The sequence below is a fragment of the Streptomyces tyrfis genome (assembly GCF_037034285.1).
Lineage (GTDB): Bacteria > Actinomycetota > Actinomycetes > Streptomycetales > Streptomycetaceae > Streptomyces.
Window position 1 is genome coordinate 1 of sequence record NZ_JBAGJZ010000019.1, and the last position, 57671, is coordinate 57671.

Annotated in this window: 50 protein-coding genes and 1 pseudogene (1 of these 51 running past the window's edge); 22 read left to right on the forward strand and 29 right to left on the reverse strand. The window is 71.9% G+C overall.

What is annotated here, in order from left to right:
- Nucleotides 1–107 precede the first annotated feature (107 nt).
- Complete coding sequence (locus WA762_RS16415) at nt 108–392, reverse strand: hypothetical protein (RefSeq protein ID WP_443080608.1); 285 nt, start codon at nt 390–392, stop codon at nt 108–110.
- A gap of 93 nt (nt 393–485) precedes the next feature.
- Here WA762_RS16415 and WA762_RS16420 point away from each other — a divergent pair, with 93 nt between their 5' ends.
- The 3 genes from WA762_RS16420 (at nt 486) to WA762_RS16430 (ending at nt 2937) form a co-directional block, all read left to right on the forward strand.
- The gene (locus WA762_RS16420) at nt 486–1325 is read left to right on the forward strand and encodes a helix-turn-helix domain-containing protein (protein ID WP_335936469.1); all 840 of its coding nucleotides are present in this window, start codon (nt 486–488) and stop codon (nt 1323–1325) included.
- Nucleotides 1322–1531: a DUF397 domain-containing protein gene (locus WA762_RS16425; protein ID WP_335936470.1), complete on the forward strand. Its 210-nt coding sequence runs from the start codon at nt 1322–1324 to the stop codon at nt 1529–1531. Before WA762_RS16420 ends, WA762_RS16425 begins: the two co-directional genes overlap by 4 nt.
- A 752-nt stretch (nt 1532–2283) precedes the next feature.
- The gene (locus tag WA762_RS16430; RefSeq protein ID WP_335936471.1) at nt 2284–2937 is read left to right on the forward strand and encodes an HAD family hydrolase; all 654 of its coding nucleotides are present in this window, start codon (nt 2284–2286) and stop codon (nt 2935–2937) included.
- A 463-nt stretch (nt 2938–3400) separates the two neighbouring features.
- On the opposite strand, the gene WA762_RS16435 is transcribed toward WA762_RS16430, so the two are convergent.
- The 4 genes from WA762_RS16435 to WA762_RS16450 form a co-directional block, all read right to left on the reverse strand.
- A complete protein-coding gene (locus WA762_RS16435; protein WP_335936472.1) occupies nt 3401–4162 on the reverse strand; it encodes a choice-of-anchor P family protein in 762 nt (253 codons plus the stop codon).
- A gap of 384 nt (nt 4163–4546) precedes the next feature.
- Nucleotides 4547–5908 (reverse strand): glycosyltransferase family 2 protein, encoded by a 1362-nt coding sequence (locus WA762_RS16440; RefSeq protein ID WP_335936473.1) that lies wholly within the window; start codon nt 5906–5908, stop codon nt 4547–4549.
- Nucleotides 5905–6453: an archaeosortase/exosortase family protein gene (locus WA762_RS16445; RefSeq protein ID WP_335936474.1), complete on the reverse strand. Its 549-nt coding sequence runs from the start codon at nt 6451–6453 to the stop codon at nt 5905–5907. Before WA762_RS16445 ends, WA762_RS16440 begins: the two co-directional genes overlap by 4 nt.
- Before the next feature lie 231 nt (nt 6454–6684).
- The gene (locus WA762_RS16450; RefSeq protein WP_335936475.1) at nt 6685–6885 is read right to left on the reverse strand and encodes a hypothetical protein; all 201 of its coding nucleotides are present in this window, start codon (nt 6883–6885) and stop codon (nt 6685–6687) included.
- Nucleotides 6886–7282: 397 nt separating this feature from the next.
- Between WA762_RS16450 and WA762_RS16455 the strand changes: the two genes are divergently transcribed.
- The 3 genes from WA762_RS16455 (at nt 7283) to wecB (ending at nt 10685) form a co-directional block, all read left to right on the forward strand.
- Nucleotides 7283–7882 (forward strand): ArsR/SmtB family transcription factor, encoded by a 600-nt coding sequence (locus tag WA762_RS16455; protein WP_335936476.1) that lies wholly within the window; start codon nt 7283–7285, stop codon nt 7880–7882.
- Between the two features lie 112 nt (nt 7883–7994).
- Nucleotides 7995–9269: an MFS transporter gene (locus tag WA762_RS16460; protein ID WP_335936477.1), complete on the forward strand. Its 1275-nt coding sequence runs from the start codon at nt 7995–7997 to the stop codon at nt 9267–9269.
- Between the two features lie 237 nt (nt 9270–9506).
- Complete coding sequence (gene wecB, locus WA762_RS16465) at nt 9507–10685, forward strand: non-hydrolyzing UDP-N-acetylglucosamine 2-epimerase (RefSeq protein WP_335936478.1); 1179 nt, start codon at nt 9507–9509, stop codon at nt 10683–10685.
- Nucleotides 10686–10713: 28 nt separating this feature from the next.
- Here wecB and WA762_RS16470 read toward each other — a convergent pair whose 3' ends face one another.
- From WA762_RS16470 to WA762_RS16505, 8 genes are all read right to left on the reverse strand, one after another.
- Entirely contained in the window at nt 10714–10908 is a 195-nt protein-coding gene (locus WA762_RS16470) for a DUF6052 family protein (RefSeq protein WP_335936479.1), read from the reverse strand.
- Nucleotides 10877–12187, reverse strand: coding sequence for a phenylacetate--CoA ligase family protein (locus tag WA762_RS16475; RefSeq protein WP_335936480.1), 1311 nt, complete (start codon nt 12185–12187; stop codon nt 10877–10879). The genes WA762_RS16470 and WA762_RS16475 overlap by 32 nt, the downstream gene beginning before the upstream one ends.
- A gap of 200 nt (nt 12188–12387) precedes the next feature.
- Nucleotides 12388–13053 carry an anthranilate synthase component II gene (locus WA762_RS16480; protein ID WP_335936481.1) on the reverse strand — a complete coding sequence of 222 codons (666 nt, stop codon included), beginning with the start codon at nt 13051–13053 and terminating at the stop codon, nt 12388–12390.
- Entirely contained in the window at nt 13050–14531 is a 1482-nt protein-coding gene (locus WA762_RS16485) for an anthranilate synthase component I family protein (RefSeq protein WP_335936482.1), read from the reverse strand. Before WA762_RS16485 ends, WA762_RS16480 begins: the two co-directional genes overlap by 4 nt.
- 16 nt (nt 14532–14547) lie before the next feature.
- Nucleotides 14548–15987 (reverse strand): phenylacetate--CoA ligase family protein, encoded by a 1440-nt coding sequence (locus tag WA762_RS16490; protein WP_443080611.1) that lies wholly within the window; start codon nt 15985–15987, stop codon nt 14548–14550.
- A 191-nt stretch (nt 15988–16178) separates the two neighbouring features.
- Nucleotides 16179–16850 (reverse strand): flavodoxin family protein, encoded by a 672-nt coding sequence (locus tag WA762_RS16495; protein WP_335936484.1) that lies wholly within the window; start codon nt 16848–16850, stop codon nt 16179–16181.
- Nucleotides 16851–17299: 449 nt separating this feature from the next.
- Nucleotides 17300–18532, reverse strand: coding sequence for a cytochrome P450 (locus WA762_RS16500; RefSeq protein WP_335936485.1), 1233 nt, complete (start codon nt 18530–18532; stop codon nt 17300–17302).
- A gap of 204 nt (nt 18533–18736) precedes the next feature.
- A complete protein-coding gene (locus WA762_RS16505; RefSeq protein WP_335936592.1) occupies nt 18737–19741 on the reverse strand; it encodes a methyltransferase in 1005 nt (334 codons plus the stop codon).
- A gap of 256 nt (nt 19742–19997) precedes the next feature.
- On the opposite strand from WA762_RS16505, the gene WA762_RS16510 reads away from it, so the two are divergent.
- On the forward strand, nt 19998–20972 hold the full coding sequence (locus WA762_RS16510) for a hypothetical protein (RefSeq protein ID WP_335936486.1): 975 nt from the start codon (nt 19998–20000) through the stop codon (nt 20970–20972).
- A 314-nt stretch (nt 20973–21286) separates the two neighbouring features.
- Here the strand turns inward: WA762_RS16510 and WA762_RS16515 are convergent, their stop codons facing one another.
- Together WA762_RS16515 and WA762_RS16520 are read right to left on the reverse strand one after the other, a co-directional pair.
- A complete protein-coding gene (locus WA762_RS16515; protein ID WP_335936487.1) occupies nt 21287–23401 on the reverse strand; it encodes an MMPL family transporter in 2115 nt (704 codons plus the stop codon).
- Between the two features lie 188 nt (nt 23402–23589).
- The gene (locus WA762_RS16520) at nt 23590–24471 is read right to left on the reverse strand and encodes an LLM class F420-dependent oxidoreductase (protein ID WP_335936488.1); all 882 of its coding nucleotides are present in this window, start codon (nt 24469–24471) and stop codon (nt 23590–23592) included.
- 638 nt (nt 24472–25109) lie between these two features.
- On the opposite strand from WA762_RS16520, the gene WA762_RS16525 reads away from it, so the two are divergent.
- Nucleotides 25110–26705 carry an FAD-binding oxidoreductase gene (locus tag WA762_RS16525; protein WP_335936489.1) on the forward strand — a complete coding sequence of 532 codons (1596 nt, stop codon included), beginning with the start codon at nt 25110–25112 and terminating at the stop codon, nt 26703–26705.
- Between the two features lie 218 nt (nt 26706–26923).
- On the opposite strand, the gene WA762_RS16530 is transcribed toward WA762_RS16525, so the two are convergent.
- Complete coding sequence (locus WA762_RS16530; protein ID WP_335936490.1) at nt 26924–27310, reverse strand: VOC family protein; 387 nt, start codon at nt 27308–27310, stop codon at nt 26924–26926.
- 93 nt (nt 27311–27403) lie between these two features.
- On the opposite strand from WA762_RS16530, the gene WA762_RS16535 reads away from it, so the two are divergent.
- The gene (locus WA762_RS16535) at nt 27404–28339 is read left to right on the forward strand and encodes a helix-turn-helix transcriptional regulator (RefSeq protein WP_335936491.1); all 936 of its coding nucleotides are present in this window, start codon (nt 27404–27406) and stop codon (nt 28337–28339) included.
- Nucleotides 28340–28854: 515 nt separating this feature from the next.
- On the opposite strand, the gene WA762_RS16540 is transcribed toward WA762_RS16535, so the two are convergent.
- Nucleotides 28855–30531: an MFS transporter gene (locus WA762_RS16540; protein WP_335936492.1), complete on the reverse strand. Its 1677-nt coding sequence runs from the start codon at nt 30529–30531 to the stop codon at nt 28855–28857.
- Nucleotides 30532–30809: 278 nt separating this feature from the next.
- Here WA762_RS16540 and WA762_RS16545 point away from each other — a divergent pair, with 278 nt between their 5' ends.
- Nucleotides 30810–31247: an enediyne antibiotic chromoprotein gene (locus WA762_RS16545; RefSeq protein ID WP_335936493.1), complete on the forward strand. Its 438-nt coding sequence runs from the start codon at nt 30810–30812 to the stop codon at nt 31245–31247.
- A gap of 451 nt (nt 31248–31698) precedes the next feature.
- Nucleotides 31699–33033, forward strand: a complete 1335-nt coding sequence (locus WA762_RS16550) for an acyltransferase family protein (RefSeq protein WP_335936494.1) — start codon at nt 31699–31701, stop codon at nt 33031–33033.
- Nucleotides 33034–33382: 349 nt separating this feature from the next.
- Here the strand turns inward: WA762_RS16550 and WA762_RS16555 are convergent, their stop codons facing one another.
- Nucleotides 33383–33766 (reverse strand): DUF1801 domain-containing protein, encoded by a 384-nt coding sequence (locus WA762_RS16555; protein ID WP_335936495.1) that lies wholly within the window; start codon nt 33764–33766, stop codon nt 33383–33385.
- A gap of 277 nt (nt 33767–34043) precedes the next feature.
- Here WA762_RS16555 and WA762_RS16560 point away from each other — a divergent pair, with 277 nt between their 5' ends.
- On the forward strand, nt 34044–34832 hold the full coding sequence (locus WA762_RS16560; protein ID WP_335936496.1) for an alpha/beta fold hydrolase: 789 nt from the start codon (nt 34044–34046) through the stop codon (nt 34830–34832).
- A 210-nt stretch (nt 34833–35042) separates the two neighbouring features.
- On the opposite strand, the gene WA762_RS16565 is transcribed toward WA762_RS16560, so the two are convergent.
- The 10 genes from WA762_RS16565 to WA762_RS16610 all read right to left on the reverse strand — a co-directional run bounded on the left by WA762_RS16565 (nt 35043) and on the right by WA762_RS16610 (nt 46420).
- Nucleotides 35043–35429 carry a hypothetical protein gene (locus tag WA762_RS16565; protein WP_335936497.1) on the reverse strand — a complete coding sequence of 129 codons (387 nt, stop codon included), beginning with the start codon at nt 35427–35429 and terminating at the stop codon, nt 35043–35045.
- A gap of 231 nt (nt 35430–35660) precedes the next feature.
- Nucleotides 35661–36251, reverse strand: coding sequence for an NADPH-dependent FMN reductase (locus tag WA762_RS16570; RefSeq protein ID WP_335936498.1), 591 nt, complete (start codon nt 36249–36251; stop codon nt 35661–35663).
- Between the two features lie 98 nt (nt 36252–36349).
- Complete coding sequence (locus tag WA762_RS16575; protein ID WP_335936499.1) at nt 36350–37537, reverse strand: FAD-dependent monooxygenase; 1188 nt, start codon at nt 37535–37537, stop codon at nt 36350–36352.
- 1 nt (nt 37538) lies between these two features.
- A complete protein-coding gene (locus tag WA762_RS16580; protein WP_335936500.1) occupies nt 37539–39179 on the reverse strand; it encodes a dihydroorotase in 1641 nt (546 codons plus the stop codon).
- The gene (locus tag WA762_RS16585) at nt 39167–40438 is read right to left on the reverse strand and encodes an acyl-CoA dehydrogenase family protein (RefSeq protein ID WP_335936501.1); all 1272 of its coding nucleotides are present in this window, start codon (nt 40436–40438) and stop codon (nt 39167–39169) included. The genes WA762_RS16580 and WA762_RS16585 overlap by 13 nt, the downstream gene beginning before the upstream one ends.
- Nucleotides 40411–41463: a PrpF domain-containing protein gene (locus tag WA762_RS16590; RefSeq protein WP_335936502.1), complete on the reverse strand. Its 1053-nt coding sequence runs from the start codon at nt 41461–41463 to the stop codon at nt 40411–40413. Before WA762_RS16590 ends, WA762_RS16585 begins: the two co-directional genes overlap by 28 nt.
- Before the next feature lie 163 nt (nt 41464–41626).
- A complete protein-coding gene (gene asnB, locus WA762_RS16595) occupies nt 41627–43531 on the reverse strand; it encodes an asparagine synthase (glutamine-hydrolyzing) (RefSeq protein ID WP_335936503.1) in 1905 nt (634 codons plus the stop codon).
- Between the two features lie 203 nt (nt 43532–43734).
- Nucleotides 43735–44697, reverse strand: a complete 963-nt coding sequence (locus WA762_RS16600; protein WP_335936504.1) for a PLP-dependent cysteine synthase family protein — start codon at nt 44695–44697, stop codon at nt 43735–43737.
- Between the two features lie 53 nt (nt 44698–44750).
- Nucleotides 44751–45563, reverse strand: a complete 813-nt coding sequence (locus tag WA762_RS16605; RefSeq protein ID WP_335936505.1) for an HpcH/HpaI aldolase family protein — start codon at nt 45561–45563, stop codon at nt 44751–44753.
- Nucleotides 45560–46420: a TauD/TfdA dioxygenase family protein gene (locus WA762_RS16610; RefSeq protein ID WP_335936506.1), complete on the reverse strand. Its 861-nt coding sequence runs from the start codon at nt 46418–46420 to the stop codon at nt 45560–45562. Before WA762_RS16610 ends, WA762_RS16605 begins: the two co-directional genes overlap by 4 nt.
- 687 nt (nt 46421–47107) lie before the next feature.
- Here WA762_RS16610 and epsC point away from each other — a divergent pair.
- From epsC to WA762_RS16650, 8 genes and pseudogenes are all read left to right on the forward strand, one after another.
- Nucleotides 47108–47647 (forward strand): annotated as a pseudogene (gene epsC / locus WA762_RS16615) (serine O-acetyltransferase EpsC); the annotation flags it as partial.
- A gap of 326 nt (nt 47648–47973) precedes the next feature.
- The gene (locus WA762_RS16620) at nt 47974–48474 is read left to right on the forward strand and encodes a DUF2975 domain-containing protein (protein WP_335936508.1); all 501 of its coding nucleotides are present in this window, start codon (nt 47974–47976) and stop codon (nt 48472–48474) included.
- Nucleotide 48475: 1 nt separating this feature from the next.
- Nucleotides 48476–48760, forward strand: coding sequence for a helix-turn-helix domain-containing protein (locus WA762_RS16625; protein WP_335936509.1), 285 nt, complete (start codon nt 48476–48478; stop codon nt 48758–48760).
- Nucleotides 48761–49012: 252 nt separating this feature from the next.
- A complete protein-coding gene (locus tag WA762_RS16630; protein ID WP_335936510.1) occupies nt 49013–50878 on the forward strand; it encodes a non-ribosomal peptide synthetase in 1866 nt (621 codons plus the stop codon).
- Nucleotides 50879–51143: 265 nt separating this feature from the next.
- Nucleotides 51144–52517 (forward strand): condensation domain-containing protein, encoded by a 1374-nt coding sequence (locus WA762_RS16635; protein ID WP_335936511.1) that lies wholly within the window; start codon nt 51144–51146, stop codon nt 52515–52517.
- 160 nt (nt 52518–52677) lie between these two features.
- Nucleotides 52678–53913 carry an acyl-CoA dehydrogenase family protein gene (locus WA762_RS16640; protein ID WP_335936512.1) on the forward strand — a complete coding sequence of 412 codons (1236 nt, stop codon included), beginning with the start codon at nt 52678–52680 and terminating at the stop codon, nt 53911–53913.
- A 128-nt stretch (nt 53914–54041) separates the two neighbouring features.
- Nucleotides 54042–55292, forward strand: coding sequence for a cytochrome P450 family protein (locus WA762_RS16645; RefSeq protein WP_335936513.1), 1251 nt, complete (start codon nt 54042–54044; stop codon nt 55290–55292).
- 83 nt (nt 55293–55375) lie between these two features.
- Nucleotides 55376–55837, forward strand: a complete 462-nt coding sequence (locus WA762_RS16650; protein WP_335936514.1) for a GNAT family N-acetyltransferase — start codon at nt 55376–55378, stop codon at nt 55835–55837.
- Between the two features lie 122 nt (nt 55838–55959).
- Here WA762_RS16650 and cpt read toward each other — a convergent pair whose 3' ends face one another.
- The gene (cpt, locus tag WA762_RS16655) at nt 55960–56493 is read right to left on the reverse strand and encodes a chloramphenicol phosphotransferase CPT (RefSeq protein WP_335936515.1); all 534 of its coding nucleotides are present in this window, start codon (nt 56491–56493) and stop codon (nt 55960–55962) included.
- Between the two features lie 395 nt (nt 56494–56888).
- Between cpt and WA762_RS16660 the strand changes: the two genes are divergently transcribed.
- Together WA762_RS16660 and WA762_RS16665 are read left to right on the forward strand one after the other, a co-directional pair.
- On the forward strand, nt 56889–57242 hold the full coding sequence (locus WA762_RS16660; protein ID WP_335936516.1) for a hypothetical protein: 354 nt from the start codon (nt 56889–56891) through the stop codon (nt 57240–57242).
- Between the two features lie 135 nt (nt 57243–57377).
- A protein-coding gene (locus tag WA762_RS16665; RefSeq protein WP_335936517.1) for an NAD(P)-dependent oxidoreductase crosses the window boundary here: on the forward strand, nt 57378–57671 show its start. Its footprint extends 591 nt past the window's final position; only the first 294 of its 885 coding nucleotides appear in the window; it begins with the start codon at nt 57378–57380; its stop codon lies off the right edge, out of view.

Sequence of the window (57671 nt, forward strand, 5' to 3'; positions counted from 1 at the left end):
CCCCCGCAGCCACCGCAACGCCAACCGAGGAGACCCCACCGGCACCCCACCAAGACACAGAGCCGACCGACCATCACCCGCATACGCCTCGACAAGGATCAGCCCCGTCACAGCAGTTCACCCCTACTGCGACGGTTGGCGCGGTCCAACTCGGCACGCAGACGCTCTATCGGACCGGCGAGCCGGACATCCCTGGGATCAACGGTCCATTCGACCCCGCCGCCTACCGGACGCAGGGACCACTGGCCGCACCACTCGCCACGGAACTCCCCCACACGCTCGTCGTGTGAGATGTCCACCATGAGCGTGCCGGGGGCCGGAGGCCGTAGGGGCTCCTGCCCGTGCGGAGGCTCGTTCGCAAGCTCGGTCGGAGGGCCGTTCTTTGCAGGCACGTATCGCTCCTCTCCGTAGTGATTCCACTACCAAGGGGAATGAGCGTGGCCTACAGTCAGGTTGGATTCAACGTTCCGTAGCCGGAGGGAACCTTGGTAAACCGCAGAGAGTTGAACCCTGAAGCAAGTCCGGAAGCGGCGTACGGCGCACGTTTACGCAGCGCACGGGAGGAGCGCGGCTGGAAGCAAGACGACCTCGGCGTACGAATCGGGTATTCCGGACGCCATGTCTCCGGGGTGGAAAATGCACACAAGCCGCCAACCCGCAGGTTTTCGCTAGCGGTTGATGCGGCGTTCGGGCTCGAAGGAACGGCCGACGCATTCGAACGTGAGTGGCGCGAGATCCGGCACGGCGTGTTGTTGCAAGGGTTCCCCGAGTACGTCGGGTTCGAGGGCCGTGCGGTCGAGATCCGCCTCTACAACATCGGGATCATTCCCGGCCTGCTTCAGACACCGGAGTACACACGGGCGTTGGCATACAGCGCCGTACGGCGGGGTGCGATCACGCCGGACCAGGCTGAGGAACGCGTCGCGTTCCTCGCAGAACGACAAGCCGCGCTGGAACGACCCCAGCCCCCCATGGTGTTCGTGGCCATGGACGAAAGCTGCATCCGTCGGCCTGTCGGCGGAGCCGACGTCATGGACGCCCAGTTGGCACGTCTGCAAGAGTTCGCCGAGCTGCCGAACACGCTGCTGCAGGTGGCACCGTACGAGATAGGCGAACGACGCACATTCGATCTGCCCGTCAACCTCCTGACGCTGTCGGACCGGTCCGTGGTCTGCTACGCCGAGTCACAATCCCAGGGACATCTTGACCGTGAGAGCGCATCCGTGTTGCCAATGCTGACGGCTTACCATCAACTACAAGGCGAAGCGCTGTCCCCGGCAGCGTCCATGGCCATGATCAGCCAGTTGCGAAAGGGCACCCCGTGACGACCGAATCCCCCCGCTGGTTCAAGTCCTCGTACAGCAACAACGGCGGCGACTGCATCGAGGTCGCCGCCAACCTCGTCGCCCTGTGCGGCGTCGTCCCCGTCCGCGACTCCAAGAACCCGAGCGGCCCGGTGCTCAACGCCTCCGCCGATGCGTTCGCGTCGTTCGTGGCCAGCGTCAAGTCCGGCGAGTTCGGCACCGCCTGACCACGACCGCCGCACCCTGTATCGGCTCAGAGCCACCAGCACCACCAGCCCCGCCGCGCGCAAGCACGGCGGGGCTTCTTGCCCTCGTGTCCTGCCGGAGCGCCGGAACCGTCGACGAGGCATGGCCTGGTGGCACGAGCGCGCTGGTGGCGCACGGGCAGGTGATCGAGGCGGTGGCAGCCAACCGGCTGACGTCGCCCGCGCCGCTGGTACGGGGGGAGGGGGGAGGCTGGGCCAGGTGCTGGGCGGTGGAGGAGGTCTTCGGGACCGAGCCCGGCCTGCTCAACGTTGACCGTCCGGCCCGGGCACCGGATGCGGTCGCTCCGCACGTTGAGCACATCGCGGGTACGGTCGGGGGGCACGGGCGATCGACGAGTTCGGGATCGACACGGCCCGGATGCACTGGGACATGACCAGCATCTCCGTACACGCGCCTTCCTGGTCGAGAATCAGGACGAGGACTTCCCCGCCATCGGTTACGGGCGTCCCAGGGGCCGGCGCTTCGACCTGCTGCGGGTCCAGGCCGGACTCGCGGTGTCGGACGACGGCGGCGTCCCCCTCCACGCCCGGGTCTTCGGCGGCGGTGCGGCAAAGGTCGGCCAGGTCGTCGGCGCGCTGAAAGGTCTGCGGGCCATGGCCGGTGAGCGCGAGAAACGACGACCGGCGAAGTCCAGGGCCAGAACCCCCCGCCCTCTGCCCGATTCCGGGCAGGAAACGGCGACACTGCCAGGCGCTCCCCGTATGGTGCGCCTATGATCAAATCGATTGAGCTCGTGATCTTCGACTGTGACGGCGTCCTCGTCGACAGTGAGCGCATAGCCGTGCGCGTCGACGCGATGATTCTGGCCCAGCTCGGATGGGAGCTCGCCGAATCCGAGATCGTCGACCGGTTCGTAGGCCGAACGACGGCCTCGATGAGGCAGGACATCGAAGCCCATCTCGGACGCAGCCTTCCACCCACCTGGGAGGAAGAGATGGAGAACCGGTACCACGAGGCCTTCCTGGCGGAGCTGAAGCCCGTCGACGGCATCGTCGAAACGCTGGACGCCCTTGCCCACCTGCCCAGCTGCGTCGCCTCCAGCGGGAGCCACGGCAAGATGCGACTCACCCTGGGAATCACCGGGCTGTTCTCGAACTTCGAGGGCCGCATATTCAGCGCCACCGAGGTCGAACGGGGTAAACCAGCCCCGGATCTGTTCCTTCACGCCGCACAGCGAATGGGCGTCTCCCCTGATCGATGCGTGGTGGTGGAAGACAGTCAGTACGGCGTGCAGGCGGCCCGCGCGGCGGGCATGCGCGCCTTCGGCTACTCCGGGGGTCTGACTCCCGCGCAGTGGCTCGCAGGACCTGACACTGTCGTCTTCGACGACATGCGCACGCTCCCAGCCCTCCTGGCAGCGGGCTGAACAGGGCACCAGATCGTCTCTCCACACCACCGGCCGACCTTCACGATCGGATGGCCTGCGAAGTACGGGCCTGGCATCGGCGGCAGGCAGAAGCGCCGCCCCAGACGGCACCGATCGCCATGGCCGACGAGATACGAAAGGGCACCCGTGACGACCGCCCCCTCCCCAGACCATCCCCGCGTGCGCGGGGAGCAGGCGTCCTGTGCGGTCGCCTTGCGGTCGGACCGCGGACCATCCCCGCGTGCGCGGGGAGCAGGCTAGATGACCTGGGGTTTTATCGCGGGGAAGCACGGTTTTTCATTACTTTCAAAGATTCCTACATAACAGGCATCCTCCCGCACTCCTCCGTTGAGGCACAGGAACACCACCTCCCCCTACCCAACCCCGGCCCTGACCGGCCCCACGGGCCCGACGGGGCCGGGCGCCCGGGCCGGGGTTTCCGGCTCGGGCGCCCCGGTGGGTGTCAGGCGGCCGAGCGGCCGGTGCCGGCGGCGGTCCGGCGGCGCAGGTAGACCGTGGCGAGGACGCCCGCGACGGCCGCGCCGCCGGTGGCCCCGGCGACGGTCGGGTTGATCATCGGAACCGCTTCGGCGGGCTCCGCCCCGCCGCACTCGGCGTGGCCGATGACCAGGTTGGCGCCGTTCAGCGCCGGGAGCAGGGTGATGTGGACGGCGTTGACGGTCATCACACCGTCGGCGTTCGTCGTCTGTTCGTTGAGGACGATCGAGCCGACGGCGGGGATGCTGATCTTGGTGTTGGCGGGGGCGTTGGCCTGGAGGTTGGTCGGGATCCCGAGGACGCTGATCGAGCCGCCCGCGATGAGGCCGCTGCCCTTGGCCCCGGTGGGGGTGGCCTCGCAGGTCGACTCGATGCCGGTCAGGGACACCGAGGCGACGCCGAGGTCGATCCCGAGCTTGTCGACGGCCGCGGAGGCCGACGAGGTGCCTTCGGCCGGGTTGCCCTCGGTCTTCGCGGAGAGCACCGACGTGGTGGTGAACGCGCCGAGGTCGAGGCCGACGAGGGTCTCGGTGCCGCCCGACGGGTAGGTCGAGTGGGGCGTCGGGGCAACCGCGATGGCTCCGGCCAGGGCCTCCGAGGAGGCGACGTACGCGTCGGCCTCGGGGGCCGGGAGGGCGGCGTACGCCGGGGCGGAGGCCGAGAGGATTCCGGTGACGAGGGCGGTGCCGGCGAGGACGCGGATACGGGAACGGGTACGGGTTCTCACGGGTGGAGCCTTTCGTGTGAGCGGACCGCCAGGTCCGAATGCCGGGTGGCGGTGGTGAGGGAGGTCGGTCCCCGCCGGCCATGGGAGGTGCTCAGGGCCTTCGGGGAGCCGTTTCGAACGAGCCGAGGGCCGGTGGCATGTCGATGCCGGCAGGCGTCGTCGCGCCACGCGCTCCGGGACTCGTGGTGGTGCGTCAACTCCTCGTGCGGGGCGCGGCGTCGGCCACGGCCTCCCCGTCGGGGAGAAGCTTCATCGGTCGGGCGGTGGCCACCGGGCGATGCGATGCCCATGAGGTGACGGCCCGCAGGTGACGACCGGCAGGTGACGGCCCGCAGGCGGCCGTCAGGTGACGGTCGGCAGGCGGCAGTCGCCGGGCGACGGCGGTCAGACGGCGGCGACCTCCTGCGCGGCGGGCAGCGGCTCGGCAGTGCGGGCCGTCTTGTGCCAGGAGCCCTTGCGCCGCACGATCCGCCAGAAGGCGCGGATCGCGACGATGTAGGTGGTCACGGCGTAGACCGCGAGTGCGAGGCCGTAGCCGAGTGCGGCCCCGCTGCTGGTGCCCGGTTCGCAGCGGCGCCGGTAGAGCGGTCCCCAGACGGCGAACTCGGCGACCCCCACGAGAAGGTAGATCGCGATCAGCAGAGCGCCGCCGTGGCCGAGGAAGGCGAGGACGAACTCGGGGTACATGACCGCGTTGTACGCGAAGGCGGCGATCGGAACGGTGTAGACGATCAACCCGACCGCCTGGATCCAGGGTTGGCTCATGAAGTAGAGGACTTCGAGGAACCCCGTCGTGGTGAAGTGGTGGGATCGCCAGATCTGGCGCAGATAGGGCGCGCACTGCATCGCCCCCTGCGCCCAGCGGACCCGCTGGGTGAGCAACTGCCGTACGTTCCACAGGGCTTCCTGGTCCACCCAGGCGTCCGTGGTGTAGCCGTTGCGCCAACCGCCGAGCATCATCCTCAGCCCGAGCTCGAAGTCCTCCAGCAGCGCCTTGCCCCACGGTTCGGCGCTGCCCTGGTCGATCGAGCGCAGTGCGCTGAGCCGGTTGGCCTGTCCGTTGCCGCCCACGTTGACGGTCCGGGTGTACCGGCGGGTGATCTGCATGGCGGAGATCGGCCCGCGGAACTCGATGTCCTGCAACCGGGCCAGCAGGCGGGCGAACCGGTTGCGGACGGTTCCCTTGCCGGGCAACGGCACGGCCACGTCGCGGTTGGACATCCGGACCTCGACCTGGACGGCGCCGATGGCCGGGTCCCCGAAGAACGCCGGTCCGGCGAAGCAGTCCAGCATCCCCGGGGAGGGCCGCCCGTCGGCGTCCAGGACGGTCACGACGACCCGGTCCGCGTCGGCGTCCTCGGGCAGCCATGCCTCAAGCGCCTGGTAGGCGGCGTTCAGGGCGTCGCCCTTGCCCGTCCGGGCCTGCGGCAGGCGGCGGCTGACCAGGTGGACGGACCGTCCCGCGCCCGCCCTGGCGCGTACCACCTCGGCCGTCCGGTCGTCGGAGTGGTCGTCGACGACCCAGACATGGGCCTTGGGGAAGTGACGTTCGAGGTAGTCCAGGGTGGTGCCGATCACGGCCTCCTCGTCCAGGCAGGGGACGAAGAAGTGCCAGCTGAACCCCGCCGGGTCACCCGGCGGATCCGGGCGGGCCCGCAGGAAGTTGCGCACGATCACGGCGACGTAGACGAGGAAGCTGACCCCCAGGACGAAGGACAGGGATATGGAGATGTCGAGCAAGGTCACAGCGCGCCGTCCTCGGCGTCGTGGGTGGACGTTCGGGTGATCATGTAGAGGAAGAGCGACAGGCCGACCAGTGCGGCGGCCATCATCAGCACCGAGCCGAACAGGATGTGCGTCCAGCCGAAACCGTCTTCGCCGTAGCGGTGCTGCATGCCGACGATCAGCATCAGACGTCCCAGGTTTGTGCCGCCGATCAGGGCCGCCGCCAGGACGAAGCCCAGCAGGATCCGCATCGGCCCGCGCGTGCTGAACAGCAGCAGTACGCCGGCCAGCGCGGCGAGCGCGGCGATCAGCAGGGCGCTGCTGCAACCGGTGGTCAGCGCGATCCCGCGCCCGAATCCGCTGTCGTCACCGGCGTACAGCACCGGCGCGTCGGGGGCCGCGAGCACCATGGTCCGCAGGCCCAGGACGTGGGAGATCAGCCACTGCGCCGCGGCCATCTCGTGGAAGCGGTAGAAGCGTTCGCCGACCACCAGCAAGCCGCACAGGCCCAGCAGCAGCGGCCCGAAGACCCGGCCGAACGGCGAGGTGCGGCCGGGGGACGACACGCCTGAGCGGGTCGGTCTCAGCGGCCGGGAACCGTGCGGAATCGCGTCTGACGTCATGAAGAGAACCCCCTGGGAGAAAGGCGGGCGGCCGAGACTCCTCGGCGGCCTGCCCCGTATGTGCTCCGGACGCGCCGAGCCGGTGACACGGCCCGCGCGCCGGTGCGCGGTCCGCCGCCCCTCCCCCGGGGCCACTCGGAACCGCCCGATCCATCCGCTCGTGGCGGCTGGCGTCTACGCTCCGCCGCGCCTCGGACCGGCGTCCGGCCCGGACCTGGCGGCGGCCAGCTGACCGCGCCGGACCATCACGATCCCCAGGAGGACCAGTGCCGTTGCGGCGGTCGCCGCGATGCCGAGGCCCGGCGAACCGGTGGAGGCGAGTACGCCGCCGCCGGCCGCGGTCGGGGGCAAGCCTCCGGCTATGGGTCCGTACATGGGAACTTCCTCCCGTTTAGGTGGAATTTATGTGATCGAGTAAGCCCGCATATTGCCGCACCATTCAGGCAATCGGACTAAAACTGCGCATACCCGTTCGAGAATCACCCGTTTGCCGCAGTGCCCCGCGGGGCCCGGCGGGACCTCGCAGCGCCCCGCGGCGCGGTGACGAAGGGGTGTGAGCGGCGGCCGACGAGACCCGCGCCCGCCCGAATGACGCCACTTCCGGCTCGGCCCGCCTCGACGAGGCCGACGCCGACCGGACAGTCCTGGCAGTCCTGGCAGTCCTCGCAGCCCCGGCAGCCCTGGCAGCCCCGACAGCCCCGACAGCCCCGACAGCCCCGACAACTCTGAAGCGGTTATTGCGAAATAGTCGCTTCATATCTACGGTTGGCGCATGGGATCAGAGCACGAGCACAAGCCCGACCAGATCACCGACCTGTCGCGGTTGAGGGCGTTCATGAATCCGCTGCGGATGCAGCTCTACCGGCTGCTGTACGCCGCCGGCACCGCGACCGCCTCCCAGCTCGCCGAACGCGTCGACCAGACGCCGTCGCTGATCAGCTATCACCTGCGCAAGCTGGCCGAGCACGGTTTCGTGACCGAGGCCGACGGGCGGAGCGCCGACGGCCGTGAGCGGTGGTGGAGGGTGACGTCCGAGGAGGGCTGGGGTTTCCGCGACTCGGACTTCGCGGACACGCCCGAGGGCGCCGCCGCGGTCGGCGCGGTGTCGCGCGGCATCCTCGACAGCCGCGTCGCCCTGTACCGCGCGTATCTGGAGCAGAAGTCCGCCTGGGGCACGGCATGGACCGACGCGGCCTTCACCGCCGATTGGCTCCTCGACCTCACCCCGGCCGAACTCACCGAGATGAGCGAGGAGTTCACGGCACTGGCGCGGCGCTGGCGAGAACGCGGCCAGGCCGCCAGGGCCGCCGGCGACACCGAGGACCGCGAGCACGTGTCCGTGCAGATCCACGGCTTCCCGTTCCGCCCCTGACGCCGCCCCCGACGTCGGCGCCGAAGTCGGCCCTGACGCCGCCCCCGACGTCGGCGCCGAAGTCGGCCCTGACACCGCCCCTGACGCCGTATCCGATTCCCTGGAGCCCGCCATGACCCTCTCGGAGACAGCCCTGCCCGAAAGCGCCGGCACACCGGCCTACCGAGACGGCAACGTGCTGCGCTGGCTGTGCGCGCACACCATCTCGCTCATCGGCGACGGTGTGTACTTCGTCGCCCTCGGCTGGTCCGCCCAGAAGGCCGCCGGGCCCGCCGATGTCGGTCTCGTCATGACCGCCGGGGCGCTGCCGCGCGCGTTGCTCATGCTCGGCGGGGGCGTGCTGGCCGACCGGCTCGACCCCCGCCGGGTGATCCTGGGCAGCGACGCCCTGCGCTGCCTCCTCGTCCTCGGGGTGGCCGCCGGTATCGCGCTGACCGCTCCGGCCCTGTGGATCCTGGTCGCGGTGGCGCTCGTCTTCGGCGCCGTGGACGCGCTGTTCGTACCCGCGATCGGGGCTCTCCCGCCCCGGCTCACCAGCCCCGACCAGTTGGCGCGCGTCACCGGCATGCGTTCCCTGTCGATGCGTCTCAGTCAGATCGCGGGCCCGCCGATCGGCGGCCTGGCCATGGGGCTCGGGGGCCCGGCGGCCGCCTTCACCGTCACCGGTCTGCTCTTCGCCCTGTCCCTGCCACTCCTGTGGACGGTGCGAATACGGCCGCTCCCCGCCGCGCCCGACGCGGACCGGCCCGACACCTCCACCGCGCGCGAGAACCTGCTGGACGGCCTGCGCTACATCCGCCGCCACCGGCTCATAGGCCCGCTCGTCGCCGCGGGCGCCGTCTATGAGCTCGGCCTCACCGGCACCCTCAACGTCGGGCTGGTGCTGCTCAACGCCGAACGCGGCTGGGGGCCTTCCGGATACGGCTGGATCGTCAGCGGCTTCGGAGCGGGGGCGGCGGCCAGCGCCGCGCTGCTCGCGATCGCCGGCTGGCTGCCGCGCGCCGGCCTGGTGCTCGCCGGGACCCTGTTCGTCGGCTGCGCGGGAGCGGCCGCCGTCGCGCTCGTGCCCGCCCTCTGGATCGCCGTGGTGCTGGCCGTCCTGACCGGGCTGAACGCGGGGATCTTCGGCAGCCTCGGCAGCACGCTCATGCAGACCGCGGCGGACCCGGCCTATCTCGGACGGGTGACCTCCGTCGTCATGCTCACCATGGTCGGTCTCGCGCCGCTCAGCTATCCGCTGGTCGGCGCCGCCATCGGAGCCTGGGGCGCGGCGCCGGTGTTCGCCGGCTGCGGCGCCTTCGCGTGCCTGGGCGTGGTCATCGTCCTGGCCTCCGGCGCGGTACGGCGTGCCGAACTGCCCCGGCGGCGGCCGGACGCGACCGCATAGGCGGCCTCCGTCATACCGCGCCACACCCCGCCACACCTCCGCCGCGGCGCACGGCATCGCGCTGCGCCGCGGCGGTCGCCGCACTCCGGGCAGGCACACACCTGGGCAGAATCATCACCCCATTGGGCCTTTTGGGTGATTTTAACTACCTTTTCGGATATTCCTTCGAATCCCCTTCGCACTCTCTGCTGATACTGCACTGCCCCTGCCCCACCCCCTCGCCCATTTCGGAGCGCCATGTCCCCGACCGATGTCGCCCTGGTCTTCGGAACCCGTCCGGAGATCGTCAAACTCGCCGGTGTAGCCCGACTGTTGGGCCCCCAGGCCCGCGTCGTGTGGACCGGCCAGCACTGGGACCCGGCCCTCACCACCGCCTTCTTCGCGCAGTACGGCCTTCCCCGCCCGCACCACCGGCTGAAGGGGGTCGGCGGCGAGCCGCGCGGACAGCAGATCGGCCGCATGGTCAGCGCGCTGAGCGACCATCTCGCGGCGCGTCCACCGGCCGCCGTCGTCGTCCAGGGCGACACCAACACCGCGGCCGCCGGCGCGCTGGCGGCGCACTGCGCCGGCATACCCGTCGTCCATGTCGAGGCCGGTCTGCGCTCCTTCGACCCCGACATGCCCGAGGAGGCCAACCGCCGCCTCATCGCCCCGCTCGCCGACCTGCACTGCGCGCCCACCGCGACCGCGGCCGCGCACCTCCTGCGCGAGGGCATCGAACCGCACCGGGTGCTGATCACCGGGAACACCGTCGTCGAGGCGACCTTGGAAACCCTCCCTTCCGAGGTCGAGGTCCGCCGCATCGTGACCGAGCACGCCGTCGTCCCGGGCGGCTACGTGCTCGCCACCATCCACCGCCCCGAGAACACCGACGACGCCGCGAGGCTCGCCCAGATCCTCGACCAGCTCTCCGCCGTGGAACTGCCGGTGCTGCTGCCGCTCCACCCGCGCACCCGGGCCGCCGTCGAAGCGTTCGGCCTGCGGGCCTCGATCGCGCGACTGCGCCGGATCGAGCCGCTGGACCACGCCGCCTTCCTCGCCCTGGCCCGGCACTGCCGCCTGCTGGTATCGGACTCCGGCGGGATCCAGGAGGAGTGCACCGTGCTCAAACGTCCGCTCGTGGTGGTGCGCAACTCCACCGAGCGCCCCGAAGCCGTACAGGCGGGCTTCGCCCGCCTCGCCCAGCCCGGTCACGAACTCGCCCGAGCCATAAGGGACTTGCTCGACGACGAGGCCGGGGCCGAACGGCTGGCCCGGCTCCCCTCCCCCTACGGCACCGGGCAGGCGAGCGACGACATCGTGACCGCGCTGCGCACCCGCTACCTGGACACCGGCCCGGCCGCCGCCGTACCACGGCCGAGCGACCACCGGGCCCCGCTCGGGCTCGGCGCGACGGCTCCCCAGCCCATGGCCTGACCCGAGCGGTGGAGGACGAGGCCGCCCCTCACACGGGGCGGGCGTACGGGTCGAAGTCCAGGGCCTGGCCGTCCAGGGCCGTGTGGAGGGGGGCCAGGGCCGCGCGGACGGAGGCCGAGACCGCCGGGACCTGACAGGTGCGGGCCAGGTCGGTCAACTCACGGTATATGGACAGGAGTTGCTGCTCCTGGTCAGTTGTGAGATACGAGTGCGCGCTCGTCATGGAGTCGTGCCGCCTTCCAGTTCGATCGGGGCAGGCTGCCGGGTTCGGTCAGTTCCACCACGGGCCGGAGGCCCGTCTCGTGCTTGAACTCCTTGCTGATGCGGTCGCAGAGGTCCGCCGCGTCCGGGCCGGCGAGGTGGCCCGCTTCGACCCGTATGTGGATGGTGTCGAGGCCGCGGATCTGCCTGATCGACGTCTGGAACTCGTTCACCTCGGCGAAGCCGCGCAACACGTCCTCGATCATCACCGGGGTGATCGACACCCCGCGGATCTTTCGCATGTCGTCGACCCGGCGCAGGATGCCGCCGTCGAGGAAGTCCCACGTCCGGCCGCAGCCGCACTCGGTGTGGGGGCGCTTGACGACGATGTCCTCGGTCCAGTGCCGGAACAGCTGGAGGCTCTCCCGGGACAGGCCGGTCGTGACCCGGACGCCCTCCTCGCCGTAGCCCACGGGCTGCTTGGTCTCCGGGTGGAGCACCTCCTCGATGACCGAGGGTTCGTTGATGTGGCAGGCGCCGCGCCGCGACGGGCACTCGAACATGAACACACCGCCGAACTCCGTGGTGCCGGCGGCGTTGAACACCCGGGCCCCGAACGCCGCCTCGATGGTGCGCGTGGTGAAGTCGGACCGGGGTTCCGCGCCCGCCAGGATGATCTGGACGTTGGCGTCCCGGGCGAGGTCGACGCCCATCTCCCGCGCGGTCTCGATCAGCCGCATGGCGTAGCTCGGGGTGAGGCCGACGACCTCGATCCCGTAGTCGACGAGCAGCCTGATCCTGGCCCGGGAGTCGAGGCCGCCCGAGGGGATGACGGTGCAGCCGATGCGCTCCAGCGCGTAGTGCATGCCCCAGAACCCGGCGAAGAGACCGTAGCCGAAGGCCACCAGCCCCTTGTGATGGGCGCGGACTCCGTTGTTGTACAGGGCGGTGCAGAAGGTCTCCGTGCACCATGACCAGTCGCGTTCCGTGTCGAACGTGCGGACCGGCGGGTTGCCGCTGGTGCCGCTGGTCTGGTGGTGGCGTATGCCCGCCGACGGGTCCAGCGAGGCCCAGGTGCCGTAGGGGGGCGCCGTCGCCTCCGCCGCGAGCAGGTCGGACTTGTACAGGAGGGGCATGCGCGCCGTGTAGTCGGCGAGCGACGTGATTCCGTCGGGGATGCGTTCGGCCCAGAACGGCGACCTCTGCCGCGCGTTGTCCAGGGCCCGCCGGAGCTTGCGCCACTGCCAGGCCAGCAACTGGTCGCGCGGCATGGTCTCCGCCTTGCTGTTCCAGAAGTCCATTGCGCCTCCGTTGCGGTGCGTGGAACCGATGACTGGCACTCAGTCAAAATCCTCGGGTGTGTGTTCGGGTGGCGCATCTCCGGACGTGCGGTTCTGTGGGCCTCGGTCGTCGGGGGCGTCGGCCTGCGGGGGCCTCGGTCGTCGAGGCGTCGGCCTTCGGGGGCCTCGGCCTTCGGGTCACGGGTCGCTCGTGGGCGCGGTCAGGCCGCCACGGCCGCGCGTTCCCTGGTCGCCGGATTCCGTACGCCGTCCAGGAAGTTGGTGATGATGCGCATGCCGTGGTCGGTGCGGAAGCTCTCGGGGTGGAACTGCACCGACTCGACGGGCAGCGTCCGGTGGCGCAGGCCCATGACGTATCCGTCGTCGGCGGAGCGGGCGGTGATCTCCAGGGCCGGCGGCACGGTGTCGGCCGGAACGATCAGCGAGTGGTAGCGGGTCGCCTCGAATCCGGCGGGCAGTCCCTCGAACAGTCCCCGGCCGTCGTGGTCGATCCGGCTGGTCTTGCCGTGCACCAGACGCCGGGCCGGCACCACGCCCGCGCCGTGGGCCCGGGCGATTGCCTGGTGCCCGAGGCAGACGCCGAACAGGGGCAGTTCACCGGCGAACTCCGAGACGATCTCGACGTGCCCCGAGGCGTCCGGGTGCCCGGGTCCGGGCCCTAGGAGGATCGCGTCGATCCCCATCCCGCGCACCTCGTCCAGGCGCAGGGCGTTGGAGCGCACCAGCACCGGGACCGCCCCGGCGGACATGAGGTACTGGCGCAGGATGTCGACGAAGCTGTCGAACGCGTCGACCACCAGGACCCTCGGCCGTGCCGGGCCCTGCGCGGGTGTGTCGTGGTGGAGGGGCGCGGTCACAGCGGTCACAGCAGTTCCTTTCCGGTGACCGCCCAGTGGGCGGCACTCATCTTGGCCAGCGTCTCGCGCCATTCGGCATCGGGGCGGGAGTCGGCGACGATTCCGGCGGAGGCGCGAGTGCGGAAGACGCCGTCGTGGTGGAAGAGGGTGCGGATGCACAGGGCGAGGTTGGTGTAGCCGCCCACGTCGATCAGGCCGAGGGCGCCCGCGTACAGGCCGCGGCGGCTGCGCTCGACGGCCTCGATGATCTCCATGGCGCGGATCTTCGGGGTGCCGGTCATGGTGCCGGCGGGGAACAGCGCGGCGATGATGTCGAAGGCGTCCTTGTCGGGCTCGGCCTCCCCGGCGACCGTCGACACCAGGTGCAGGACGTGCGAGTACCGCTCGACGGTGAGCCGGTCCGGCACCCTGAGGGTGTCCTGGCGGCTGATCCGGCCGATGTCGTTGCGGCACAGGTCCACCAGCATGGTGTGCTCGGCGATCTCCTTGGGGTCCGACCGGAGCCGCCGCGCGCCGGCCGCGTCGTCTCCGCCGCCGGTCCGGGGCAGGGTGCCGGCGATCGGCCGCATGGTGACGGTGGCGCCCTCGACCCGGACGAACAGCTCGGGGCTGGCGCCGATGACCCGTTGCCCGCCGATGCCGGCCAGGTACATGTACGGGGAGGCGTTGCGCCGGCGCAGGCGCTGGTAGACGTCGACCGGGTCGGCGGCGGACCGGATGGCCAGTTCGTGGCCGATCTGGACCTGGTAGACGTCGCCGACGGCGATGTGCTTCAGGCAGCGTTCGACGTCCCCGGTGAACACCTCGGGTTCGGTGTCGTCGATGACGGTGGCCTCGGGGAAGGTGTCGGCGGCGGGTTCGGGGTGGGTGTGTCCGGCCCGTTCCAGGAGCCGGGTGAGGGGGCCGTCGTCGAGCGGGCGCCAGTGCTCGGACTCGTGCAGGAGCAGTTCGGTCGTGCCCTGTTCCAGGTCGGAGACGACGCACCCCTGGTGGAGGACGAGTTGGACGTCGGGCAGTGCGGGCCGCCGCTCGATGAGGCGGGGCAGCTCTTCGATGTAGCGGACGGTGTCGTAGCCGAAGCAGCCGAGGAAGCCGAACCGGAAACGGTGCGCCGAGCCCTGCGCGTCGAACATCGCCCGCGCGGTGCGCAGCAGCGGCCACAGGTCGCCCGGCGTGCGCAGGCGCGGGCCGTGCGGCGTGTCCGTGAGCAGGGACCCGGCACGGCTCAGCAGCAGTCGACGCAGGGCGGGCCGGCCCTCGACGCGTACCGCGCCGTCGGTGACGGAGACGGTCAGCAGGGCGCCGAAGCCGATGAACTGGTACCTGCGGTCGCGGACCGGACCGGCCGCGGATTCGAGGAGGTAGACCTGGTCGGGGCCGAAGCGTTCGGCCAGGGCCTGGTAGGCGGGCAGCGTCGGGATGCGTGGCAGGCCGTGCGTGCGGGTGGTCACGCGCACCGCGGCCGGCGCGGGAGGCCGATCAGTCATCGCTCGGTCCTTCGGTTCACGTGGTGATCGCGTAGCGGTGTGCGACCTGCTGGGCGGTCCGGGCCGCCGTGTCGGGTGCGGAGCGGCGGTCGAGGACCCGGGCCGCCTTCCAGCTGACGAACGAGCCGGTGTGGGTCACGGGGTCGATGTCGGTGCCGGTCTCGACGGTGATGCCGACGTGGGGGCCGATGCGTTTCCGCAGGGCGGCGGCGACGGCGCGGGCGGTGCGGTCGCTCGCCGTGCGGTCGCTCGCCGTGTCGGTGCGGCTGGTGGTGTCGGTACGGCTGGTGTCGGTACGGCCGCTCGCCGTGTCGGTACGGCTGGTGTCGGTACGGCTGGTGGTGGCGGTCAGGTCCAGGTACACGGTGACCGTGTCGCCGCCGTCGGGGGCGCGGTCGATGACGACCTGGTAGCCGAAACAGCCCCGTACGCGTTCCAGCACGGCGGATTCGAGTTCGGCGGGGCGCAGGAGGGTGTCACCGAGGGCGATGCGGTCGGCGGCGCGTCCGACGACCTCGACGACCGGGCCGGGGAGTGCCGAGCCGGGCGGTGCGGGGGTGAGGCGGACCAGGTCACCGGTGCGGTAGCGGATCAGGGGCTTGATGCCGTCGATCAGCATCGTCAGGACCAGTTCGCCCTCGCCCAGTTCGCCGAGGGCGGCCCCGGTGTCGGGGTCGATCAGTTCGGCGATGTAGTTGGGACCGGAGAGATGGAGTGCGCCGGTGTCCGCGCCGGTGGCGATGCACAACGCCTCCTGCGAGCCGTACAGCGCGGGCCGGACCACCGCGTCCGGCCAGACGGAGGACACATTGGCGGCGAACTGCGGGGTGCAGATCTCCCCGAGCACCAGGAACAGCTTCACCGGCAGCCGGGACAGGTCGTAGCCGTAGTGCTGGGCGGCCTTGGCCAGGCTGAGGCAGAGGGCCGGGGCGCAGACGACGACCTCGACGCCGAGTTCCTCGATCAGTCGCAGCGCCTTGCGGAAGCCGACCCGCGGTGACTCGGGCCAGATCTTGACGTGGCAGGCGCCGAGCGAGGCCGCCACGGCGGTGAACACGTCCCCGAACGCGTACAGTTCGGAAGGCCCCATGAGCCCGATGACCGGCATGCGGTCGCCGAAGCGGGCGCGGAAGAGGTGTCGCCACGACTCCTCGACGGCCGCGTTGGACGTCGCGATGTCCTTCGCGCCGCGCGGGCAGGGGGTGGCCGTGCCGGTGGTCCCGTTGGTCTCGTAGTAGATGCTCGCCTCGGCGATGCCGCCGGAGAGCACGTCGTACATCTCGCGGCGCAGGTCGTCCTTGGTGGTGAAGGGCAGCGCGGAGAGGGTCCGAGGGGTCACCCGCTCGATGTCCGCACCGGCCAGGTGCCGCCGGTAGAACGGGGAGCGTTCCGTGACGTGCCGCAGTACGGCGGTCAGCCGTTCGGCGCGCCAGCGGGCCAGTTCGGCGTCGGTCAGGGTCCCGTCGTGGTAGGCGCGGCTGAGGCGCCGGTAGGTGTCGAGGAAGGCCCGGAGGTCGCCGTCCGTCCTCCTGGCCGTTTCGGCTGTCCCGGCCGTTTCGGTTCTGCCGGCGGCGGTGTCGGTGGGAGCGGCGGGGGCGGGGGCGGGGTCCGGGGCGGGGGCGGTGGCGGTGGGAGCGAGGGCGGTGTTCACGGCTGCACCTGCAGCTCGTTGAGGGCGAGGCCGACCCGCTCGTTGACCTCGTGGGCGGCGAGGGGGTTCTCGCGGCCAGTCAGCCGGCGGTGCTCGTCGAGCAGTTCCATCATGTCGGCCATGCGCTCGAGCATGCGGGAGACGTTCTTGAGGCCCTCGTCGTCCTTGGCGGCGTCGCCCCGGTGCAGGGCGTGCACGGTGGCGGGGAAGCCGCTGCCGACGACGATCATCCGGTTGAGCAGGGCGTTCACGGTGAGCTGGGCCCATACCTCGCCGGCGCTGTAGCGGCGGGCGACGGAGATGATCCCGGCGACCTTGTTGGTCAGCGGCCGGTCGAAACGCAGGAACCCCACCCCGGCCCGTTCGATGAAGGTCTGCATCAGGCTGGCGGTGCCGAAGCCGTGGACGGGCGCGGCGAAGACGATGCCGTCCGCCTCGATCATTTTCCGCACCACACCGGGGACGTCGTCCGCAAGCGCGCAGGGCACCGGCCGGTCGTTGCAGTCGCCGCACGGGCCGCAGCGCTCCATCCGGATCTCGCGGAGGTCGACGGTCTCGAAGTCGATGCCGCGCTCCCCCGCGGTCCGGGCGGCGTGCCGGAGGACATCGGCGGTGTTGCCGTCCCGCTCGGATCCGTTGATCGCGAGGATCTTCAGTGCTGCTGTCACGACATGTCTCCTTCGAAGGATTCGGCGGCGGTCGGCGGCGTCGGCCATGGAGCCTGCGCGGTCCTGGCAGCGGAATCCGCACGGATCCGGCAGCGGAGACTGCGCGGTTCCGGCGGCGGAGACCGCCCGGTTCCGGCGGCGAGCACATCCGGCGCGCGGCAAAGTCCGAAGGACGGTCGTCCGCCGCTCCAGCACGCTTCCCTGCGTCTTGTGGCCCGTCGACTTTCCGAAATCGTCATGGCTCGGGGTATTCGGACGCATCTCCGTAAATGCTGTGCGGCATTCGGCGGCGACGTGTGGGAACGGCGCAGTTCCGAGGATGCGCGCGGGCGGCCGTACCCATGCGTACGCGGTGGAGGTGTCGTCGTCCCGCGTACGGGCGTACGGGCGTCCGCGCGCGCGGACGCGCCGGCGCGCAGCGCGGCGGGCCCGGTGGCGGGCGCGGGTCGTCAGGCGCCGAGGGCGACGGGGAAGGTGTCGAGGCCGCGCACGACCCAGCGATCGCGGTAGACGGGCGGTTCTACGCGGGTGAGCGCGGGGAAGCGGCGCAGCAGCCGGGTCAGGGCGATCCCGGCTTCGAGGCGGGCCAGCGGGGCGCCGAGGCAGTAGTGTGCCCCGGCGCCGAAGCTGAGCGGCTGCCCGGCCACGCGGTCCGGGTCGAAGCGTCCCGGATCGGTGAAGCGGCGGGCGTCCCGGTTGGCGGCGGCCAGGACGAGGACGAGCCCGGTGCCGGCGGGCACGGGGGTGCCGAGGAGTTCGGTGTCGGCGGCGGCCCGGCGGCTGGTGACGTGCACGGGGGGCTCGTAGCGCAGGATCTCCTCGACGTACCGGTCCGCGAAGTCCGGTTCACGGCATAGGCGTTGGGCGTACGCGGGATGGTCCAGGGCGAGCAGGACTCCGTGGCCGATGAGGAAGCTGGTCGTCTCGAAGCCCGCGGTGAGCAGCACCATGAGGGTGCCCATCAGCTCGTCGCGGCTGAGCCGGTCCGGGCGGGTGTCGTGGGTGTCGGCGATGAGGGTGACAAGGTCGTCGGCCGGGTGGCGGCGACGGTGGTCGACGAGCGCGGCGAAGTAGGCGCTCAGGTCGTCCATCGCGGCGTCGGCCCGGTGCAGGGCGCCGGGGTCCGCGAAGCCGTCCGTGGAGACGGCGATGGTGGACGCCATCTCGCGGAACCAGACCTGGTCGTCCTCGGGGAAGCCGAGCATGGTGCTGATGACGGCGACGGGCAGCCGGGAGGCGAACTCCGCGATGAGGTCGACGGAGGCGCCGTCCGCACCGAGACGGGCCGCGCGGTCGAGCAGCCGGTCGGCCATCTCCTCGACGACGGTGCGGAGTTCGCGGATCCGGGGCGGGGTGAACGCGAAGCTCACCAGGTTGCGCAGCCGGGTGTGGTCGGGCGGATTGCTGTACAGCATGGAGCTGGTGAACGCGCGCAGCGAGGAGTGCGCGCGCCAGCCGGGCCTGACGGCGTCGTAGCCCTCGGCGTCCTGAACGTGCAGCCGGGCGTCGCGCAGGGCGCGGGCGCACTCCTCGTAGCCGGTCACGACCAGTCGGCCGGGCTTGAGCCGCGCGATGTTCCCGTGGGCCCTGATCGCCTCGTACAGGGGGTAGGGGTCCTGGCGTCCCCCGGGGGTGCCCAGGGCAGCGAACGCCTCGGTCAGGGAAGGGGCCGGCCCGGACATGGGGTGTCTCCTCGTGGTGACGTGCGCGGCTCGTGGTGATGTAGCGGTTGATGGTGACGTGCGCGGCTCGTGGTGATGTAGCGGCTGATGGCGACGTGCGCGGCTCGTGGTGGCGTACGGCTGATGGTGGCGTGCGCGGCTCGTCATGACGTAGGCGGCTGGTGGCGATGTGCGCGCGGTCGATCGTGGGCGGCGCGGGCGCGTTCAGGCGGCGGCCAGTTGGATGATCGCGGACGGGCCGGCGGGGTGGACCGCCACCACCTGGAGCCCGGCCGCCCCGGCCAGTTCCGCGAACTCCGCGACGCCGCGTTCCCTGGCCCCGTAGACGCACAGCATGCGCAGGTCCATTCCGGTGTGCGGGGCGTCGCCGTCGGGGCCGATCGATTCGATGACGAACACCGACCCGGTGGGTCCGGCGGCCTCGCCGCAGCGCCGCAGGATGGCGGTGGCCGCCTCGTCGTCCCAGTCGTGCAGGACCAGCGAGAGCACATAGCCGCCGGCGCCCGCGGGCAGCGGGTCGAAGAAGCTGCCCGCCACCGCGTCGGCGCGGTCGCCCAGGCCGGAGGCGGCGAAGGACTCCTTCGCCGTGAGCGCGGCGTCCGGGAGGTCGACGACCGTCCCACGCAGGCCCGGATTGGCGCGCAGCAGGGCGGTCAGCAGGGACCCGTCGCCGCCGCCGACGTCGATGACATGGCCCAGCGACGCCCAGTCGAATCCGGCCACGACGCCGGGTGCGCGGGACGCGACGTCGTCGCCGAGGAGCTTGTTGAAGGAGGCGGCCCGGTCGGGGTCGGCGGTCAGGTCCTCCCAGTAGGGACGCCCGTAGAGCACCGGGAAGGCGGCCTCGCCGGTGCGCACGCTGTGCAGCAGCTCGACGAACGACAGCTCGCCGCGGCCGCCGCCCTCGATGTCGAACCACGCCCGGATCCCGGCCGGGTGGTCGTCCCGCAGGGGTTGTCCCAGGGCCGTCAGGGAGTAGTGGCCGGTGGTGTCGTCGCGGTCCAGGACGCCGCGCACGCTGAGGTAGCGCAGCAGCCGTTCGAGCGCTTCGGCGTGCGCGCCGACCGCGCCGGCGAGTTCCCGCGCGGTGTGCCGCCCGGCCGCGATGTGGTCCGCGAGCCGCAGTGTCGCGGCCACCCGGACGGCCATCGGGGTGCCCAGGCTCGCCATCGACCAGAGTGCGGCGGCCGTCCCGTCCTCGTCACCCAGCACGGCAGGTCCTCCCCTCGTGAGCGGGCACGGCCCAGCCCGTGGCCCGCGGCAGTTCATCGTCGCGCACGGGAGGCGGTGGCCCATCTTCTGAAGTGCGCTGCTGTGCGGGCGGGTTGGGCGCGGCCGGCCCGTGCCGGGCGGTGGCCGGTTCGACGTCGGTCCTGTGCCCGTCCGGCGGCGTCGGGCATCGATTCGGTGCGGAAGGTGGGTAGGGCGGTATCGAATCGAACGGTAGAGAGGGAAGGGACACGCGATGACCCCTGCACAGCCGAAGGACCCGGGACCGCCCGCGGCCGGTGGTTCCCCCGCCGAGCCGGACCCCGCCGCCGGAAACGCCGCGTTCGACGGTCCCGCCGCCGGAGACGTCTCGTTGGAGGACACCGCCGCCGGGGGCATGACCCCGTTCGACGACATCTACGACCAGCCGGATCCGCGCGCGTACTTCCGCGCGCTGGGGCCGTGGGAGTACCGGACGCCCCACCACGCGCAGGGCGTCTTCCGGCGCGTGCTCGACGCCCGCGCACCCGAGCGGGACCCGGCGGGGTCGGCCGCGGTGCTGGACCTCTGCTGCTCGTACGGCTTCAACGCCGCTCTGCTCAACCATCATCTGACCTGGGACGACCTGCACGTCCACTACACCTCGCCGCAGGCCGCCGCGCTGACTCCCGCCGAGCTGATCGAGTGGGACAAGGAGTTCTACGCGGCCCGGCGACGCCCGGACGCGGTGCGCGTCATCGGCCTGGACGCCGCCCCTCGCGCCATCTCCTACGCACGTGCCGTGGGCCTGCTGGACGAGGGGTTCGCGGAGAACCTGGAGACCGCGCCGGCCGGCCCGGCCCTGCGCCGGGCCGTACGGCACACGCGGCTGATCACGATCACCGGCGGGGCCAGCTTTCTGTCGCCGCGCACCTTCCGGCCCCTCCTGGAGAGCGTCGACGGCCCGGTGTGGGTCGCCTCGTTCGTGCTGCGCACCGGCTCCTACCAGTCCATCGCCGACTGTCTGACGTCGTACGGCCTCACCACCGAGAAGGCCACCGGGCGCACCTTCCCGCAACGCCGCTTCACCAGCGAGCGGGAACGGCGGTACGCGGTCGCCGCGGTGGGCGCGGCCGGTGAGGACCCGAGCGGCAAGGAGACCGACGGGTACTTCCACACCGCGTTGTATCTGTCGCGTCCCGCGGCGGACGCGGCAAAGACGCCGCTGTCCGCCCTCGTGCCACCGGCCTGACCCGGCTTCGGTCCCGCCGCCCCGGGCCGGCCCCACGGTCCCGGGCCGGGCCCACGGTCCCGGGCCGGGCCCACCGTTTCCGAAACGGGCCGGACCCGGTACGGCGTGGAACGCGCGGTCAGGTGCCGGTACGCGGCACGAGGGCGCACGCGCGCGCTCCGGGGCACGGCGTCGGCCGCCGTACCCCGGAGCGCGGTCGGTCCGGACCCGTTCGCAGGTGACTCACGGGTGACTCACGAGTGATCGCAGGTGATTCACGGGTGATCGCGGTGTCTCACGGGTGATCGCGGGTGATCGCGGGTGATTCGCGTTGGTCAGACGCGTTCCAGATCACGCTCCGGGTCGTCCTCGGACGGCGTGCCCGCGGACCGCGCCGACGCCGGTGCGGCCGTGGCCAGCGCGCCCGGCCACCACCAGCGGCGGCCCAGGTCGAGCGCGAGGGCCGGCACCAGGACCGTGCGGACCAGGAACGTGTCGATCAGGATGCCGATGCCGACGACCACGCCCATCTGGGCCATGGACACCAGCGGGAGCCCCGCGAACACGGCGAAGGTCGCGGCCAGCACCAGGCCCGCCGAGGTGATGACGCCTCCGGTGCTGCTGAGGCCGGTGATGACGCCCCGCCGGTGGCCGTGCAGGGCGGCCTCCTCCTTGACCCGGTGCATGAGGAAGATGTTGTAGTCGATGCCGAGCGCCACGAGGAAGACGAAGCCGAGCAACGGGATCGTCCAGTCCACCCCGGAGTAGCCCATGATGTGCTCGAAGTAGAGGTTGGCAGCGCCGAGGGCGGCGAAGTACGAGACGACGACCGTCGCCAGCAGCAGCACCGGGGCGACGACCGCCCGCAGCAGCCAGACCAGCACGATCAGGACGACGAGCAGGACCAGCGGAGCGACGACCGACAGGTCGCGTTCGGTGGCGAGCTGCTTGTCCAGGGCCTGGGCCGCGGTTCCGCCGACCAGTGCGTCGGTGTGCTTCCGCAGGTCCTTGACGGCGTCCTTGGCGGCGTCGCTGTCCGGGGTGCCCGGAAGGACCGCGGACAACTGGGTGAGACCGCCGTCCTGGGTGCGGCCGACGACCTTGACGTCCGAGACCCCCTTCGTGCTCTCGGCCGCCTTCGTCACCGCGTCCACCTCGGAGGTCTTCGCGATGATGATCGCCGGGTCGCCGGCTCCCGACGGGAAGTGCGCGGAAAGCGTCTCCTGGGCGACGACGGACTCCGGCTTGTTCTGGAACCAGTCGGTCTGGGCCAGGCCCATGTTGATGCCGAAGGCACTGAGCGCGAGGACAGCGGTGACGGCGAGCGACATCAGCCAGGAGCGGCGGGGGTGGGCGGCCACGGCGTTGCCGACGCGCTCCCAGACCGTACGGGACTTGTGGACGGGCGTGCCGTGGCGCGGCACCAGCGGCCAGAACACCCAGCGCCCGCAGATGACGAGCAGCGCCGGAAGGGCGGTGATCATCGCGAGGAAGCCGCAGATCACACCGATCACACCGACCAGGCCCATGGAACGGGAGGAGTTGATGTCCGCGAAACCGAGGCAGGCCAGGCCGACCGCGATGGTGCCGGCGGAGGCGAGGATCGCCGGGCCGGAGCGGCGCAGGGCGGTCTTCATCGCCTCGTGGCGGTCCTCCTGGAGGTGGAGTTCCTCGCGGTAGCGGGCGATGAGCAGCAGCGCGTAGTCCGTGCCGATGCCGAAGACCAGCACCATCAGGACGCCGGAACTCTGCGGGTCGACCTGGAGTCCGGCGTACTTGGCGAACAGGTAGGTGCCGGCCTGGGTCAGCACGGAGGCGAATCCGACGGCGAGCACCGGGACCAGCCACAGCACCGGGCTGCGGTAGGTGAGCAGGAGCAGGACGATGACGATGAGGCCGGTGGCCATCATCAGGGTGCCGTCGAGCGAGTCGAAGACCGTGAACGCGTCGGCGGTGGCGCCGCCGGGACCGCCGACCTCGGTGTCGAGGCCGGGCGGCGCGTGGGCGGCCGCGACGCTGCGGATCTCGTCGACCTTGTCGGCGAGGACGGCCTGGTCCTTGCCCGACAGCGGCACGACGAGCATCAGCGCCTTGCCGTCGGCGGAGGCGATGGCCGGCGGCACCTGCTGGCCCTTCGCGGCGATGTCGGCGAAGGCGGTGCGGTCGGCGTCGACCTTCTGCCGGACCTCGTCGGTGAGGGCGCCCTCGGTGCTGTAGACGGCGACCGCGGGAAGCAGATCGTCGGTGCGGAACTTCTCCAGCTCCGTGTTGACCTGCGCGGATTCGGCTCCGCGCGGCAGGAACGCGTTGGCGCTGGTGTCCTGGACCTCGCCCAGCTTGCCCGCCAGTGCGCCGAGCGCCATGGCAGCGATCAGCCAGGCCGCGAGGACCAGCCATTTTCCACGTCGGCCGCCGGGTACGGCGACCGCTCGATCGAGCCATGCTCGCATGGGGGAACTCTCCTTAGACATGGGGACGTTGTGCTCTCACATAGACATGTGGGCGGGAGAGAACTCATCGTCCCGAGCGTTCATCCGTGCGGACAACTTCCAGATTGCGCGGTTTCCGGCATGCGGCAGTGCCCGCGAAGGCGTCGCTCCGCGGGCACTGCCGGACACCGGGATCAGCGGGGACGGCACTACGCGTCGGCCACCGCGGGGATCACCTTCTCCCCGATGATCTCGACCTGTCGCACCGGCTCCGGGCCGGAGAGGATGCCGATCGCCGTGCGGATGCCGAGCCCGGTCAACTGCCTTAGCAGCGCGGTGAGTTCGTCGGCCTTCGCAACGTCGCCGATGACATCGACGGGGAGGATGACGGTCTTCTCGATGGCGTCGTAGTCGCGGCCCTCGGCGTCGCAGTGCCTGCGCAGCACGTCCAGCTTGTCCGCCAGATCGGGCGAGGGGTAGAGGTTGCAGGCGTCCGCGTAGCGGGCGACCAGGCGCAGCGTCTTCTGCTCCCCGCCGCCGCCGATGAGGATCGGCGGGTGCGGGCGGGTCAGGCTCTGCGGGACGTTCAGCGGGCGCTCCAGGCGGTAGTGCTCGCCCTCGAACGGCTTCTCGTCGCCGCGCTCGCCCTGCCAGAGGCTCAGGCAGATCCGGATGGCCTCCTCGACCCGTTCGAAGCGCTCCGCCGTCGAGGGATAGGCGATGCCCATGCCGACGGCCTCGTCCTCGTACCAGCCCGCGCCGATGCCCAGCATCGCCCGGCCGCCGGAGAGCACGTCGAGGGTGGTCACCATCTTGGCCAGCACGGCCGGTTCGCGGAAGTGCACTCCGGCGACGACGGGCGCGAGCAGGACGCGCTTCGTGTGCGCGGCGATGACGCCGAGCGTGGTGAAGCATTCGAGCACCGGCTGCTCGGGTCCGCCGGCGTGGGGCCCCTGCCAGAGGTGGTCACCGACCCCGATCAGGGAGAATCCGGCGTCGTCGGCGGTGCGGGCTATCCCCGCGACCGTCTCGCCCATCCGGGCCGGGCCGCCCTCCCATGCGAACTCGCCAAGTTCCAAGCCAACCTTCACGCCACGCCTCCTGTACTCGGTCATCGGTCCGGCGCCGAGTACCACCGCGAACCAGCAGGGCTCGGGGACTCGGGGATGCGGTTGTGATGGTGGCACCCGGGGGGTTCGCCGGTCCTCTCCTGGATTGCGGTGTTCCCGCCGCGGTCCGTCCGACGGCCCGCGGCGCCTCGCTCGTGCGGCCCGGCGGCGGCCCACTCATGCGGGCTGCGACGCCTCACTCGTACGGGCCGACGATGCCCTACTCGTACGGCCCGGCGGCGTCCCATTCGTGCGGCGTGCGCGCCGGCCCGGCGGCCACCGCCATGATGGCCGCGACCTCGCCGCATACAGCACGCGGGGAGAAGACACCGTGTACGTCCCGGAGGCAGGCTTCTCCACGTCGAGTCGGCTCCGGCCCCGGTACCGGCCCTGGCCCCGTCACACGACTTCGGCCCCGGCTCCGGCTCCGGCCCTGGCGCGGGCACGATCACGCCACGACGCCGGTACCGGTACCGACGCCGACTCCGCGCATGACCACGGCACGGACGCCGGCACCCGGCCCGACACCCCGAGCCCGAGCCGGACCCCGACCCCGCCCCGACACCCGAGCCCGACCACCGAACCGTGGCGTCGTCGCCACACGCCTTGGAGGTAGCAACGTGACCGCTGTGGAGTTCCGGGAATCCCAGACCGGGCGATCCGCCGGAGAGGACGGCGGCGACGCCGCGCAGGCGCCCGCCGCGGCGCTGGGCCTGTCCGTCATCACCGCGGACGACCCGAGGTACGAGAGCCTGCGGCGGGGCAGCAACCACCGGTTCGTCGGCAACCTCGACTACGTGTGCGTGGCGACCACCACCGACCAGGTCGTCGAAGCGGTGAACAGGGCCGTCGCCGAGGGCAGGCGGATCACCGTCCGCAGCGGCGGTCACGGCTTCGAGGGCGCCGCGTCCACGGACGGCGGTGTGCTGCTGGACATGTCGGAGATGACCGGGGTGTCCTTCGACCCGGCGCGGCGCGCGTTCGCGATCGAGGTGGGCGCGACCCTCGGGCACGTCTACCGCGTGCTGTTCAAGGGCTGGAACGTGACGCTCCCCGCGGGCGAGTGCACCGAGGTCGGGGTGGGCGGCCACTTCGTCGGCGGCGGCTTCGGTCCGCTGTCGCGGCGGCTGGGCTCGGTGGTCGACTACATCAGCGCCGTGGAGGTCGTGGTCGTCGACGAGGACGGGCGGGCCCGTGCCGTCGTCGCCACCGACGACCCCGCCGATCCGCACCACGACCTGTGGTGGGCGCACACCGGCGCGGGCGGCGGGAGCTTCGGCGTGGTCACCCGCTACTGGGTGCGCTCCCCCGGCGCCACCTCCTCGGACCCGGCCGAGCTGCTGCCGAAGGCGCCGGGCACCTGGCGCACCATGAACCTGGCGTGGCCGTGGGACGCGGTGTCGGAACAGGACTTCGCCCGGATCGTCGGCAACGTCGGCGACTGGTTCGAGCGCAACAGCGCGCCCGGTGCGCCGGGCGCCCAGATCATGGCGTTCTTCTACGCGTCGCACCGCGACGGCGGAATCCTGTCGATCGGCGCGATGGTCGACGAAGCGGTCCCGGGCGGGGCGGACGTGATCCGGGGGTACTTCGACGCGGTGTGCGAGGGCGTCGACATCGAGCCGATGCGGCACGAGAACCTCAAGCCCTGGCTGTACTTCTCCGCCTACCCGAACTACGGCGACATCGGCAACCAGGACGTGCGCCGCATCAAGATCAAGGCGGCGTATCTGCGCAAGGGCTACAAGGAGGAGCAGCTGGCGACGGTCTACCGGCACCTGACGTCCGGGGGCGAGCACAACCCGTACCACTTCATCCTGATCGGGTACGGCGGCCAGGTGAACGCGGTCGCCCCCGACGCGACGGCCATCGCGCAGCGCGACTCGATCATGAAGGCCGCGTTCATGGGGGCCTGGGCCGACGAGGCCGAGGACGCCACCCACATCGGCAAGCTCCGGGAGTTCTACGGCGACGTGTACGCGGAGACCGGGGGCGTGCCGGTACCCGGCGAGATCAACGACGGCTCGTACATCAACTACCCCGACGCCGACCTCGCCGACCCGCGATGGAACACCTCCGGGGTGCCCTGGTACACGCTCTACTACAAGGAGAACTACGCGCGGTTGCAGCAGGTCAAGAAGCGTTACGACCCTCGCGACGAGTTCCGCCACAAGCTGTCCATCAGACTGCCTGAGCAGCCCGAGCAGCCCGCGTAGCCCGACCGTCCGCGTAGCCCGACCACCCGTCCGCGCGCCCGTGGACGCGGCCCGCGCTCCGGCACACGTCCGTGAGCGCGGGCCGGCCGAGTGTTCCTACAGCCGACGACCGACCTGCCACGCTGGTTTCGCGGCAACCTGACTGCCCCGGCGGGACAGCACGGGTGCGCTGCCCCAATCCGGGTGCGCACTCGGAGTCATCGGTTTGCGGGTCGTGCTCAGACCAGGGTGGAAATGCAGAACGGGTGACCTGCGGGGTCCAGCAGGACTCGCCACCGGTCGGGGTCCGGCTGGAATTCGGGCTTGACGGCCCCCAGGGCGATGAGCCGGGCCTGGGCGGCATCCAAGTCGTCGACGCCCAGTTCGATGTGGGCCTGCTTTTCCTGGGTCGGGTCCGGCCAGGTGGGACGGCGGTAGTCGGACAGGCGGTTGAATCCCAGTCCGGCCGCGCCCTCCTGGCCGAGCAGGACGAAGTGGTCGCTGGAGAAGACGACGGGCAGGCCGAGGACCTCGCCGTAGAAGCGGGCCAGTTCGACGGGGTCCGGGCAGTCGAAGGTGACCGCCGAGTAGCGGAACGTGGGTGTGGAAGTGTTTCCGGTGCTCATGGAGAAGACGCTACGGCGGGACCAGGACAGATTCGGTCCTGGTCATGTGGAACACTTGCAGATGTGATCAGCGCGTCCGCTCGTCTACTGCGAATGGTCTCCTTGCTGGCCGCCCGGCCGTCGTGGACCTGCGGTGAGCTGGCCGACCGGATGGCGGTCACCGAGCGCACCGTGCGGCGGGACATCGCCAAGCTCCGTGAGCTCGGCTACGCCATCGAGTCCGATCCCGGTCCATGGGGCGGCTATCGCCTCCGCGCCGGCTCCCGGATACCGCCGCTGATCCTCGATGACGAAGAAGCACTTGCCGTGGCTGTCGGGTTGCGCGAGGCGGCGTTGAGCGGCGTTCTCGGCGGCGACCAGGCCGCGCTGTCGGCGCTGCTGAAACTGCGGCAGATTCTGCCGCAGCGGATCGCCGACCGGGTGGGCGAGATGGACGCCGCCTTCGTGCACACCCCCAGACCCGGCGAGCCGCAGATCAGGCCCGGCATGCTGCTGGAACTGGCCGCCGCATGCCGCCGGGGCGAGCGCGCCCGACTGTCGTACCGCGATCGGGAAGGAAAAGCCACGGTCCGGGACGTCGACCCGTACCGGCTCGTCCACACGGACCGCCGGTGGTATTTCGTCGCCCGGGACGTGACGCGCGGCCAATGGCGGACCTTCCGGGCCGACAGGGTCGACCGACTACAGCCAACGGGGCACCGGGTGGAAGTCATCGACCCACCCGACCCGGCGCTGCTGGTCTCCCGCTCCGTCGCGACCGGCCCCTATCCGCTCTCAGCGAGGATCCGCCTCCCTGTGTCCATGGATCAAGCCCTGCGGCTGATCCCGTCGACAGTCGGTTCCCACCGTCCCGAAGGCCCCGACGCCACGATCGTCGACATCGGTGGCCCCGACGCGGATGGGCTCGCCAGGTACCTCCTCAGCCTGGCCACACCCCTGCGAGTCCTGTCACCGGAGGCCGTACGACAGGCCCTGCTGCGTCGTACCCGGGAACTCTTCGAGGACAACGCGAACGTTCTGTCCCGGTAGTGCCGTTCGGTGACCTCATGACCGCCCGGAATGAGGTTGGTCCAGAGCCCGAGTCGGCTCCCTGCCGGCGGCTCGCGCGGCTTCGAGCTCCTCGGCGATGGCGCAGGAGATCTGCCGGGATGGGCTTCCAACACCCAAGCCGGAGCAGCCTTGTTCACGACGGCATGAACCAGGACGTCCGCACGGCGGCGAGCACCTTGTTGATCCCCGCCCCGGACCGGCTGCGTGCCCGGTCCGGGCGCCACCACCCGACGCTGACCGCCGTTTCCCGGGGTCCACTTCAGCCAGCGCATGAACAGCCCCGCGAACGGGGTCGTGAACGGCGTCGCCCAGTCGCCCCGTCGCCCGTACGGGACCGGTGCAGGGCCGGTACGGCGACGGGCCCCCGGCCGGTGGCCGGTACGGCGACGGGCCCCCGGCCGGCGGGAGTGCCGGTCGGGGGCCCTGGGGCGGAGATTCAGGGTCGGGAGGGCGGTGGTGCGGTGGATTCGCGCGGTGGCGTCGGCGGGTGCGGGTCAGGCCCGGCCCGGGAGCCCCGCGTCCTTCTGGACGGCGACCGGTTCGCCGTCCGTTCCGGAGGTTTGAACGGCGGTCTTCGCGCCGGGCGTGCCGTCCGCCTCCGGGGCGGCGCCCGTCGGCGCGTCCTCGTCCGGCGCCGGGTCCTCCTCGGCCTGGCCGATCGGCGGAACGTGCTTCAGCAGAAGTACGAAGGCGAGGCCGGCCGCGGCGATCAGGACCGCGCCGACGGCGGCCACACTGTGCAGACCGGCCATGAACGCCTCACGGACCGGGTCGGACAGGGCCGCGGCGAGCTTGTCGGGAAGGCTCGCCGCCGCGCCCGAGGCGCCGGCCACGCTGTCGCGGACGGCGTCGGCCGCGGCGGCCGGGAGGCCCGCGGGCACCTGGTCCGCGATCTCGTTCCGATAGACGGCGAGCCCCAGCGTGCCCAGCGTCGCGACGCCGAGGGCGGCGCCGAACTCGTTGCCCAGCTGCGACATCGAGCCGGCCGAGCCCGCCTTCTCCGGCGGGACGACCTCGACGACCAGGTTGGTGCCGAGGGCCACGACCGGGGTGCCGAAGAACGAGAAGAGGGCGAAGCCCACGATCAGCGTGGCCGTTCCGGATCCGGTGCCCATCCGCGCGAGCACCAGGAGCACGGCCACCACACCGGCCAGGCCCCCGCCCACCACATAGGCCGGGCGTATCTTGCGGGCCAGCATCGGCGTCACCATGAAGCCCACGGTGGCCAGCGCCATGCTGGGCATCAGGCCGAGCGCCGCCTTGAGCGGGGACAGTCCCTGCACGGACTGGAAGTACTGGGTCAGCAGCAGCATGACCGTGCCGCCCACCACGCTGTTGGCCAGCATGCCGACGAGCGCGGCGCTGAACCGGCTGTGCGCGAACAGGCCCACGTCCAGCAGCGGTTCGCTGAGCGTGCGCTGGCGGCGGACGAACAGCACGCCCAGCGCCACACCGACGACGAGCGCGATCACCGGCACCGGATGCCAGCCGTTGCGGGCCAGCTCCTTGATGCCGTAGATGACGGGAACGCTGGCGCCCAGGGTGAGCACGACGCTCAGCGGGTCGAGCTTGCCCGCGTTCTCGTTGCGGAACTCCGGCAGCAGCTTCGGTCCGGCGATCAGCAGCAGCACCATGGCGGGCACCCCGAGCAGGAACACCGACCCCCACCAGAAGTGCTCCAGCATCACCCCGCCGATGATGGGCCCGATGATGGCGCCCAGCGGGAAGAGGCTGGCCCACACACTGATGGCCATGGCGCGCTGCTTGGGGTCCATGAAGAGGTTGCTGATCAGCGCCAGCGTCGACGGCGTCAGCGTGGCGCCGGCGATGCCGAGGGCGACGCGCGCGGCGATCAGCATGCCGGGGCTGGTGGAGAACGCGGCCAGCACCGAGGCGGCCCCGAAGGCCGCGGCACCGATGAGCAGGAGCTTGCGGCGGCCGATGCGGTCGCCGAGCGTGCCCATGGTGACCAGGAAGCCGACGATCATGAATCCGTAGATGTCCATGATCCACAGCTGCTGGGTGCTGTTCGCGTGGAGATCCACCGCCAGATGCGGCAGCGCCAGGAGAAGTACGAAGACATCGAGGGCCACGAGCAGGGTGGGCAGGGAGAGGACCGCGAGCCCCAGCCACTCCTTCCGCCCGGCCCGGGGCGGATCGCCAACAGTCATGCTTCCTCAGCTTTCGTCGTCTGGGCGGGCCCGGTTTCTCGCACCCGGCTCTCCGGAATCACCAGAATCACCGAGCAGCGTCTCGCGCGCGGGGAGTCCGGCGCATCTTCAGGCGTGCTCGATTTTCGGATCGACGACTGTTCCCAGCCATTACCAGGGGCCTTTCGTCCAGCGCAATTTGGAAGATGAGAGCGACTTAGGCAAGTCATTAGCGTTCATGGCGAACGGTTCTTCCGGAACTTCGAGTTCCTTCCCCCTCTGCGAAATGGAGAAATGACATGAGCGTGAAGACCAAGGCCGGCCTCATCGTCCGCGCCGGCGCCACCGCCGCCGCCGCGATCGGTCTCGCGGTGGGTCTGCAGTCCTCCGCCATGGCCGCCCCCTCGGTGTCGGTGACCCCCGCGAGCGGCCTGGCCGACGGCACGGCGGTCACCCTCACGGCGACCGGCCTGACGCCTGGCACCGTGTACCACGTCGGCCAGTGCTCGTACGTCGAGTCCAACGTGGCGGCCTGCAACCCGGCGACCTCGGTGGACGCCACCGCCGACGCCTCCGGCAAGGTCACCGCGCAGATCAAGGTGTACACGAAGTTCGACGGCGTCACCGGTGCGCAGGGCACGCCGTGGGGCACGGTGGACTGCAAGGCGCGCACCTGTGCCGTGGGTCTGGGCAGCGACTCGGGCGAGGGAGGTTCGCAGAACATCTCCTTCTCGTAAGCGGCAGCGGAGAGCAGACGGCCCGCCCGGTGCCGGGTCCCCTCGGGGGCCCGGCACCGGGCCCTCTCCGTTTACGGCGTCCGCCCCGCGCGAAGACGTTCCCTTCCCGGACTCCAAGCTCCGGATTCCGGATTCCGGATTCCAAGCTCCGGACTCCGGCTCCGGGCTCCGGGCTCCGGGCTCGCCGGGCTCCGGGCTCCGCGTTCCTCCGTTCCGTACCCCGCCGCGCGGCCCATGCGCCGTGATATGTCCTGCGGGCGGAATGCCGTCATGTGCCGAGCCGGGTGAATTCCCCCGCACCGGTGACAAAAGCCCGCACAGGCGGCGCGGACCCGGTCGCGCATCGCCCAAACAAAATCACCGGACGATCGAGAAAGAGCGCAATCCAGAGGATGCCGCTGGAATTGAACCACGCAGATCCTGAACGGGCCTTCGAACAGAGGAGCTCTTCGTGGTCAATGCCAACGGGGCCGTCGCACCGGCCCAGAGAACAAGACGTGTCGGGCGGCTCGACGGCGTCCGCGCGCTGTGCGCCCTCGCGGTGACCGCCGTGCACGTCTCCTTCACGGCGGGCGTCATGGGCGCCTACGCCGTTCCTCCGGGCAACGAGAAGCTGGCCGTCCTGCTGGCCGGGCTGCGGCCGATCGCCCTCGGCCCCTTCTTCGTGCTCTCCGGCATGCTGCTCTACCGCCCGTTCGCCCGCTGGACCCTCCGCGGGACCCCCCGGCCGGCGGTCGGGCCCTTCCTGGTGAAGCGGCTGGCCCGGCTGTGGCCCGCCTACATCCTGCTGTCGCTGGCCTGCGTGTTCCTGATCAACTACGACGCCATCGACGGCGTGTGGTACGTGCTGCGCCCGATCCTGATGCTCCAGGTGTACGACTACACGTGGATACCCGGCATGGACCCGGCCTGGACCGTCCCCGCGGAGATGCAGTATTACCTGGCGCTCCCGCTCCTCGCCGTGCTGATGCACTGGCTGGCCCGGGGCACCGACGACCCGGTCCGCAAGGCGCGCCGGATGATGATCCCGCCGGTCCTCATGGTGATCGGTTCCGCCGTGTGGACGTACTACATCCACCGGCCCGCCATGGGCCCGTTCCCGAAGCAGTACTGGTGGCCGCTGGCCGTGGGCGGCGCGTTCGCCCTCGGCATGGCGATGGCCGTCCTCCATGTGCTGGCGGAGATGCGCCCCGACCGGAAGCCCGCCCTGTACCGCATCGCCGCCCGGCGACCCAACCTCCTGTGGCTGGGCGCGCTGGTCGTCTACGCCGTCAACTGCGCGCAGCCGTTCGGGCGTCCCGGTTACGGGGACTACGAGCCGCTGAAGCTCGCCGTCGTGCAGTACTTCCTGCTGCTGGCCTTCTCGTATCTGGTCGTGATGCCGCTGTCCATTCCGGAGGTGAAGTCGCGCACCATCGACGCGATCGTGGACAACCCGGTGACGCGCTACCTGGGCCGCATCTCGTACGGCATCTATCTGTGGCACTTCGCGGTCATGTACTTCTGGTTCGAGAGCGGCAACATCTTCGGCAGCACGCCCGCGCTGATGGACAAGCTGCGCGGCACGATCGGCTTCCCCGAGCTGATGACCGCCGTCACCATCGGCACCATCATCGTGGCGTCGGTCAGTCACTACGTCGTCGAACGCCCGATCCTGAACGCGGTGGGCCGTTGGACGGCGCGCCGTGACGCCGCCGCCCCGCAGTCCGTACCGGTGGTCCCGCCCAGGTCCGGGCCGGGACGGGAGGACGCGGCCGCCTCCGAGCGCACCCCGGTGAGCCGATAGCCGGTAGCCGACAGCGGTCATCGGTGACCGACGGCTCGGCCCGGCGGGCCGGTGGCCGCCGGGCGCGTTCCGCCAGGTCCCGGCCGGTGCCCGGGCCCCGTCCCTTCCGGACGGGGTACCGGGCCGGCCGGGACCGCCTCCGGGGCGTGCCGTCGCCGACGGCATACGCGCAAGGAGCCGGAAGCGTACGCGCAAGGGGCCTGGGGCCCCGCCGGCGGCGCACGTACGGGAAGCCGGGGCCCGGCGGCGCACGCACGAGAAGCCCGAGAGCCGTCCGGCTTTCGGGCTTCCGCCTGTCAGGAACGTCTGCGCGCCGACCGCGGCGAACGCATCGGACGCATCGAACGCGTCAGGACTTCGCGAGCTCCGCGCGCTCCAGCTCGCCCGCCTGCTTCAGCCAGTCGGTGAAGAGGGCCTCGTCGATCTCGTCGACGGAGGTCAGCTTGACCTGCCCCATGATGCGCGCGCCGGGCTGCAGACGGCCGGACGGGTCGTTGAGCTCCTGTGCGCGCCAGAATCCGAAGGTCACGTACTTCGAGTACGCCCTGACGTAGCAGACCGGCCCCTTGCCGGGGGCCTCACCGACGCTCCAGGTGGGCGCCTGGTGGTAGACCGCCGAGTTCGCGTCGGGCAGCGCGGCGTCGATGACGGGCAGCAGCTTCTCGACGACGTCGCGCAGCGGCCCGGCGGCAAGACCGGCCACATAGTCCTCGACGGGCGCGAACTTCCCCATGGTTATCCCTACTTCCTCTGGTTCGGAGCAGCCCGTCCAGCCTCACACACGGACGCGGCCGGAGCATCTTCTGGATTGCTGCGTTTCCCGGATCGCCAGCCCGGGCCGCCGGCGCGTCGGGGCGGGAGCGACGGTGCGGGGGCGGGAGCGACGGTGCGTCGGGGGCGGAAGCGACGCAGCAATCCTGAAGATGCGAACACGGTTCGCCGCGCGGCACGCTGGATGGGTCAGGACAGAACGTCCGCGTTCGCACACGGCCTTGAGTCTCAGGAGAACAATGAACACAGTCCAGTCCGCCGACGGAACCGCGATCGCCTACGACCGTTCCGGCGAAGGGGAGCCGCTCATCCTGATCGGTGGGTCGTTCAGCGAGCGCTCCCACCCGACGATGTCGCAGCTGGCCGCGGAGCTGTCCCAGCACTTCACCGTCTTCAACTACGACCGCCGCGGCCGCGGGGACAGCGGTGACGCCGCCGAGTACGCGGTCGAGCGCGAGATCGAGGACCTCGCGGCGCTCATCGCCGAGGCCGGTGGTTCGGTGAAGGTCTTCGGCCTGTCCGCGGGCGGCGCCCTGGCCCTCAAGGCCGTGGCGAACGGGGTCGAGGGAATCACCAAGCTGGCCCTCTACGACCCGCCGTTCGTCGTCGGTGAGGGCGGCCCGCGTCCGCCGGCCGGTTTCACCGAGCAGCTCAAGGAGCTCACGGACGCCGACCGTCGCGGTGACGCGGTGGAGCTCTTCATGACCAAGGGCATGGGCGCACCGGCCGAGGGGGTCGCCCAGATGCGGTTCGCGCCCTTCTGGCAGGGCCTGGAGGCGCTGGCCCACACACTGTCGTACGACACCACGATCCTCGGTGACGACCTCGCGCTGCCGACGTACCTCGACTCGGTGAAGGTCCCCACGTTCGTGGTCTACGGCGGCAACGCCGCTCCGTGGCTGCACAACTCGGCGCGCGCGCTCGCCGAGGCGCTGCCGGAGGGCCGCCACCACGCGCTGCCGGACCAGGACATCGCCGTGGACCCGGCGGCTCTCGCGCCGGAGCTGAAGAACTTCTACGCCGGCTGAGTCCCCCCATCAGGGCTGTCCCGTAGTCGCCGACGGGCCGCCCGACCGGGCCCGGTCCGGCACGGGCCGTCGACCGCCGCGAGGCGGGGCGGCCGGTGCCGGCCAGGGGCCGGGGCCCCCGGATACGGAAAGGTTCACCTTCCGTACCCGGGGGCCCTTCGGCGTGTCCGGGGCGTCGCACGGTCCGGTCCAGGGGCGGGCGGTCCCGGCTCAGGGGCGTGCGGCCGGGGCCGGCCGTACCGTGGGCGCGTCGCCGCCGAGGAGCGGGGCGAGATGCGCCGGGTCGAAGTTGACGGCGCTGCACCAGCGGCCCGCCCCGAGGCAGAACCAGACCTCGCTCACGATCTCGCCCACCGGGTTCTCGCCCTCGACGACCTCGTCACCGAGCCGCCAGCCCTCGGCCCGGTGGCGGGTGACGCCGTCCGGAAGCAGCAGCTCGACGACCGGGCTGTCCAGGGACGGGCCGGAACGGACGTTGGCGTCCCGCCAGATCGCGCCGATGTCGAGGGGGCCGGTGCGGGCGGGACCGGTGCCGGCGGAGGCGGCGTCGACGGGGGCGGTGCCGCCCGGGCCGCTGGGGCGAGGGGTGTCGGTCATGGGAGTGTGCCCTTTCTGGAACACGATTCCTGGACGGATGGGTCCAACGGACGGGTCCAACGGATGCGACTGACAGTGCGACTGACGGATGCGACTGACAGATGCGACTGACGGATGCGACTGACAGATGCGACTGACGGATTCGACTGGCCGCCGTGCGTGCGGAAGGGCCACCGGGCGGGTTCGTTCTCGGGGACTCGGAGACGTCGAACGGATTCGTTCTCGGAAACGTCAGGCGGCCGCGGGCACGGCGCCGGGAACGCGGGCGGCGGCGCGGATGCGGGCCATCCACAGCACCTGGCCGACGATGTCGACGAGGCGTTCGTCGTCCGGGGAGGTCGGGGTGGCGCCGTCGGGCAGCGGGGCGGGCGCGGCGGAGACGGCGGCGGCGAGCGGGGTGGGCCAGGCCCGCAGGGCGTGGCTGATCGTGCGCAGGGTGGAGAGGGTGGAGACCGCTCCCTGCGCGCCCGACCCGACGGCGACGCAGCCCACCGGGCGTCCCTCCAGATAGGGCAGGGGGCCGTCGATGTCGTTGACGTAGTCGAGGGCGTTCTTCAGCAGCCCGGAGAGCGTGGCGTGGTAGGTGGGCGAGACGAGGACGACACCGTCGCAGCGGCGCAGTTCGTCGAGGTAGGACGCCACTGGAGGGTGGGTGGCGGCCAGTCCGGGGCGGTAGGCCGGGAGGTCGATGTCCGCGCCGGTGAACACGGTCGTCGTCGCGTCCCGTTCGGCGCAGCGCCGCGCACACCACTGGGCGACGCGGTCGCTGGTCGACCCGGGGCGCAGCGATCCGCTGACCAGGACTATGTGGGGTGTGGCCATGATTGCTGCACCTTCCAGGTGGTCGGGTGGTCAGGTGGGCGGGACGGCTCTCGGGCGGCGGACCGGTTTGGAACTCGGGCGGCGGCCCGGTTCGGAAGTCAGGCGGCGGCCCGGTTCGGGGGCCGCCAGCCGAGGACGTCTCCGAGGCCTTCGTCCTTGCGTCCGCTGGTTCTCATGCGGGTGTTGCGGAGGTGCTCCTGTCGCGCGTCGGCGCCCTGGTCGAGCTCGCCCTGGCCGCGCGAGAGGAGCACGACGGCGCTGGTGCGGGGCAGGCGGTCGCGTTCGTACGCGAGCAGCGCGCCGGGGACGTCCTCGGCGCCGGCGAGCGCGTCGGCGAGGACGACCGCGTCCTCCAGCGCCGTGTTGGCACCCTGGCCCAGGGCCGGGACCATGGGGTGCGCGGCGTCCCCGAGCAGGGTGACCCGGCCGTCCGTCCAGCGGGGCGCGGGATCCCGGTCATGGATGTCGGTGACGACGACGTCGTCGGGGTCGGCCTCCGCGACGGTCCGCGCGACGGGTGCGTACCGGTGGCGCAGGAGGCGGCCGAGGTCCGCCAGCGCGCCGTCGGGGCCCTTCGCGGGCCACTCCCCCGCCGCCGCGGTGATCTTCGCGGTCCAGTAGAGGCGGCCGCCGCCGACCGGGGCGATGAAGAGTTGGACGCCCCGGCCGTTGACCACATGGGAGTGCGGGCCCAGGTGGGTGTCGGGGGCGTGTCCGCGTACGGAGGTGTAGCCGCGGTAGCGGGGCGCGCCGTCGCCGAGCAGATGGTGCCGGATGCGGGATCTGAGGCCGTCGGCGGCCACCAGGGCGTCCGCGGCGAAGGTGGTGCCGTCGGAGAGGCGGACGTGCACGGCTCCGGGCGGGTTGTCGTAGCCGACGACCGCGGTGGCGAGTTGAACGGTCGCGCCGCGCTGGACGGCCTCCTTCAGCAGGGTTTCGTGGAGGGCGGCGCGCAGGATCGGGATGTGGGGGGCGTCGTGGTCCGGGCCGCCGCCGCGGCCGAGGGGTTCGCGGGCCAGGACGTCGCCGTCCGCGTCCATCAGGACCCGGACGGCATCGGGGGCGAGGACGTTGCCGGCCGCGCGGACCCGGTCGCCGAGGCCGGTGCCGATGGCGTCGAGGGCGCGGACGCCATTGGGGTAGAGCATCAGTCCCGCCCCGGCGCGGGCGATCGCGGCGGCGCGTTCGACGACCGTGACGTTCATGCCGTGCCCGGCCAGCGCGGCGGCCGCGGCGAGGCCGCCGATGCCGCCGCCCGCGACGACGATGGAGTGCGTGTCGGACATCTCAGGCTCCGGTCGGGTTGATCGTCGGCGTGGGGATGGTCGGCGTGGTGGTGGTCGGCGTGGTGGTGGTCGCGGTGACGAGGCCGGCGGGCACGGCTCCGGGGCCGGGGGCGACGGGAACGGGAACGGGTGCGACCGGGGCGACCGGGGCGGCGGGGGTCAGGTGGCGGCCGTCGTAGGCGCCGAAGGCGCCGGTGGCGCGGTCGTAGACGGTGCGGCCGGCGCGCAGCACCTGGTCGACCCGGCCGGTGAGGGTCCAGCCCTCGTACGCGGACCAGCCGCATTTGCTCTGCACGTCGTGGGCGGACAGCATCCAGTGCGCGTCGGCGTCGAAGAGGACGAGGTCCGCGTCGGCGCCGGGCCGCAGCCGCCCCTTGCCGGGCAGCCGGAACAGGTCGGCGGGCCCCTCGGCCAGCAGGCGTACCAGCCGGGTGACGGCGGTGTCGGGGTGCTCGTGCGGCCGACGGCGGCGCATGCCGGTCCAGACGGCCACGGCGAGTTCCTGCACCCCGGGCAGTCCGGGCGGCGACTGGCTGACGGTGCGGGTCTTCTCCTCGACGGTGTGCGGCGCGTGGTCGCTGCCGAGGGTCGTGACCTGCCCCTCGTACACCGCCTCCCACAGGCGGTCCTGGTCCTGCTGGGTGCGGATGGACGGCGAGAGCCGGGTGCGGGCGCCGAGGCGGCGGGTGTCGAGATCCGTGAACGAGAGGTGGTGGCCGGTGACTTCGAAGGTGACGGGCAGTCCGGCGGCGCGTGCCGCACACACCAGGTCGGCCTCCTCGGCGCTGGACAGGTGCAGGATGTGGGCGCGGGTGCCGTGGACCCGGACCAGTTCGATGACCTTGGAGACGGCGATGATGCCCGCGCTGCGGGGGCGGTGGGCGGCGTAGTCGCGGTACGCGTCGGGCTCGCCCCGCCAGCCGTCGAGCAGGGCGAAGACGTTGTCGTCCTCGGCGTGCAGGACGAGTTGGACGTCGGCGTCCGCGGCGGCGGCGAAGGCGCGGCGCAGTTGGCCAGCGTCCCGGATCACGGTGGGCGCGGTGTGGTGGCCCGCCATGAAGATCTTGGCGCTGGTGGCGATGCGCGGGTCGAGGCCCCTGAGCGCCTCCGGGCGGTCCGGGTGGACGCCGATGTGGAAGGCGTGGTCGACCAGGGAACTGCCGTGCACCAGGGCCGCCTTGGCCAGGACGTCCTGTTCGTCGAGGGTGGGCGGGAGTGTGTTGGGCATGTCGACGACGGTGGTGACGCCGCCGCGCACCGCGGCGCGGCTGCCGTGCTCCCAGTCCTCCTTGTGGGTCAGCCCCGGGGTGCGGAAGTGGACGTGGGAGTCGATCAGGCCGGGCAGTACGTAGCGGCCGCCCGCGTCGATCCTGGGGGTGCCGGCGGGCGCCGGGTCGTGGTCGTGGAGGCCGGTGACGCGGCCGTCGCGGATCGTCAGGTGCCCGGCGCGCACCCCGTCGGGGGTGACGATCCGGCGACCGCTGACGACGAGGTCGGGGGCCCGGGCGGGGCCGGGAGCGGAGACCTGCGCGGGACCGGGGACCGGGCCGGGAACAGGGGCCGGGGCAGAGCCGGGAACAGGAGCCTGGTCGGGAACCTGGGCAGGACCGGGAACCTGGACGGGGCGGGTCAGCTCGGCCATGACGCCGCCAGGATGTCTCGGCACAGATCGTTGGTCGGCCCCATCAGGGAGACGCCCCGGGCGTCCGCGAGGAGCCGGTTCAGCGGGGTTCCGGTGAGGTAGCCGGAGGAGCCGAGCATCCTGGCCGCCTGGAGGCAGATCTCCTCGGCGGTCTCGGACGCGTGCAGCTTGCTGTGCAGGGTGGTCAGGCCGGGGTTCTCGGTGATGCGGGCGCCGGCCAGTTCGACGAGGCCCCGGGCGGACTCCAGGCGGGTCGCGAGGGCCGCGAGGCGTTGCCGCACCGCGGGCAGGGCGAGCAGTCCGCGCCGCTGGGCGTGGTCGAGGGCCAGGTTCAGGGCGGCCTGGGCGATGCCGATGGAGACGGCGCCGAGGGTGGCGCCGCTGGAGCGCACGCCGGAGATGATGGCGGCGGCCCGGCCGGGCGGTCCGAGGCGGGCGTCGTCGTCGACCACGCAGCCCTCGAAGGAGATCAGGCCGGTGGCGGAGCCGCGCATGCCGACGAGGTCGAGGCCCAGGTCGGGGACGATGCCGGGGAGGTCTGCGGGCACGAGGAAGAACGTCTGGCCGGGTGCTCCGTAGCCGTCGTCGTCGCCGTCGAGGCCGCGGTCGTGGTGGCCGTCGCCTCCGCCGTCGTCGGCGTCGCGGCCGCTGTCCTGGCCGCTGCTGTGGCCGCTGTTGTGGCCGCTGTCGAGGCCGCGGCCGTCGGCATCGTCGTCGTGGTGGCCGTCGTGCGTCACCGCCCGCGCGGGTCCGGTCCGTACGAGCAGGAGGTAGAGGTCGGCGATGCCGGCGCCGGTGGTGAACGACTTGGCCGCGTCGATCCGCCACCTGCCGTCCGTCTGCCGTACGGCGGTCGAGGAGAGGTTCTGCTTGGCGGCCCCCGCTCCCGTCTCGCTCCATGAGGAGGCGGCCAGGCAGCTGCCGTCGGCCAGGGCGGGCAGCAGCCTGGCGTGCTGCTCCGGGGAGCCCCATTCGGTGATCCGGGCGCTCACCGCGAAGTGCTGGAACGCGATGATGGCGAGGGACGGGTTGACCTCGGCGAGCCGGGCCACCACCCGGTTGACGTCGGTGGCGGTGCCGCCCGCGCCGCCGTACGCGCGCGGTACGGCGGTGGCGAGCAGCCCGGAGCGGCGCAGTTCGGCCAGTGCCTCGTGGTCGGGCGCCGCGGTGGTGTCGGTCCGTTCGGCGGACTCGCGCAGCCGTGCCCGCAGGGCGGGTGTGACGCGGGTGCTCACGCGGCCGTCGACAGTGCCAGGCATTGGGCCACCTCCTCGAATTGCAGATGCCGTAGCGGGTCGATGACGAAGGAGCCCTGGAAGCTGACGTGTTTGCCGGCCACGGTCGCCCACATCAGCGCGCCGCCGGTGTCGTCGTCGCAGGTGACCGAGGTGACGGCGGTCCGGCCGCCGGGGGTGAGGATCTCGACGAGGCCGTCGGCGGCGCCGCTCTCGCGGGCGATGTGCCAGGGGATGGTGTGCGGGACGCGGACGGCCGTACCGAGGCAGACCGCACCGGTCAGGGCGATGGTGGGGTGCCAGCCGGGCACGGACACCGCCCGTGCCGCGAGCGTGGCGCGGGCGGCCGGAAGGATCGCGGCGACCTTGGGGAAGGCCCCGCCGGGCGCCCAGCCGAGGTGGTCCGCCGCCGCGTCACGGATCCGGCGCAGCCGTTCCAGCAGCTCGTCCCCGGCGGCGAAGAGCGGTTCCGCGTCGGCGGTCCCGAGGGTGCGGGCGTCGACGAAGGCGTAGGCGTTCCCGGAGGAGACCAGGGAGACCGGCAGCGGCTGTCCGTCGACGTCCAGCCGGGTGACGGCCTCGCCGGTCATCAGCAGCTCGGCGAAGGGCACCGGGCTCGGCCGGACGAACTGGACGGTGAACGTGGCCCGGTCGTCCTCGACCCGGTCCGTCTCCAGGACGACGCTGTCGCCGTTGTTGAGGACCCGCACCCGCACCCGGGTCCGCGCGGTGAGGCGGGGCAGCATGCCCGCGCGGGCGGCGGCGGTGACTGCGGCGAGGATGGAGTGTCCGCAGGAGCCGCGCAGTTCGAAGTGGTCGGGGGCGTCGGGCAGGGCCTGCACGAAGCGGTAGTCGAGGTCGAACATCGGGTGCGGGGAGGGCTTCACCAGGGCGATCTTGAGAACGTGGGAGCCGCCGGCGGCGGCGAGGTAGCGGCGGATCTCCGCGAGATGCTGGAGCAGTCGCGGTTCGTCGTCGGGCAGCCGTTCCGCGTCGAGCACGCAGGTCGGACAGGGGCTGCCGGCGGCGTAGGCGAGGTGGCCGATCACGCGGGCACCGCCGTTCCGCCGAGTCGCCGGGCGGCCGTTCCCGCGTCCGCCGCTCTCTCACCGCGGCCGGAGGTCGTGCGGGCGGTCATACGGGCGTCCGCCGCTCTCTCGCGCCGGCCGGTGGTCGTACGGGCGGTCGCCGTTCCCGCGTCCCGGCGGGCGGTCATGCCGGTACCGCCGATCTCTCGTGCCGCCGGGCGGCGGTGGCGGCGGTCGTGGGCAGTTCCGGGCGTCGGCGGTGGAAAAGGTCGTGCCACACCTCGTGGACGAGGAGCGCCCACAGGGTCAGCGCGGTGGTGTCGTCGGGGTGCCCGGCCTGGGCGGTGAACAGCGCCTCCACGGCCTCGGGCCGCAGTGCGCCGCCCGCCCGCAGCCGTACCGGAGCGAGGTGGTCGCGGGCGTACTCCCACAGCGGGGTGCCGGGCGCGAGCATCGCCGTGACGGGAAGGGTGAACGGCTGCTTGGGCCGGGCGAGGACGCTGGGCGGCACCAGGCCCTCGGCGGCCGCGTACAGGGCGCGTTTGACCTGTCCGTCGCGGATGCGCCGGTCGTCGGGGAGGATGTGGGCCGCGGCGACGACCCGGGGCTGACAGAACGGCAGCCTGACCTCGACGGAGTGGGCCATGCTCAGATGGTCGACCCGGCGCAGGTGGTAGGCGGGGAGCCGGTGGGCGAGCTCGAAGCCGATGATGCGTCGCAGGGCCGTCCCGGGGCCGTGGAGCAGCTCGTGCCGGGCGCCGGCCGGCAGCGGGTCGACGGCGCGTACGTGGTCGCGATAGGCGTCGGTGTAGAGGGCGGTGCGGCGGGCGGCGGGCAGAACGGCCAGCGCGTCGAGGTAGCGGCCGGTCCAGTCGGCTCCCGCGGCGTCGGCCTCGACCGCCGCCCGCATGCGGTCGTAGCCGCCGAAGAGCTCGTCGGCGGCGTCCCCGGTGAGGGCGACCTTGAAACCGGCCTCGTGGACCGCCCGGAACAGGACGTGGGTGCTGAGGGTGATGGGGTCGGCGTTGGGCTGGCCCAGGTGCCACACCGTGTCCTCGATCAGTTCGGGGAACCGTTCCGGGTCGGCCACGATCTGGTGGTGGACGGTGCCGGCGCGCTCGGCGGCCTCGCGGGCGAAGTGCCGTTCGTCGTGGGGCCATCGGCCCCGGTAGGCGATGTTGAACGAGTGCAGCGGCCGGTGACGGGCGGCGAGCGCGGTGACCAGGCTGGAGTCCAGTCCGCCGGAGGTGATCACGGCGACGGGCACGTCCGCGACCAGCAGGCGGCCCACCTCCTCGTCCAGGATGCGGCGCAACTCCGGTGCCTCCCCGCCGAGATGACGCCCCGGCGCGCCCGCGGCCCGCTCCTCGGACACGGGTGCGGTCACGGGGGTGGGCGCGGACGCGGGGCCCGGAGCGGCCGGGGGTGCGGCGCGGCGGGTGAGCCGCGGGGTTCCGCCGTAGGCGCACACCAGAGTGGTGGCGGGCGGCAGGGCCCGGACGCCATGGAACATCGTCTGCTCGCCGAAGGGCGTCTTCAGCGCCAGGTAGGCGTCGAGGCCGGGCGTCCAGACGCCGGGCGGCGCGGCGCCGAAGCCGAGCAGGGCGGGGATCTCGGAGGAGAAGTGCAGGGAACGGGCCGCCGGGTCGAAGCGGTAGTAGAGCGGCTTCATGCCGAGGTGGTCGGTGGCCAGGAGGAGCCGGGGTTCGGCGCGGCGGTCGAGCACGGCGAGGGCGTACATGCCGTCGATGTGGTCGGTGAGGGCGTCCCCGTACTCGGCGTACAGGGCGGGCAGGATCGTGCCGTCGCAGCGGTCGGGGAAGGTGTGGCCGCGCTGTTCGAGCCTGCGTCGCAGTGGGCCGTGGTTGTAGATCTCGCCGTTGAACACGATCTGGACGCGGTCGTCGGCGTGGTACGGCTGTCGGCCGCCGTCGAGGTCCATGACCGCGAGCCGGTTGTTGCCCACGCCGCCGTGGGGGGTGTGGTGGCTTCCGGTGCTGTCGGGGCCCCCGTGGCGCTGGAGGGCGGCGACCGTGCGCATCTCGTGCGGGGTCGCGGTCGTGTGGAAGTAGCCGTAGATCCGGCACATGCCAGCCTTGTCCTTCGCTGCGGGTCAGGTGCGGGGGGTCGGAGCGGGGGTCGGGTACGCGGGTCGGGGGTGGGTACGGGGCTCGGGTGCGGGGGTCGGGGTTGAGTACGCGGGTCGGGTACGCGGGTCGCGCGGAGAGGGGCGGTGCGGCTCCGATACGCGAGGCGGGTGCGGCTCGGGCAGGGCGGGGGGCGGGCCGCGGCTCAGTCGCGGGAGAGCGACAGATAGCGCTCGCCGGTGTCGGGCAGCACGGTGACGATCGTGGCGGGCCCGTCGGCCGGCCGTTTCTCCGCGACGAGGCGGCAGGCGTGGACCGCGGCTCCGGAGGAGACGCCGACCGGCAGGCCGGTCGCGGCGGTGATCTCGCGGGCGGTCTCGGCGGCGGCGGCGTCGGTGACGGCCACGACCTCGTCGATGAGGTGGACGTCGGTGATGTCCGAGACGTATCCGGCGCCGATGCCGGGGATGCCGTGCGGTCCGGGCTCGCCGCCGGACAGCACGGCCGAGCGCGCCGGTTCGACCGCGACGACGTGAAGTCCGGGGCGGCGCTCCTTGAGGTGGCGGGCGAGCCCGGTGAGGGTGCCCCCGGTGCCGACGCCGCAGACCAGGACGTCGATGTCGCCGCCGGTGGCGTCCCAGATCTCGGGGCCGGTGGTCTCCTCGTGCGCGCGGACGTTGGCGGGGTTCTGGTCCTGGTGCGGCAGCCAGGAGCCGGGGGTGTCGCGTTGCAGCTGCTCGGCGTACTGCCAGGCGGCGGGAAGCCCCTCCTCGTGGGGGAAGAGGACGACCTCGGCGCCCAGGGAGCGCAGCAGCAGCCCGCGTTCCTCGGTGGCGTTGTCCGGCATGACGATGACGCAGCGGTGGCCGCGGGCGGCGCACAGCGCGGCCAGGGAGATGCCGGTGCTGCCGGACGAGCACTCGATGACGGTGCCGCCGGTGGCGGGCACCAGCCCCTCGGCCTCGGCGCGGCGCAGCATGTACAGCGCGGCACGGTCCTTGACGCTGGCGAGCGGATTGAACATCTCCAGTTTGGCCAGGAGCCGGATGCGCGGGGACATTCCGCGCGGCCGGAGCCGGAACAGCGGGGTGTTTCCCACCAGGTCGTCGAGGGACTCGGCCACGGCGCGGGGGGTGCTCGCGCGGAGCGGAGCGGTTTCGGTGGTCACGGGTTGCCAACTCCTCGTTCGTTCACGGAGGCCGTCGCGAGCGGCGGCCGGGTTCAGGCCACGAGCGGGCCGCCCGCGGCGGCGAGGTGGGCGGCGGCGGCCTGTTGCAGATGGGTGATGTCGCTGGAGACGGTGGCGAAGGTGAAGCCCTCGTTCAGGCGGCGGGCCGCGCTCGCGCCGTCGAGGCAGTGGATGCCGCAGGCGATGCCGGCCCGTTCGGCGGCGTCCGTGATGGTCTTGAGCGCGTCCTCCAGCGCTCCGGTGACGGCCGGGTCCCCGAAGTGGCTCGCGCCGAGGGCGATCGACAGGTCGGCGGGTCCGACGTAGACGGCGTCCAGGCCGGGGGTGGCGCAGATGGCTTCCAGGTCGCCGAGCGCGGCGGCGGTCTCGATCATGACGATGCAGGCGATCCGGTCGTCGATCTCGGCGGGCACGGAGCCCAGGCGCAGTTCGGCCCGGACGGGTCCGGCGAGGCTGCGGGTGCCGGTGGGCCAGTGGCGGCAGGCGCGTACGGCGTCGAGGGCCTGCCGGGGCGTCTCGACCATGGGGACGACGACTCCGTACGCGCCGGTGTCCAGGGCGGCGCCGATCGCGACGGGGTCGGGGGCCGGCACCCGGATGACGCCCGCCGAACGCCCCCTGGCGTCGACGGCGAGCATCGCGCTCTGCCAGCCGGGCTGGTGGATGACGCCGTGCTGGCCGTCGACGCCGATGTAGTCGTAGCCGAGTCCGGCGATCCGTTCGGTGGCGACGGGGTTGTCGCAGGCGATCCAGTAGCCCACCAGGCGACGGCGGGCGCGCAGCCGGGCGGCGAAGTCGGCGGGTCGGTGGGGGTCCGGCCGGGAGGAGTGCGGCGGGGTGCTCACTCGCCCTCCTCGATGGCGTAGCCGGTCTTGCCGTCGAGTCCGTAGGGGACGTCGCCGGTGATCGAGACCCGGTGCAGGATCCGCTGGTGGTGGTCGTAGTCGTTGACGGCGTAGTGCTGGGTGCTGCGGTTGTCGAAGACGAGGACGTCGCCCGGACGCCAGGTCCAGCGCGCGGTGTTCTCCGGGCGGCGGACGTAGGACTGCAGGACGTCGAGGATGGGCCGGGACTGCCGCAGGTCCATGCCGACCAGGCGCTGGGCGAACCCGCCGAGGAACAGGCTCGGTTCGCCGGACTCCGGGTGCACCCGCACCACCGGGTGGGCGGCCTCGTAGCGCTTGGCGAGGAACGCGCGGCGCACGCGTTCGCCGCGTTCGGTGCCCAGCCGGGGCTGTTCGGCGTGGTTGGTGTGCACGGCCCACAGGCGGTCGGCGATGTCGCGGAGTTCGGCGGGCAGGTCGCGGTAGCCGGCGGCGCCGTTGGCGACGAGGGTGTCTCCGCCGTAGGGCGGCAGGACGACGCCGCGCAGGGTGGTGCCCAGCGACGGTGTGACGGTGAAGCTGATGTCGGTGTGCCAGTGGTCGGCCCGCTGGTCCTCGCCGTCCACGGGGATCACCTGGGGCGATCCGTCGACGGTGCGCATCATGGGGTGCTTCTGCGTGAGGGGGCCGAAGCGGCCGGCGAACGCCAGCTGATCGGCGTCGGTGATGTCCTGGTCCCGGAAGAAGAGGACCTTGTGCGCGAGAAAGGCTTCGTGAATCTGCTGGAACACGGATTCGCTCATCTCGCTGCTCAGGTCGATTCCCGTGACCTCAGCGCCGATCTTTCCGCCGATTCTTCGTACGTCGAATGCGGGCACGGAATTTCCTTCCGCGTGGGGATTTCGATGTACAGGACGCGCCGAGCAAACCATGGGCGGCACAGAGCGGCAACCGTTGAGTGCACGGTACGGCGACTTCACCAACTCACCGGAAAAATGGCCTGGTTCTTGTGCTGGGTGGGCGCGGAACAACCGGGCGGGCTGGGGTGCGGCTCGCCGCGCGGCTGCCGGTGCGGCCGCGGCACGGCTCGCGGCGCGGGTCGCGGCACGGCTCGCGGCACGGGTCGCGGCACGGCGCGCGGTGCGGGTCGCGATGCGGGTCGCGGCACGGCGCGCGGTGCGACAACCGGTGCGGATTGTGGCGCGGCTATCGGTGCGGATCGTGGCGCAGCTCGCGGCGCGCCTCATGGCGCGACTTGTGAAAGTCGCGGTCGGCGTGCCGGGGAGCTTGCCCGCCCGGCAATGCCGTGGTCGGATCGACCACGCTCGCACGGCCTGTACGTGCGTCCTCCGCACATGTTGTTCGCGCAGATTGTTCACGTGTGCTCTGCGCGCGGCCTCCTTGTTTCCATACTTCCCCGCGTTTCCATACCCCCCGCCCCGCGCCCCTGTTCCGCTTTCCCGCCCCGGGCTCTGCTTTCTTCCTTTCTGTGGTTCTTTTCTTGTCACTTGTTTCCTGTTTTCTCTTCTCCGTTTTCTGTGTTCCCGTTTCCGGGAGTCGTGGACATGCCCGAACCGAACAGATTGCTGTGTACGTTGCGCGAGGACCTGGACGTGATCGTCGAACGGGATCCGTCGATCCGTTCCCGGTTCGAGGGGGTGTGGCATCCCGCGCTTCCGGCCCTGTGGGCGCATCGTTTCGCGCATCGGCTGTACCGGCGCGGCCATCGCCTGACGGCGCGCGTCGTCGCGTACGCCGCCCGCCGTCACACCGGGGTGGAGATCCACCCGGGCGCCGTCATCGGCAGGCGCGTCTTCATCGATCACGGCTCCGGCGTCGTCATCGGCGAGACCGCGCGCATCGGGGACGATGTCACGCTCTTCCACCAGGTGACGCTGGGGGCGGTCGGCTGGTGGAGCGACAACCGTCTGCCGCCCGGCGCCCGCCGCCACCCGGTGGTCGGCGACCGCGTCATCCTGGGCGCCAACGCGACCGTGCTGGGCGCGGTCACCATCGGGGACGACGCCCTGATCGGCGCCATGGCCACCGTGACCCACGATGTGCGCCCGGGAGCGCGCGTCTACGCCCCGCCGCCCGTGACCCGCGAGCACGGCGAGACCGCCGTGGCCCGTGACGACCACGGCGGCCACGACGGCCACGACGACACCGGCCCCCGCGAACCCACCGAGCCCGCCCGGGCCGACGCGCCCCGGGAACCCACCGAAGCCGCCCCGGGCGGGACGCCCGGTGAGCTCCGGGAAGAGCGGCCCCGCGATCCCGGCGTACCGGCCCAGGACCCCGCGCGACTGCTCGCGCCGGCCGAACACCTGTGATCCGTCAAGCGCGTTGGCGGGCGGCAGGCGAGACGAGCTACACGGGACGCCCCGGCGGATCGATTGACTATCGATAGATATCGATCGACAATCGATATATGAATCAACTCTTCACTGTCGCGCTCCGGGCCGTTGTCGTCGCAGCGATCACGCTTGGCCTCTTCGGCCAGTTCGTGGTCATCCCGGCCACGGCGGCCGATGAAGTCGACCGCTTCCCTCCCTACGCCCCGTTCGCCGCGCCCTATGCGACCGTGGCGATCATCGGCGTCGCCTGCGTCCAAGTGGCGCTGGTCGCGGTGTGGATGCTGCTCACCATGGTCCGACGCGGCGCGATCTTCACCCAGAGTGCCTTCCGCTGGGTCGACACCATCATCGGCTCCTCGGCCGTGGCGACGCTGTTGGCGCTCGGTGTCACCGGGCATCTCGCACTGGCCGAGATCCCCACTCCCGACGACGACAACATGGCCGTCATCAGCGCCCTGGCCGCCGCGCTGGCGAGCGTCGGCGTGGGGGTCGCGTTCATCATGCTCGTCGTCGTCATGCGCGGTCTGCTGCGCAAGGCGACGGATCTGGAGACCGAGATCGCCGAGGTCGTGTGAGATGGCGATCGTCGTCGACCTGGACGTACAACTCGCCAAACGCAACATGTCGGTCGGAGAGTTCGCCGCCGCCGTCGGCATCACGCCGGCCAACATCGCCGTGCTGAAGAACGGGCGTGCCAAGGCGGTGCGGTTCACGACGCTCGACGCGATCTGCCGCATCCTCGACTGCCAGCCCGGCGACGTACTGCGCTGGATCCCGGACGACCAGGACGACGCGGGCGACGGGGACTACGGGAGCGGCGCTGCGAGCCGCGAGAGGAGCGGCGCCGGGCTCGCCGGCTGAACATCCGCGAAGGCCCGCCGCGACCCGCCACGACGGGCCCGGCACCACAGTCCGCCGCCACGAGTCGCCGCCACGGGCCCGCCACGACGACCCACCGCCACGGCCGGCCGCGCCGGCCGCCTCCGCGCATGGCAATCCAGGAGATGCAGCGCACCGCGGCCTTCTGTGAACGTGGCGCAGGACCGGAGGTGCGCCGCCTCCCGGGCGCCCGCCCGCGCACGCGGCCACGGCAGAGCGGATTGGACTGACGCGATGGTCTCCACGAATTCCGAGGGCGTCACCTCGGTGCAGCGGCGCTTCGCCGAGCAGGCGCGCCGCACTCCCGACGCCGTCGCCCTGTCCTCGGGCGGGACGTCGCTCACCTACCGGCAGCTCGACGCGCGGGCCAACCGGCTCGCGCACCGGCTGATCGCCCTCGGGGTGCGCCCGGAGGAACCCGTCGCGCTGCTGATGGAACGTTCGCCGGAGGTCGTCGTCTCGATCCTCGCCGTCGTCAAGGCGGGCGCCTGCTACCTGCCGCTGCACAGCGCGTACCCGCCGGAGCAGATGCGCCGGATCGTGGAACGCGCCGGCCGTCCCCTGGTGCTCACCGACGCGGTGATGCGCGAACGGGCCGAGGCGCTGGGGACCCGGACGCTGGAACCGGCCCGTGACGAGGTGCTCGGCTCCCCCGGCTCGCTGCCCGACGACGATCCGGAGGTGGCCGTCGACGGCGACGCCACCGTCTACGTCATCCACACGTCGGGCTCCACCGGCGACCCCAAGGGCGTCGCGGTCACGCACCGCGGTGTGCTCGGCCTCGCCGCCGACTCCTGCTGGGACGGCGAGGGCCAGCGGCGCGTCCTGTCGGTGGCGCCGTACGCCTTCGGGGTGTCGACGTACGAGCTGTGGGTTCCGCTGCTGCGCGGCGGGCGCCTGGTCGTCGCCCCGCCCGGCGACCTCGATCTGCGCACGCTGCGCGAACTCTTCATCCGGGAACGCATCACGGCCGTCCATCTCACGGCGGGCCTGTTCCGGGTCTTCGCCGAGGAGGCCCCGGAGAGCTTCGCCTCCCTGTCCGAGGTGCTCACCGGCGGCGATGTGATCGCCCCGACCGCGGTTCTGCGGGTGCTCGAAGCCTGCCCGGGGCTGGTGGTGCGGGCCATGTACGGGGCGACGGAGGTGTCCTCGTTCGCCGCGCAGGCGGCCCTGACATGCGCCGAGGACCTGGCGCTGGGCGTGCCCGTGGGGTGGCCGCTGGACGGCGTCGACGCCCGTCTGCTCGACGAGCGGCTCGCGCCGGTCGCGGACGGCGAGGTGGGCGAGCTCTGCATCGGCGGCGACCGGCTGGCCGCCGGGTACTTCCGGCGCCCCGATCTGACCGCCGAGCACTTCGTCCCCGATCCGGTCGGCGGCCCCCGGGACCGCCTGTACCGCACCGGCGACCTCATGCGGCGCAACGCGGCAGGACTGCTGGAGTTCGCCGGGCGCACCGGGGACCTGGTCAAGATCCGCGGTTACCGGGTGGAGCCCGCCGCCGTGGAGCACGCCCTCGCCGCGTTGCCCGAGGTGGCCCACGCGGCGGCCGTGGTCCGCGAACCGAGCCCCGGGGACAAACGGCTGACGGGCTACGTCGTCCCGCGTACGCCCGGCTGCGACGTCCGCGCCCTGCGCGCGGCCCTGGGCGAGATCCTGCCCGAGTACATGGTCCCGGACACGATCGTGGAACTGTCCGGGCTGCCGCTGACCCCCAACGGCAAGCTCGACCGTTCCGCCCTCCCCGAGCCCGTCGGCACGGCCTCGGCCGCCGGCACGGCCGCGTACGGCGAACCGGGCGAGGGCGGCGAACCGGGCGAGGGCGCGGACGGCGAACCGGACAGGGCCGCAGGCGCCGAGCCGGACGGCGAGCGGCGGCGTCACCTCGGCCGCATCTTCGCGGGCGTCCTGGGGGTGCCGTCGGTCGCCGCCGACGACAACTTCTTCGACCTGGGCGGGCAGTCCCTCCAGGCCATGCGCCTGGTCTCCCGGGTCGAGTCGGAGCTCGGCGTCGAGATCTCCGTCGGCGAGGTGTTCAACCACCCCACGGTAGCCGAACTCTCCTCCAGGGTCGGCCAGTTGAGCTCCTCCGCCACCCGCTGAACCACCACCCTCCGAACCGCCCACCGACCGAACCGCCGAACTGCCACCCGTCGAACCACCGAACCGCCACCCGAAGACTGCCGTCCGACACCCACCATCCCGCCCACCCACCATCCCGCCAATCCGCCGAACCACCGCCCCGCCCTGCCTCCCATCCCCTCTCTGCTGTCTGTCGTTCCGTCATCCGCCGTGCCCCGCCCCGGGCTCGGCACCACCCCGGTCGGCATGCCGGACCGGTCACCGAATGAGAAAGGACTGGTCTTCCGTGACCATCACTGACGTGCGGCCGGAGTCGAACGAACCGGGCCGGCGCATCCCGCTCTCCTACAACCAGGAGTTCCTGCGGGGCTTCGACAAGGGCACCACGGACGGCGCGTTCGGCCACCGTCACACCCTCGTCTGCGGCTGGCGGGTCACCGGCGCCGTGGACACCGACGCCCTTCGCGGGGCCCTCGACGACGTCGTGGAACGGCACGAGGTCCTGCGCACCTCGGTGCTCGGCGACGCGGCCGGCGGCCACCAGGTGGTGCACCCGCCGGCCCCGGCGGAGCTGCGGGTGGTGGACCTGCCGGTCGACGGCGGTACGCGCGAGGAGCGCGCCGAGGCGTTCCTCAACGGCCTGGACGCCGCCCCGTTCTCCGTGACCCGGCTCCCGCACATCCGGGCCGAGTTCGGACGCTTCGACGCGAACGACGGGGTGCTGGTGCTCGTCACCCACCACACGGCCACCGACGCCTGGTCGCTCCAGGTGATCATGCGGGACCTGGCGGACTTCTACGAGGCCCGTGCCGAGGACCGGCGGGCCGCGCCCGAGCCGGCGTACCAGTACCAGGAGTTCGCGCGTCGGCAGCTGGAGAACGCCGGCAGCCCGCGCATGGACCGCGAGCGCGCCTACTGGCGCGACCGGCTCGCCGGCGCGCGGATCACCGGCGTCACCACCGACCGGCCGCGCGAGGAGGTGCCCAGCGCCTACGGCGTGCATCGGTTCGTGTTCGACATGGAGCTGTCGCGGCGTGTCACCGACTTCGCGCGGGCCACCCGCAGCACCCCGTTCATGGTGCTGGCCGCGGCGTACAGCGTGCTGCTGCGCCGTCGCACCGGCATCGCGGACGTGGTCTTCCCGACGTTCTCCTCCGGCCGTCAGGAGGAGCGGCTCACGGACTCCGTCGGGCCGTTCTTCAATTTCGTGCCGATCCGGATCGACACCACGGAGTGCGCCACGCTCGCCGACGTCCTCGACCGGGCGCGGACCGCGTGCCTGGGGGCGTACGAGCACGAGATCCCGTTCGCGCGGATCGCCGAGGACAGTCCGGCGCTGCTGGCGCCGTTCGCGGACGGGTTCCTGGCCGTGGTCGCGTTCGAGGTCCTGCAGTCCCCGTACCCGCTGGACGACCGTGCCGTCGCCGGCGCGCGGTTCAGCGAGATCCGCCGCAGGGTCCTTTCCCAGGAGGTCAGTTCGGCGATTCCGGACGGCGGGCTGTGGGCGATGGACGTCCTGCCGGGCGGGGAGCTCGCCGGAAGCCTCAAGTTCGACCACAACCGGTTCGACGAGGCGACCGCGGTCGGCCTCGTCGAGGAGTTCCGCGCCCTGCTGCGCGGCCTCGTCGAGGCCCCCGGCACACCGCTGTCCGACGCCTGACCCGGCGCCCGGGGCCGACGTCGGCCCCGGCGCCCGGCCCGACGTCGGCCCGGGCGTCCGCCGGCACGTCCGCACCCGCCGCCATGTCCACGCCCGGCGCGCGTCACGGCCCGGCCCGTGACGTCGTCCCACGACCCGCGAGAAGGGGAACCGATCCACGATGACCACCACCCTGGCCGACACCGTCGCCGCGCCCGCGGCGCCCCCCGAGCCCGACCTCACCCCGGACGAGGTCGTGGCCCGTGCCGAGGCCCTGGCCGCGACTCTCGTCGAGCGGCAGGCCGAGACCGAGCGGCGCGGCTTCTACGCCGAGGACACCCATGAGGCGTTCTCCCGGGCCGGCTTCTACCGCATCCTCGTGCCGCGCCGTTACGGCGGTTACGAGTTCGGGCCCGCCACCTTCCTGCGGGTGGCCACCGCGCTGGCCCGGGGCTGCCCGTCGACCGGCTGGATGTACTTGTTCGGCGCGGCCCACGCGCTGGTCGCGGGCACGCTGTTCGACGAACGCGTACAGAACGAACTCTTCGCGTCCGGAGAGTTCATCTGCCCGGCGACCGTCGCCCCGGCGGGGAGCGCCGAGCCGGACGGCGAGGGCGGCTGGATCCTCAGCGGCACCTGGAACTACTGCTCCGGCGCGCCCTACGCCACGCACTTCATCGGCCACACGCTGGTGTCGCAGGGCGAGGGGCTGCCGCCCGCGCCGATGCTGTTCGTCGTCTCCCGCGACCAGTTCGAGCGCCTCGACGACTGGGGCGACCAGCTCGGTCTCAAGGGCAGCGGCTCGCACAGCCTGCGCGTCGACGGCGCCCGGGTGCCCGGTCACCGGACCCTGGGCGGCCACCTCAGCCAGATCACCGTCACCGACGACACCCCGGGGCGGCGCCTGCACGGGGCCGAGTACGGCGGCGGCCCGCTCAGCTTCATGCTGCTCGAACTCGGCGCGCTCGCCATCGGCATGGCCAAGGGCGCGCTGGACGCGTACGAGGAGCTGATGCGTACCCGTACCACCTCGTTCTTCCCCATCGTGCCGCGCACCGAGGACCCCGACTTCCAGTTCCGCTACGGCGAGGCCACCGGCCTCATCGCCACCGCCGAGGCGGCCATGCGCGACGCGGTCCGCCAGTGGCAGGAGCTGTGCCTGAAGGACGCCGCCGCGTTCACCCGCGAGGAGGAGCTGAGGCTCGCCACCATCAGCCGCGAGACCGTACGGCTGTGCTGGCGGGCGGTCGAGGGGCAGCTCTTCCCGACCGCGGGCTCCAGTTCCGTACGCCACGGCCACCGCATCGAACGGGTGTGGCGCGACCTGTCGATGCTGCACAGCCACGCGGGGAACGGCGTGTTCCTGTCGACGCTCGCCAACCGCGAGCTGGCCCAGGCCCACTTCGCCACGCCCTGACTGCCCCCTCCCCCTCCCCCTCCCCCCGCCTCCCTCCGTCGCCCGCCCCGCACCGCTGGAAGACCGCACCTCTGGAAGACCCGGTCCTCGGAAGACCCCGCCCCTTTGAAGAGAAGACGGATACCTCCATGGAGCAACGCTGCCCGTTCGCCCTCGACACCACCGGTCGTGACATCCACGGCGAGGCCGCCGCCCTGCGCGCGCAGGGCCCGGCCTCGCGGGTGGAACTGCCCGGAGGCGTCATCGCCTGGTCCCTCAACGGCCACGAGGAGATCAGGAAGGTGCTGACCGATCCGCGGGTCACCAAGAGCGCCCGCAACCACTGGCCGGCCTTCATCAACGGCGAGATCCCCCCGGACTGGGAGATGATCAGCTGGGTCGCCATGGACAACATGGTCACCGCGTACGGCAAGAACCACGTCCGGCTGCGCAAGCTGGTCGGCAAGGCGTTCACCCCGCGCCGTACGGAGGCGTTCCGCCCCCGGGTCGAGGAACTCACCGAGGAACTGCTCGACGCGCTGGCGGCGACGGAGCCGGGCGAGGTCGTCGACCTGCGCGAACGCTTCGCCTATCCGCTGCCGGCGCGCCTGGTGGCCGACCTGATCGGCATGCCGGAGGAGGCCCGCGTGAAGACCGCGAAGGTCATCGACGCGATGGTGGACACCACGGCCACCCCGGAGCAGGCCCAGGCGGTCCTGGCGGGGTGGCGCGGGGCGATGGCCGAGCTGATCGCCGACAAACGTCGGGAGCCGGGCGAGGACATCACCAGCGACCTGGTCGCGGCCCGTGACGAGGACGGCTCGCGCCTCTCCGAGGACGAGCTCACCGACACCATCTTCGCGATCCTGGGGGCCGGTTCCGAGACCACGATCAACTTCTTCGACAACGCCATCACCGCCCTGCTGAGCAACCCCGACCAGTTGGAGCTGGTCCGCTCCGGCCGCGCCACCTGGGACGACGTCATCGACGAGACCCTTCGGGTCGAATCGCCGCTGGTCCACCTGCCGCTGCGGTACGCGGCCGAGGACATCGAGCTGGGCGGCGTCACGATCCCGAAGGGCGACCCGATCCTGGTCAACTACAGCGCGGTGGGACGCGACCCCGGCCTGCACCCGAACGCCCCCGAAGCCTTCGACCTCACACGCGAGAACAAGGAGCACCTCACCTTCGGTCTGGGCCCGCACTTCTGCATGGGCGCCGGCATCGCACGGCTGGTCGCCGCCACGGGCCTGTCCCGTCTCTTCGAACGCTTCCCGGACCTCGCGCTGGCCGTGGACCGCGCCGACCTCCAGCCCCTGCCCACCTTCATCATGAACGGGCACCGCAGCCTGCCCGTACGGCTGACCTCACGCGTGCCCGCGGGGGCGACAACGAACTGAGACGCCGAACCGCGCGCCGGGGCGGGGCCTGCCGGACGGTCTCGCCCCGGCGATTGTCAGTGGCGCCTGCCAGACTCGCCGCCATGACGAGCGATGTGCGGTTGCGGGTTGTCGAGGACGCCGATCTGGAGCTGTTCCTCCAATACGAAAACGATCTGGAGGCGGTCCGGCGTTCGAAGTTCGCGCCCCGGGACCGGGAGAAGTTCATGACCCACTGGGCCACGAAGGTCCTCGGGGAGCCCACCGTTCGCGTCCGGACCGTCACCGTGGACGGTGAGACGGCGGGCAACATCGTCGCCTGGTGGGACGAGGACAAGCGCTTCATCGGCTACTGGCTCGGCCGGAAGCACTGGGGCCGGGGCATCGGCACCCGGGCGCTGACGCTGTTCCTGCGGCAGGAGAAGACCCGCCCGTTGTACGCCGACCCCTTCGCCGGGAACACGGGCTCGGTACGGCTGCTGGAGAAGCACGGCTTCCGGCACACCGGGACCGTGCGGTACGGCGAGTACGAGCACGCGATGCTCGTACTCGCCGAGGACGCATGAAGGAGACGGACATATGAGGAGGACGCGGGAAAAGGAGGTATGAGGCGGCACGGACGAACGGCGCGGACGAACGGCAAGGGGTCGCGGACGGCGGTGACAGCGGGGTGCCGGCGCGACCGTCTTCATCCGATCCGGGCGGCGACGGTCCGTGCGCATTCCAGGGCCTCGGTGCGCGTGGTGTCCACCTCCAGGTCGTAGAACACGTCCCGGTGCACCTTCTCGGCCTGTGACGCGGCCATGCCGCTGATCCGGTCGCCGCGGGCGGTCTCGCGGCCGGCGGCGACCTCGCCCTCGCATCGGACGCCGACCCACAGCACGTTCAGCCCTTCCAGGGCGTTCCGCCACCGCTGCTGGGACTCCGCCCCGCCGAGGAAGACGTCGTCGATGATGATCCGGGCGCCCGCGCGGGCCATCGCGGCGATCCCCTCCATCCACGCCGCCTCCAGCGCCCGGAACGCCGTGCCGACGCTCACGCTGCCGTCCTCGGCGAGATCGATCCCAGCCTCCGCCTCCTGCAGGGACACGGGCATGATCTCGATCAAGGTGTCGATCCCGACGGCGAGCCATGGATCCGGCAGCACCGCCTGTAGACACCGGGCGATTCCGGACTTACCCGAACTGGATCCGCCGTTCAACACGATTACCTGAGTGGTCACCAGGTCACGGTAGGCGCGCTCCCCGCCATACCGAAACCGTTTTCCGGAGTGGGCGAATCCGGGCTCCGCGCTTCGGTGGCGCACGCGACGCGCTTCGGTGGCGTACGCGACGCGTGTGCGCTGTGTCCGCATACGCCGATTCCCCGGCCACGCGACTGGTCACCCGTATCCGCATCCGCATCCGCGCGCCCCGTTTCCCGTACGCGCGTGCATCGTGTCCCGTGCCCGCGTATGTTTCCGGTTCCCGGAATACTGCGGGAGGACTTCCCTGCCCGTTCCGGGAGAGGCGCGGTCCCCGGCCGGAAGGTCATCCTGGCGGGGAAACCACGGCGAGGGGTCTATCCGTTGTGGTGACGGAAGTTGCTCACATGGTGGAGGGGCGGAGGTTCGGAACCGTGACGGAATTGTTCGAGGCAGCCGTGGACGTGTTCATGCTGGCCGTGGGCCTGGGATGCGTATGGCTGGGTTGTTCGGCCACACACCGGCGCCACCAGTATCCCGAGCTGGCCCGGGGGCCCGCCTGGGCCACCCGCACCTGGGGCCTCGGTTTCGTGTTGCTCGGCATGTCCCTGGCCATCGCGTCGGTGGGCCGGCTGACCGGCGAGACGTGGAGCTGGCCGTCGGCCGTGATGCGCTGGGTCGCCGGGCCGCTGGTGGTCGGCTCGATCCTGGCCTCGATGCTGTCCCGACACCGGCCGCGCCGGAACGGCCGGACGGCGGAAGCGGTGGACGAGGGGCGTCGGGCCTGAACCGGGGCACAATCCGCCCGCCGATCAGCCGGCGGACACGAACCGTCGGCAACTCCCCAGTCCCACTTCCTGACGTATAGTCAGTTTTGATGCGCCTGAATTCGCGGGCTGCCCTCGGACGGCGAGGAGTGGACGATGACTGGTATGACCGTCGGGTTTGTCGGGCTGGGTGCGATGGGGCAGGGCATGGCCGCCAACCTGGTACGCGCCGGCCACCGCGTACTGGTCTGGAACCGCTCGCCCGAGCCGGTCGCCACGCTGGTGGGGCGGGGCGCCGAGGCGGCCGACGGACTGGCCGGGGTCTTCGCCGCCGACGTGGTCGTCTCCATGCTGGCCAGCGACACCGTCGTGGAGCGGCTGCTGCTGGACCCGGCCCTCCTGTCAGCCGCGAGCGCCACCGTGCACATGAACATGGCGACTGTCTCGCCC

What these genes read in the sequence shown, in the direction of transcription:
- asnB (WP_335936503.1), bottom strand. Translation starts at nt 43,531, where the DNA reads ATGTGCCGGATCTACGGCTACTTCCACACGACCGCGACCCCGCACGAG.
- WA762_RS16460 (WP_335936477.1), top strand. Translation starts at nt 7,995, where the DNA reads ATGACCCTCTCGGAGACAGCCCTGCCCGAAAGCGCCGGCACACCGGCC.
- WA762_RS16500 (WP_335936485.1), bottom strand. Translation starts at nt 18,532, where the DNA reads ATGTCCGGGCCGGCCCCTTCCCTGACCGAGGCGTTCGCTGCCCTGGGC.
- WA762_RS16645 (WP_335936513.1), top strand. Translation starts at nt 54,042, where the DNA reads ATGGAGCAACGCTGCCCGTTCGCCCTCGACACCACCGGTCGTGACATC.
- WA762_RS16485 (WP_335936482.1), bottom strand. Translation starts at nt 14,531, where the DNA reads ATGACTGATCGGCCTCCCGCGCCGGCCGCGGTGCGCGTGACCACCCGC.
- WA762_RS16475 (WP_335936480.1), bottom strand. Translation starts at nt 12,187, where the DNA reads ATGGACTTCTGGAACAGCAAGGCGGAGACCATGCCGCGCGACCAGTTG.
- WA762_RS16560 (WP_335936496.1), top strand. Translation starts at nt 34,044, where the DNA reads ATGAACACAGTCCAGTCCGCCGACGGAACCGCGATCGCCTACGACCGT.
- WA762_RS16540 (WP_335936492.1), bottom strand. Translation starts at nt 30,531, where the DNA reads ATGACTGTTGGCGATCCGCCCCGGGCCGGGCGGAAGGAGTGGCTGGGG.
- WA762_RS16565 (WP_335936497.1), bottom strand. Translation starts at nt 35,429, where the DNA reads ATGACCGACACCCCTCGCCCCAGCGGCCCGGGCGGCACCGCCCCCGTC.
- WA762_RS16555 (WP_335936495.1), bottom strand. Translation starts at nt 33,766, where the DNA reads ATGGGGAAGTTCGCGCCCGTCGAGGACTATGTGGCCGGTCTTGCCGCC.
- WA762_RS16510 (WP_335936486.1), top strand. Translation starts at nt 19,998, where the DNA reads ATGACCCCTGCACAGCCGAAGGACCCGGGACCGCCCGCGGCCGGTGGT.
- WA762_RS16515 (WP_335936487.1), bottom strand. Translation starts at nt 23,401, where the DNA reads ATGCGAGCATGGCTCGATCGAGCGGTCGCCGTACCCGGCGGCCGACGT.
- WA762_RS16620 (WP_335936508.1), top strand. Translation starts at nt 47,974, where the DNA reads ATGAATCAACTCTTCACTGTCGCGCTCCGGGCCGTTGTCGTCGCAGCG.
- WA762_RS16430 (WP_335936471.1), top strand. Translation starts at nt 2,284, where the DNA reads ATGATCAAATCGATTGAGCTCGTGATCTTCGACTGTGACGGCGTCCTC.
- WA762_RS16455 (WP_335936476.1), top strand. Translation starts at nt 7,283, where the DNA reads ATGGGATCAGAGCACGAGCACAAGCCCGACCAGATCACCGACCTGTCG.
- WA762_RS16545 (WP_335936493.1), top strand. Translation starts at nt 30,810, where the DNA reads ATGAGCGTGAAGACCAAGGCCGGCCTCATCGTCCGCGCCGGCGCCACC.
- WA762_RS16640 (WP_335936512.1), top strand. Translation starts at nt 52,678, where the DNA reads ATGACCACCACCCTGGCCGACACCGTCGCCGCGCCCGCGGCGCCCCCC.
- WA762_RS16630 (WP_335936510.1), top strand. Translation starts at nt 49,013, where the DNA reads ATGGTCTCCACGAATTCCGAGGGCGTCACCTCGGTGCAGCGGCGCTTC.
- WA762_RS16585 (WP_335936501.1), bottom strand. Translation starts at nt 40,438, where the DNA reads ATGCCTGGCACTGTCGACGGCCGCGTGAGCACCCGCGTCACACCCGCC.
- WA762_RS16535 (WP_335936491.1), top strand. Translation starts at nt 27,404, where the DNA reads ATGGTCTCCTTGCTGGCCGCCCGGCCGTCGTGGACCTGCGGTGAGCTG.
- WA762_RS16580 (WP_335936500.1), bottom strand. Translation starts at nt 39,179, where the DNA reads ATGGCCGAGCTGACCCGCCCCGTCCAGGTTCCCGGTCCTGCCCAGGTT.
- WA762_RS16470 (WP_335936479.1), bottom strand. Translation starts at nt 10,908, where the DNA reads ATGACGAGCGCGCACTCGTATCTCACAACTGACCAGGAGCAGCAACTC.
- WA762_RS16530 (WP_335936490.1), bottom strand. Translation starts at nt 27,310, where the DNA reads ATGAGCACCGGAAACACTTCCACACCCACGTTCCGCTACTCGGCGGTC.
- WA762_RS16650 (WP_335936514.1), top strand. Translation starts at nt 55,376, where the DNA reads ATGACGAGCGATGTGCGGTTGCGGGTTGTCGAGGACGCCGATCTGGAG.
- WA762_RS16570 (WP_335936498.1), bottom strand. Translation starts at nt 36,251, where the DNA reads ATGGCCACACCCCACATAGTCCTGGTCAGCGGATCGCTGCGCCCCGGG.
- WA762_RS16575 (WP_335936499.1), bottom strand. Translation starts at nt 37,537, where the DNA reads ATGTCCGACACGCACTCCATCGTCGTCGCGGGCGGCGGCATCGGCGGC.
- WA762_RS16625 (WP_335936509.1), top strand. Translation starts at nt 48,476, where the DNA reads ATGGCGATCGTCGTCGACCTGGACGTACAACTCGCCAAACGCAACATG.
- wecB (WP_335936478.1), top strand. Translation starts at nt 9,507, where the DNA reads ATGTCCCCGACCGATGTCGCCCTGGTCTTCGGAACCCGTCCGGAGATC.
- WA762_RS16450 (WP_335936475.1), bottom strand. Translation starts at nt 6,885, where the DNA reads ATGTACGGACCCATAGCCGGAGGCTTGCCCCCGACCGCGGCCGGCGGC.